The sequence below is a fragment of the Pantoea dispersa genome (assembly GCF_014155765.1).
GTDB lineage: Bacteria > Pseudomonadota > Gammaproteobacteria > Enterobacterales > Enterobacteriaceae > Pantoea > Pantoea dispersa.
The window spans coordinates 115343-173013 of record NZ_SCKT01000009.1 but is presented as its reverse complement, the minus strand read 5'-3'; the positions used below and the strand labels follow the sequence as shown (position 1 = coordinate 173013).

Sequence of the window (57671 nt, the reverse complement as noted above, 5' to 3'; positions counted from 1 at the left end):
TGTCATACAGGGAGGCGCGCACCGTTGGCGAACGGTCTACCACCACTTTGAGCTGGGTATCGGCAGGCAGATCTTTCTCCAGCTGTGGCAGCTGCGCTTTGATGGCATCAATGGTGTCGAGCATGTTAGCGCCGGCCTGACGCTTGATGGCGATCATCACCGACGGCTGTGAATTGAGAAAGCCGGCCTGATACTGATCCTCCACCGAGTCATACACCGTGGCGACGTCATGCAGTCGTACCGCCTTACCCGCCTGGTAGCTGACTATCAGGTCGCGGTACTGTGCTGCTTTGTCCAGCTGGCCGTTGCCGTCCACCATCCAGGACTGGCTGCTGCCCTGCAGCATGCCTTTCGGCAGATTGCTGGTGCTGCTGGCGACGGCGCTGCGCACCGTATCCAGCGCAATGCCATAGTGCGTCAGCTGTTGCGGCTGCAGATCGATGCGGACCGCCGGCAGCGCGCTGCCCATCAGCGACACCTCGCCCACGCCCCTGACCTGGCCCATCGCCTGTTCAATTTTGCTTTCGGCGAGGTCATACAGTTCACCCGGCGTGCGCGTGGCGGAGGTAAGCGCCAGCATCACAATCGGCGCGTCCGAGGGATTCGCTTTGCGATAGGTCGGCAGCGACTCCATAGCACTCGGTAACAGGCTGCGCGCCGCGTTTATCGCCGCCTGCACGTCGCGCGCCGCGCCATTGATATCGCGGTCTAATTCAAACTGCAGAATCACGCTGGTCGAGCCCTGCGAGCTGGTCGACGTCATCTCCGTCACACCGGCAATCTGGCCGAGCGAACGCTCCAGCGGTGTCGCCACCGTGGCCGCCATGGTTTCCGGGCTGGCGCCGGCCAGGCTGGCGCTGACCATAATGGTAGGAAAATCCACCTGCGGCAGCGGCGCGACGGGCAGCAGCCGGTAGCCCAGCGCCCCGAGCAGCAGGATCGCCAGCGTCAGCAGCAGCGTGGCAACCGGGCGAAAGATAAACAGCCGGGTGATGTTCATGGCTCGCCCCGCGCCTGCTGCTGCCGGCGCTGCACGTAGCGCTTACCGCGCTGCGCCAGCCCATCAAACCACAGATAGATCACCGGGGTGGAGAACAGCGTCAGCACCTGGCTCACCAGCAGGCCACCGACAATCACCAGCCCGAGCGGCTGACGCAGTTCGGCACCGGAGCCGGAGGCCAGCATCAGCGGCAGCGCCCCGAGCAGCGCCGCCATGGTGGTCATCAGAATCGGCCGGAAGCGCAGCAGGCAGGCCTGATGGATCGCTTCGCGCGGCGTCATATGCTGCTTATGCTGCGCCTCCAGCGCGAAGTCGATCATCATAATGGCGTTCTTTTTAACGATGCCAATCAGCAGAATGACACCAATTAGCGCGATCAGGCTGAATTCGCTGCCAGCCAGCATCAGCGTCAGCAGCGCCCCGACCGCCGCCGACGGCAGCGTGGAGAGAATGGTCACCGGATGAATAAAGCTTTCATACAGAATGCCCAGCACCACGTACATGGTGATCAGCGCCGCCAGAATCAGCCACAGCGTGTTTCCGGTGGCACTCTGAAACGCCGCGGTTTCACCCTGATAACGCAGCGTTATGCTGGCGGGCAGTTTAAGCTGCTGCGTGACCTGCGCAATCGCCCGCTGCCCCTCCTCCAGCGAATAACCGGGGTTAAGATTGAACGACACCATCACCGCCGGGAACTGATTCAGGCGCATGTGCATCAGCGCCCCGGTCCGCGCATGCACGGTGGCGATGGCGGTGAGTTTCACCATGCCAGTGGTGGTGGTCTCACTGTCGCTGTCGCTGCTGGTTGATGCACTGCTGCTCACCGGCAGATAAACGTCATCAAATGACGCCGGCGACTGCTGATACTGCGGCGCCACTTCCAGCACCACGCGATACTGGTTCGCCTGGGTAAAAATGGTGGAAACCAGCCGCTGACCAAAGCTGTTGTACAGCGCGGTATCGACGTCAGCTGCCGTGATGCCGTAGCGCGCCGCTTGATCGCGATTCAGCTCCACATAGGCCACGCGCCCCTGATCCTGCAGGTTGCTGACCACGCCATTAAACTCCGGGCGCTGCTGCAGCGCAGCTATCAGCTGCGGCGTCCAGCGCACCAGGTTTTCGCTGTCGGCATCATCAAGGGTGAACTGGTACTGGCTCGGCGTCACCTGATCGTTGACCGTCAGGTCCTGTGCTGGCTGCAGATAAAGCTGAATGCCGGCGACCTGGCGCGCCGCCTGCTGTAGCTGCGCAATCACCTCATCGGCTTTGACGTCGCGCTGGTCAAACGCTTTCAGGTTGATCTGCAGGCGCCCGCTATTGAGGCTGGTGTTATTGCCGTCGATACCAATGGTTGAGGACACACTCTCGACCGCCGGATTTTGCAGGATCACCGTTGCCAGCGCCTGCTGACGCTGCGCCATCGCCGTGAAGGAGACATCCTGCGACGCCACGGTCACCCCCTGAATCAGCCCGGTATCCTGCGTGGGAAAGAACCCTTTCGGGATGGCCAGATACAGCAGCGCGGTGAGTGCAAAGGTTGCCAGCGCCACCAGCAGCGTCAGCTTCTGATGGTTGAGCACCACGCTGAGCAGGCGGTCATAGCCGCGTACCAGTTTGTCAAACAGCTCGCCGCCTTTGCGCGCAAAGCGTGACTGTTGCGACTCCGGAATATGCCTTAACAGCCAGGCACACAGCATCGGCGTCAGCGTCAGCGACACCACCATCGACACCAGAATCGAGACGGCCAGGGTGATGGCGAATTCGCGGAACAGCCGTCCGACCACATCCCCCATAAACAGCAGCGGAATCAGGACCGCAATCAGGGAAAACGTGAGGGAAATGATGGTGAAGCCAATCTGCTGCGAGCCTTTCAGCGCCGCCTGCATCGGCGTTTCGCCCTGCTCCAGCCGGCGCGAAATGTTCTCCACCACCACAATCGCGTCATCAATGACAAATCCGGTAGCGATGGTCAGCGCCATCAGCGACAGGTTGTTGAGGCTGAAATCGGCGAGATACATCACGCCAAAGGTGCCAATCAGCGACAGCGGTACTGCCACGCTGGGAATCAGCGTCGCCGCCACGTTGCGCAGAAACAGGAAGGTCACCATCACCACCAGTGCGATCGACAGCATCAGTTCAAACTGTACGTCGCTGATCGAGGCGCGGATGGTCTGCGTGCGATCGGCAAGCACGCGCATTTTCACACCATCCGGCAGCGCCGCCTGCAGTACGGGCAGCTGCTTTTTAATGCTATCCACCACCTGAATGACGTTGGCGCCGGGCTGGCGCTGCACGCTGATGACAATCGCCGGACGGTTATTGGCCCATGCCGACTGAAAGCGATTCTCCGGCCCCTGTTCGATATGGGCGATATCTTTCAGCCGCAGCGCCGCACCGTTCTGCCAGGTGAGAATCAGATTGCCGTATTCGGCCGCGGTGCGCAGCTGGTCGTTGGCGTCGATGGTCACCGAGTGATATTTGCCGTCGAAGCCGCCTTTCGAACCGTTGACGTTGCTGTTGGCGATCAGCGTATTGACGTCTTCCAGCGACAGCTTGTGCGCCGCCAGCGCTTTTGGATCCATCTGCACGCGAATCGCCGGCTGATTGCCGCCCGCCAGGGTCACCATCCCCACACCGTTGATTTGCGACAGCTTCAGCGCCACGCGCGTGTTCACCAGATCCTGCACTTCAGTCAGCGGCAGCGTGTCGGAACTGGCGGCCAGCGTGATCACCGCACTGTCGGCCGGATTGACCTTTTTATACGTCGGCGGATTGGGCAGATCGTCCGGTAGCAGATTATTCGCCGCGTTGATTGCCGCCTGGACTTCCTGTTCGGCGACGTCGAGCGACAGATCGAGGCTGAACTTCAGGGTGATAATCGATGATCCGCCCGAGCTGGCAGACGTCATCTGGCTAAGACCGGCCATCTGACCGAGCTGACGCTCCAGCGGCGAGGTCACGGACGAGGCCATCACGTCCGGGCTGGCGCCAGGATAAAGGGTGGTAACCTGAATGGTCGGATAATCCACCTGCGGCAGCGCCGAGGTGGAGAGAAAGCGATAAGCGAACAGACCGGCGATCAGCACGCCGACCATCAGCAGAATCGTCGCCACCGGGCGCAGGATAAACAGACGAGACGGATTCATGGCTGGGTACTTTTGCTGTCGTCAGCCAGCTGGACTTTGCTGCCGTTAGTCAGACGATCGATCCCCTCGGTCACCAGACGATCGCCTGGCGCCACGCCCTGCAGGATCGCCTGACGATCTTCCCCCAGTGCCGGTCCGGCGGTGACCGCTTTGCGCGTCACGCTATTATCTTTGTTGATAATAAACACAAAGCTCCCGTCGCTGCTCAGCTGCAGCGCCTGCGCCGGAATCACCGTCGCGTTTTTCAGCGTGCCGGTTTGCAAACGCAGATTAACGAACTGGTTGGCAAACAGCGCTTCGTCCTGGTTAGGAAAGCTGGCTTTCAGTTCGATGGTGCCGGTGCTGGTATCGATCTGATTGCTGATGTACTTCACCTCACCCTGCGCCAGTATGGTGCTGTTGTCCTGATCGAAGGCCGTCGCGGGCAGGCTCTGGCCGTTGCGCAGTGCGCGCGTCAGCTGCGCGATGTAACTTTGCGGCACGCTGAACGTCACGGCGGCAGGCTGCATTTGCGTCACCACCACAATGCCGGTGGTGTCGCTGGTCTGCACCATATTGCCCGGATCGACCAGCCGCAGACCTACGCGGCCGCTGATCGGCGAGGTGATGCGGGCATACTCAATATCCAGTTTTGCGCTGGCGATTTGCGCCTGATCCGCCGCCACCGCGCCCTGATACTGGCCGACGGTAGCAATCTGGCTATCCAGATCCTGGCGCGACAGCGAGTCCTGCGCTGCCAGCTTTTTGTAGCGTGCCAGCGTCAGTTGCGCACTGTGCAGCAGCGCCTGGTTCTGGCTGAGATCGCCCTGATACTGCGCCAGCGTCGCCTGATAACTGCGCGGATCGATCTGCGCCAGCAGCTGACCGGCGCTGACTTTCTGCCCTTCAGTAAAGAACACCTGCTGCAGCTGCCCGGCCACGCGGCTGGTGACGGTGACGCTGGCGTTGGGGATCACCGTGCCGAGCGCATTCAGGTACACCGGCACGTCGGCCGTCGCGGCAACGCCGCTGTGCACCAGCGTTGCCGGGCCGCTCATCTGCGCCGCGCCGCGATGACCGCCTGGCGGCAGGTCGCCGGGTACTGCGCCCCGCTTGCCGCCTGCCACACGCCAGATCACGCCTGCCGCGATCAGCAGCACCAGCAACACAAGCAGCCATTTCAGCCAGCGGGAGAAACCAGAACGGGGAGCATGGATAGTCATCAGCGTCTTCAGATCAGCAAAAGTGTGGGTAAAACCCCCGGTAAGCAGGGGATTATTTCAGCGAAAATCATCACGACGCGCATTATCGGCGGATCGCCAGAACGTTTTCTATACGCAAACCGTAAGCGTTTCGTTAAGAGATGCAGGATTTAAACCGCGCCCGGCAGCGGCCGGTGATGGCGCGCGCAGGCGCTATAAACGGGAGAGGAGGACAACTTACAGGCAAAAAAAACCCACGCATCCGCGTGGGTCGGTGCAACCGAACAGGGTGAATACCACAAGGGTATCGCTGCCACAGCAGCCGATCTTCACACCAATCAATACCTCTGGGACCTTTATCGTCGCGCAATGGCGGCGCGGATAACAGCCGCAAATCGCAACGGAGTTCGGCGAAATGCAACGAGGTGTGAAAAGCTCGACTGCGCGTTTACATCCTGATTTCGTTAAGATTTATCTGATGCCGGTTTACTGTAAATCGCGTCGGGTGCCACGTTCATGTGTTTCAGCACCGGCCCCATGATGTTGCCAAATACCGGCGCAGCCACCGATCCGCCAAAGTGATCGCCGGCGGTAGGATGGTTAATCATCACCACCAGCGCCACTTCCGGATGGCTGGCCGGCGCGATGCCGGCGGTGTAGTTAACGTAGCCGCCGTCATATTTGCCGCTGCTGCCCATCTTCTCCGCGGTACCGGTTTTGGTCGCCAGCCGGTAGCCCGGAACCGCTGCTTTCACCCCGGTACCGCCCGGCAGCACGTCACTCTCCAGCATGTGCACCACGGTTTGCACGATCTGTGGATCCGCCACCTGCCTGCCCAGCACCGGTGGCGTCACTTTGGTGATCGACAGCGGGCGATAGACGCCATACGAACCGAGCGTGGCGTACTCACGCGCAATCTGCAGCGGCGTTACGCGCAGACCGTAGCCGAACGAAAAGGTGGCGCGCTCGATGTCCGCCCAGCGCTGGCGATGCAGCGGGAAGTAACCCACGCTCTCACCGGTCAGCCCCAGCCCGGTCGGCTTGCCGAGACCAAACGCCTGATAGGTGTTCACCAGCGCTTCCGCCGGCATTGCCAGCGCGATGTGCGACACGCCGATGTCGCTGGATTTCTGCAAAATGCCGGTCATGGTCAGGCGTGGCCAGTGGCCAACATCGCGAATCAGGTGGCCGTTGACGCTGTAGGGCGTGGTGTCGATCACCGAATCGGGGCGCACCAGATGACGCTGCAGCCCTTCCATCACCACCAGCGGTTTCACCGTCGAACCGGGCTCGTAGCTGTCGTTGATGGCGGTATTGCGCATTTGCGCCGGCGTGGCGTTGTCATAATTGTTGGGGTTGAACGAAGGATAAGACGCCATAGCGAGGATCTCGCCGGTGTCGATCTTCACCAGCACCGCCGCGCCCGAATCGGCCTTGTTGAGCAGCACGCCGTCGCGCAGCTTGCTGTACAGCGTAAACTGGTCAAACTTATCGATGCTGAGCTGCACCGTCGGCGGCTGCTTCGGCGGCTCGTAATCGATCATCGCAATAATGTTGCCGTCCCCGTCCTGGCGATACACCTCTTTACCCGGCTCGCCCTGCAGTACCCGGTCAAAGCCCTTCTCCAGCCCGTTAAGCCCGTTATTGTCCGCCCCGACGATGCCAATCAGCGGCGCCGCGGCTTCACTCATCGGATAAAAACGGCTGTCGTCATACACCGAACTGATGCCTTTCAGATGCAGCTCAGCAATATCTTTGGCAATGCCCAGCTCGATTTTGCGCCCGAGATAGAGGAAGCGCTTTTTCGGATTGGCGGTGATCTGCGCGCGCAACTCGTCCGGTCGCAAATTCAGCGCCGCCGCCAGATAGCTCCATTTGGCGCTGGTGAAATCGGGATTGGCCTCCAGCACGCGCAGCGGATCGGCGATGATATCGCGTGATGGCACGCTGAGCGCCAGCGCCTGGCCGTCGCGGTCGAGCAGCGTGCCACGGTTGGTCGGCAGCGTCACGGTCCGCAGCGAGCGCTGGTCGGCCTCGTGCTCCAGCATCGGATGATTGATCAGCTGCAGATCGCCGACGCGCGCCAGCAGCAGGCCCATGCAGCCTAATACGCCCAGACAAATCAGACGAAAACGAAACGGGTTAAACGGGGCTTTAATCTGGTCTTTTCCCAGAAATTTTTTAATCGGGGGCATGGCGATCCGCTGCGATAAAAGATGAATCCAAAGGGGTTAGCTGCAGTTATAAAGAAAGGTAAAGCGAGTTGACAGGAAAACAATGTATCAGTTCGTTTATGCCCGATTGAGGTCACCGCAACGGGACGCATCACACCGGCAGATCGCAGGCAAAAAAAACCTGCGCATCTGCGCAGGTCGGTGTAATCAAGAAAACTGTTGATGTTCACCCATCAATACCTCTGGGACCCTGACTGTAGCAAGTTGCTCAGCGCAGAAACTATCACTCAAACGCAACAGTTACCGGCAAAATGTAACCAGCGGTGAGATTGTTAGCCGATTGTGCAACTAGCGTGTTTTTTGATTTCCACCAGGCAGCTCATGGCGTTTGGTCCCTGAGTTAACGACGAGGTCCCGATGTCGAGCGTCAGCACGTTAGGGTTGCCGGCGCGGTCCCACGGCTGCCACGCTTTGCCAAAACCGGGATCGAACCAGGCACCGGTGGCGATGATCACCACGCCGGGCGTCAGGCCGTCCGTCAGGCGGACACCAGCCAGCATACGGCCACGCGCGTTGCTCACTTCAATCTCATCGCCGTCGCTGATACCGCGCGCGGCGGCGTCGTCAACGTGCATATACAGCGTTTCGTGACCGGCAGTTTTGCCGGCCTGCACCGTGGCGGTGGCATCCAGCTGGCTGTGCAGGCGATCCGCAGGCTGCACCGAAATCATGTGCAGCGGGAACTGCGCGCTGAGCGCTGCGCCAAGCCACTCCTGCGGCGCGCGCCACTCCGGATGCCCGGCGAAATCCGCCAGCTGGTAATCGGCGATGGTCTGGCAAAACAGCTCAATTTTGCCGCTGGCGGTGTGAATCGGATGCGCCTGCGGATCGGCGCGGAAATCATCCATAAACACGTACGGCTTGCCGCCCTGCGGAATCTCAACAAAACCGCGCTGCCAGAATGCCTCGAACTCCGGGAACGCGATGTCCAGCTGCGCATGCGCCTGCGCGCACTGCTGGTAAAGATGCTCAATCCACTGCATCTCGTTGCGTCCTTCGGTAAAGCGCTCGCGGTAGCCGAGGCGATCGGCCAGATCGGCAAAAATATCAAAGTCGTTACGCGCCTGATGCTGCGGTTTAATCGCCTGGTGCATCGCCAGCACGAAGCGGTCACGCGACGAGCCGCCAATGTCGTTGCGCTCCAGCGTGGTGGTGGCCGGCAGCACGATGTCCGCCATCTGCGCCGCGGGCGTCCAGACGATATCCTGCACGATGACCGTATCCGGGCGCTGCCAGCCCTCGACCAGCCGGTTGAGCTGCTGGTGATGGTGGAACGGATTGCCGCCTGCCCAGTGCACCAGGTGAATGTCGGGATAGTGCAGCGTCTCGCCCTGAAACGCATACGGCTGGCCGGGATTGAGCAGCATGTCGCTGATGCGCGCCACCGGGATCGACAGGTTCGCCGGATTCGGGCCGGTGCTCATCAGCGGCGCCGGGCCTTCCTGGCGCGGATTGCCGACGCTGTTCATCGAGCCATGACCAAAAGAGAAGCCGCCGCCCGGCAGTCCCGGCTGGCCCAGCATCGACGAGAGCGCAATCATCATCCAGTACGGCTGCTCGCCGCGATGGGCGCGCTGCACCGCATAAGCACAAGTGATAAAGCTGCGTTTGCCCGCCAGCTGCTGCGCCAGCAGTGCGATACGCGCCGCCGGGATGCCGGTTATCGCACTGGCCCACGCGGGCGTTTTTGCCACGCCGTCGCTTTCGCCCAGCAGATAGGCACGCAGTTGCGGCCAGCCGGTGCAGTGGCTGGCGAGGAAAGCCTCATCGATAGCGTTCCGGCGGGTAATTTCATAGCCGAGCGCCAGCATCAGCGCCACGTCAGTGTTCGGGCGAATCGGAATCCACTCGGCGTTAACGAATGCCGGGCAGTCATCGCGCATCGGGCTGATGTTAATGATCGGCGTGCCTTTGGCGCTCAGCTGCTGCAGCGCCGGTTTCAGGCTGTGCTCGCCGGCACCGCCGGAGGCCACCTGCGCATTTTTCAGCGCCAGGCCGCCAAAGGCGACGAAAATTTCTGCATGCTCCACCACCTGCGGCCAGTCGGTGACGCGGCCGGTGAGCGGCATATAAGTGCCAATCACGTACGGCAGAAAGAACTGTGCCGCGCCCCAGCTGTAGTTACCCTGCTGATCAACGCCACCGCCGCCCTGGAAATAGAAGCGACGAATCAGGGTGCGCGCGTGGTTAACGCGACCGGCTGATGACCAGCCGTACGAACCGTTGAAAATGCCGGAAGCACCGTAGCGGTCGCGCACCCGGCGGTTCTCTTCCGCCACCAGATCGAGCGCGGTGTCCCAGTCCACGGCGACAAAATCTTCCCGGCCGCGCAGCGTGCGATCGCTGTTTTCACGCGACTTCAGCCACGAACGGCGCACCATCGGCTGATGGATGCGTTTATCCGAGTACACCAGTTCAGGGAGAGTGTGGATCATCGCGGAAGGATCGGCATCGGCGAAGAAAGGTTCGCAGGCAATCAGGCGCTGATTTTCGGTGACGGCGGTAAACGCGCCCCAGTGCGCAAGGTGCGGCACACGAGTTTTCATGGTTATGGGTCCGGCAGGCAGGTGTGATTCAGGCTGGCAGCATAGCACGGTGCCGTTACCGGGCTAAAGCCTCACCGTGAGCGTCTGATTTTCCGCACTTTTGCGACAGCGCTGACATTCTGGCGGGTTGCGGCTGCCGGGCTTTTCCGTAACACTGAGAGCATGTGTAAACGTTTTCCCGGATGTCGACCATTGCATGGCTACTATTAAGGATGTTGCCCGCATGGCGGGGGTGTCGGTCGCGACCGTGTCCCGCGTCATCAATAATTCGCCCAAAGCCAGCGAGAGTTCGCGCCTCGCCGTTACCCAGGCCATGGAACAGCTGCAGTATCACCCGAACGCCAATGCCCGCGCGCTGGCGCAGCAATCCACCGAAACGCTCGGGCTGGTGGTAGGCGATGTGTCAGACCCGTTTTTTGGCGCGATGGTGAAAGCGGTCGATGAAGTCGCCGGGCAAACCGGCAACTTTCTGCTGATTGGTAACGGTTACCATAATGAGCAGAAAGAGCGTCAGGCGATTGAACAGCTGATGCGCCATCGCTGCGCCGCGCTGGTGGTGCACGCCAAGAAAATTCCCGATGACGATTTAGAGCTGCTGATGAAGCAGGTGCCGGGCATGGTGCTGCTGAACCGGCTGCTGCAGGGGTTTGAGTCGCGCTGCATTGCGCTGGATGACCGCTACGGCGCCTGGCTGGCCACGCGCCACCTGATTCAGCAGGGTCATACGCAGATCGCCTTTATCTGCTCGACGCACACCATTTCTGACGCCGAAGATCGGCTGCAGGGCTACTACGATGCGCTGAAGGAGCACGGTCTGCCGTGCAACGACCGGCTGGTGGCGTGGGGAGAACCGGATGAGGTCGGTGGCGAGCAGGCAATGACGGAACTGCTCGGACGCGGCAAGCAGGTGAGCGCGGTGGCGTGCTACAACGATTCGATGGCCGCCGGTGCGCTGGCGGTGCTGAGCGATAACGGCATTCGCGTGCCCGAAGAGATGTCGCTGATTGGCTTTGATGATGTGCTGGTGTCGCGCTACGTGCGTCCGCGCCTGACCACGGTGCGCTATCCGATTGTGACCATGGCGCAGCAGGCCGCGCAGCTGGCGCTGGCGCTGGCCAACGGCACCGCGCTGCCGGAGGTGACCAATATGTTTAGCCCGACGCTGGTCAGGCGGCATTCGGTGGGTGGACCAGGTTAAACGAGTGCGGGCTTTCCCTCACCCTAACCCTCTCCCTGAGGGAGAGGGAACGTTCCAGAGCGCGCGGCAAGGAGAGCGCGGTCAGCCCCCTCTCCCGCTTGCGGGAGAGGGTTGGGGTGAGGGCCAGCGCGCGCGGTCAGCCCTTGCGGAAAGGGGACGTTCCAGAGAGCGCGGTCAGCCCCCTCGCCCGCTTGCGGGAGGGGGTTGGGGTGAGGGCCAGCGCGCACCCAACCCACTATAAATCCTGCGAATACACCTTCACCTGGACCTCAGGAAACTCCAGCGCATCACACTGATACTTCCAGCCGAATCGCTCGTAGTAGCCACCAAACGTTGACCACAGCCACACCGTTGCATAGCCGCGCTGGCGGGCATAATCCAGCACGTGCTGCTGCAGGGCGGCGCTCAGCCCCTGCCCGCGCGCCGCTTCATCCACATACAGCGCGGCAACCCACGGATAGAGATCCTGACGGCTAATCAAATCACAGCGCCAGAACCCTACCGTGCCGTGCGGCACGTCATCGTCGTCCAGCGCGACAAAGGTCACCGGAAACGCGGCACCGTTCAGGCTACTGCGTACAATGCTGTCGTAAAACGCGCGCGAGGTGCCGTCACCAAACGCCTGCCATAGCCAGTCGGTGATCTGGCTGGCGTGATGCGGCACGCTGCTGAGCGGCACGATGCGCATCAGTTCAGCTCCAGCGCCAGCAGTTCCTGAATGGTCTGCGCACGGCGAATCTCACGCGGCACGCCCTGCTCAAACAGCACTTCCGGGATCAGCGGACGGCTGTTGTAGTTGGAGGACATTGATGCGCCGTAAGCGCCGGTATCATGGAACACCAGATAATCGCCGACCTGTGCCGCCGGCAGCGCGCGGGTTTCCACTTTGCCCCCTTCCAGCTGAGTAAACACATCTCCCGACTCACACAGCGGCCCGGCCACCACGCTCTCCACATTCGCCTCACCCGGCGCGCTGCCATCGGCAGGCAGCAGCGAAATATGGTGATAGCTGCCGTACATCGACGGACGCATCAGATCGCTGAAACCGGCATCCACCAGCACAAAGTGACGGCTGCCCATCTGCTTCACCGCCCGCACCTGCGACACCAGCACGCCCGACTCCGCCACCAGGAAACGGCCTGGCTCAATCTCCAGCTTCACCGCATGGCCGAGGTGCGCCGCGATACGCTCACGCGCGCCGTTCCACAGGCCGTAATAGTGCTGCGTATCAATCGCCTCCTCACCAAAGCGGTAAGGAATCGACAGCCCGCCGCCCGCCGAGATGGCCTGCAGGTCCTGACCAAAGGCCACTACCTGATCGACCATCGCGTCGCACACCTGCTGCAGATGGCCATAATCGACGCCGGAGCCAATGTGCATATGTAAACCTATCAGCTGCAGGCCATGTTGCTGAATCGCCGCCAGCGCCAGCGGCAGATCGCTGTGCCAGATGCCGTGCTTACTGTTTTCGCCGCCGGTATTGGTTTTCTGGCTGTGACCGTGGCCAAAGCCTGGATTAATACGCAGCCAGACGCTGTGACCCGGCGAAACCGCGCCGAGCTGATGCAGCATATCCACGGAGCCGGCATTCACCGGCACCTTCAGCTCGGCGATGCGCGCCAGCGTCGGTGAGTCCAGCACATCGGCGGTGAACACAATATCCTCGCCGCCCGGCTGAAAACCGGCGGCCAGCGCACGTTCGATCTCGCCGAGCGAGACCGAATCGACCTTGACGCCGGCAGCGCGCATCAGCCGCAGAATATGAATATTTGAGCAGGCCTTTTGCGCAAAGCGCACCACGTCAAACGCGCTGAGCTGCGCAATACGCTGCTGAATGATTTCGGCATCGTAAGCCCAGAACGGGCCGCTGTAGCGCTGCGCCAGCGGCAGCAGATTTGTGGCGTTAAGCGCCGTCTGGGAATCATTAAGTGGACGTGGCATGAGCATTCTCCTGAGTCGTTGCTGTCATTTAGCCACAGCACAGTGATGCAGAAAAATATCTGTTTAAGCATCAGCTATGCAAATATGATATGGATGACATGGAGGCGACGATGGCAAAAATTAACTGGCGGCATATCGAAATCTTTCACGCGGTGATGACCAGCGGCAATCTGACCCAGGCTGCCACGCTGCTGCACACCTCGCAGCCAACGGTGAGCCGCGAACTGGCGCGGCTGGAACAGCAGCTGGGCTTACAGCTGTTTGAGCGGGTGCGCGGCCGCCTGCAGCCCACCGTGCAGGGGCTGCGGCTGTACGAAGAGGTGCAGCGCTCGTGGTACGGTCTGGATCGCATCATGGATGCCGCCGAAGGGCTGCGCAATTTCCGCCAGGGCGAGCTGTCCATCGCCTGCCTGCCGGTGTTTTCCCAGTCGCTGTTGCCGCCATTGCTGCAGCCGTTTTTACAGCGCTATCCGCAGGTGAGCCTGAATATTATTCCGCAGGAGTCACCGCTGCTGGAGGAGTGGCTGTCGGCGCAGCGCTACGATCTCGGTCTGACCGAAACCCAGCATGCACCCGCCGGGACTGAACGCCTGGCACTGCTGACCTGTGATGAAGTGTGCGTGCTGCCGCCGCAGCATCCGCTGTGTCAGCGGGCGGTGCTGACGCCGCAGGATTTTCACGGTGAAAACTATGTCAGCCTGTCGCGCAGCGATAGCTATCGTCAGTTGCTGGATGCGCTGTTCCATGAGCAACAGGTGGAGCGGCGGCTGGTGCTGGAGACGCACAGCGCCGCATCGGTGTGTGCGATGGTGCGAGCCGGGGTGGGTATTTCGATTGTTAATCCGCTGACGGCGCTGGATTACGCCGACAGCGGTGTGGTGATGCGCCGCTTCAGTATTGCTGTGCCGTTCACGGTCAGCCTGGTGCGGCCACAGCATCGACCGGCATCGGCGCTGGTCGATCACTTTTGCGACCACCTGCAGCAGCAGGTGGCCACCTTTCCGCAGCGCATCGCCCAGCGGCTGGCTTAAGCGCGCACCGTCTCGCGCTGACCGCCCGATTTGCGGAAGGTCAGCAGACAAACCACTAATCCCGCTGCCGCCAGCGCTGCCGCCGCGACCGGCACCGCCGTCAGGCCATAGCCTTTGTCGATCACGGCGCCACCTACCCACGCACCGAGTGCGTTACCGACGTTAAAGGCCGAGATGTTGAGCGTCGACACCAGGTTCGGCGCGTCTTTGCCGTGGCGCACCACGTTGATTTGCAGACCCGGCACGGTGGCGAAGGTCGCCATCGCCCACAGGAACAGGGTAATTTCTGCCAGCCACAGCGCATGGCTGGTCCAGCTGAACAGCAGCGAGAACACGGCGATCAGCGAAAAGCTGAGGATCAGGCTGAACGACACTTTCCAGTCCGCCAGTTTGCCGCCAACAATGTTACCGACCGTCAGACCCGCGCCAATCAGGAACAGCGTCCAGCTGACGCCGCGATCGCTGATGCCGGTCACCTGCAGCAGCAGCGGCGCAATGTAGCTGAACAGCGCAAACATCGCGGCGGCAAAACACACCGTCATCAGCAGTGACAGCCACAGTTTGCCGTTGGCCAGCGCGCTGATTTCGCTCGCCAGGTGCACCGGTTTTTCATCTTTGTTGGTCGGCAGGCTGACGATCAGCGCGATGAACGCGAGGATGCCAATAATCGCCACGCCCCAGAAGGTGGCGCGCCAGCCAAACAGCTGACCAAACCAGGTGCCGAGCGGCACGCCCAGTACGTTGGCCAGCGTCAGACCGGTAAACATCAGCGCCACCGCCGACGCCTGACGGCTCGGTGCCACCAGGCTGGCCGCCACCACTGAACCGATGCCGAAGAACGCACCGTGACACAACGCGGTAATAACGCGCGCCAGCATCAACAGGTTATAGGTATAAGCCAGCGCACAGAGTACGTTGCCGATGATGAAGATGATCATCAGCAGAATCAGGGTACGTTTACGCGGCAGCTTCGCGGTCAGCAGCGCCATGATTGGCGCGCCGATGGCCACGCCCAGCGCATAGCCGCTGATCAGCCAGCCCGCAGAAGGAATCGACACCTGCAGGTCACCCGCCACTTCCGGCAGTAACCCCATGATGACGAACTCCGTGGTGCCGATGGCGAACGCACTCAGCGCCAGCGCCAGTAATGCAACAGGCATAACACACTCTCCCAAAATAATTTTGCAGGCGGGCCGCACGACGAACGCCGTACGGTTAAGACAGACGCGTATCCCTCCGACAGTGCGGGGATGTTTATTTTTGAACTGCGTCACAGTCTGCTATTAAAGCACAGCCTCTGACTCTCAACCACCCGGGCGGCAGCAAGGCTATTTTGCCTGCGCGGCAATAATCCCGGCGCTAAAAAGTGTCGCTTATGCATCACTGAGACAGGACGGCGATAACAGACTACGCTTGATAACAGGTTGTGATCGCTGTCACAGCGACGGCGCTTTCTGGCGTTAAATCAGGCAGTAAAGGATGGTCGCACATTGCCGATACCCCAATGGATTGCCCGGTAATGCGGCGTCAACACAACAGGGGGACAGAGTTATGCGATGGATCATCGCGCTGGCGATCGGCGGATTAAGCGGCTGCTCGGTCGGGCACTATGAATACAGCTCAGAAGCGGCCAGGCGCGTCGATATGACCGTCACCGGCATCCCCACCGTGCTCGGCATGGGTGCGCTGGGCACCACTATCCCCCTGACGCGCGAATACAGCCTGACGGCGGCGCACGTGGCCAAATATTCGCTGTATCGGGTGAAGGCGTGGCATCCGGAGTGCGATATCGCCGTGGTTTATCATGCGAATAAGGAAGCCAACCTGCCCCCGCAGTTCCGCAACAGCCATATCGGCGACAACGTAAATCTGTATGGGTATAGCTTTATCTCCGCGCTGCCGGTGGCATCAAGCGGCAAAAACCTGATCAATACGACGCTGAGCAATGACTGGAATAAGGCCAGCTGCGTAGTGGTGGCGGCCAATGCCGGCGTGGTGAAAGGCATGTCCGGCGGCGCGGTATATAACGCCAGCGACGACACGCTGGCCGGGGTGATTGTCGGCTATAGCAGTCGGATTGATGATAATAAGAGCGGCAAAACGTTGTTTAAAGATGTGGCGCTGTATGTGCCTTATGCGCGGTTCCAGGCGTGGCTGGATGGCGTGGTGAAGTCTTAGGTTGGGTGCGCGCTGATGCCCTCACCCCGGCCCTCTCCCACGGGGAGAGGGAGAAAACCAGAGCTGACCTCTGCCACAGGGAGAGGAAGAAAACCACAGCGGCCCTCTGCCACGGGGACAGGGAGAAAACCAGAGCTGACCTTTGCCACAGGGAGAGGGAGAAAACCACAGCGGCCCTCTGCCACGGGGAGAGGGAGAAAACCAGAGCTGACCTCTGCCACAGGGAGAGGGAGAAAACCAGAGCAGCCCTCTGCCACGGGGAGAGGGAGAAAACCACAGCGGTCCTCTGCCACAGCGAGAGGGAGAAAACCACAGCGGCTTTCTCCCACCGGGGTACCAGCAAGTCCCCTCTCCCCATGGGAGAGGGTTAGGGTGAGGGTGAAGGCAACCTGATTACTTACCGGTCGGGCGCAGAGCCGGGAACAGGATCACGTCACGAATGGTGTGGCTATTGGTGAACAGCATGACCAGACGGTCAATACCGATGCCCAGACCTGCAGTCGGTGGCAGACCGTGCTCCAGCGCGGTGACGTAGTCTTCGTCGTAGAACATCGCTTCGTCATCACCGGCGTCCTTCGCGTTAACCTGCTGCAGGAAACGCTCGGCCTGATCTTCCGCATCGTTCAGCTCGGAGAAGCCGTTACCGATTTCACGGCCGCCGATGAAGAACTCAAAGCGGTCGGTGATTTCCGGGTTCTCGTCATTACGACGCGCCAGCGGTGACACCTCTGCCGGATACTCGGTGATGAAGGTTGGCTGAATCAGGTGCGCTTCGGCCGTCTCTTCGAAGATCTCGGTCACCACGCGGCCCAGACCCCAGCTCTTCTCCACTTTGATGTGCAGCGCGTTGGCAATCGCCACGGCTTTGTCAAAGTCATCCAGATCGGCGAGGTCCGTTTCCGGACGGTATTTCTTGATCGCTTCACGCATGGTGAGCTTCTCAAACGGCTTGCCGAAATCGAAGGTGTGCTCACCGTAAGGCACTTCCGTCGTGCCCAGCACGTCCTGCGCCAGGGTACGGAACAGACTCTCGGTCAGTTCGATCAGATCTTTGTAATCCGCATACGCCATATAGAGTTCCATCATGGTGAACTCTGGATTGTGGCGCGGCGAAATCCCTTCATTACGGAAGTTACGGTTGATCTCAAACACGCGATCGAAACCGCCAACCACCAGACGCTTCAGATACAGCTCCGGCGCAATACGCAGGTACATGTCGATGTCGAGCGCGTTGTGATGAGTGATGAACGGACGCGCGGATGCGCCGCCAGGAATCACCTGCATCATCGGCGTTTCTACTTCCATAAAGTCGCGGTTAACCATGAACTGACGAATGCCGGCCATGATTTGTGAGCGAATTTTGAAGGTCTTACGCGAATCGTCGTTGGAGATCAGGTCAAGGTAACGCTGACGGTAACGGGTTTCCTGATCGGCGAGGCCGTGGAATTTGTCCGGCAGCGGACGCAGCGCTTTGGTCAGCAGGCGCAGCTCAGAGATGTGGATCGACAGCTCGCCGGTTTTGGTTTTGAACAGCTTACCGCGCGCGCCGAGGATATCGCCGAGATCCCATTTTTTGAACTGCTCGTTGTAGACGCCTTCCGGCAGATCGTCACGGGAAACGTAGATCTGGATCTGACCGCCTACATCCTGCAGGGTGGCGAACGACGCCTTACCCATGATGCGGCGGGTCATCATACGACCGGCTACGCTCACCTCAACGCCGAGCGCTTCCAGCTCGTCGTTCTCTTTGCTGTCATAGTCGGCATGCAGACGATCGGAGGTGGTGTCACGGCGGAAATCGTTAGGAAACGCCACGCCCTTTTCACGCAGCGCGCTGAGTTTTTCGCGACGCGCTTTCAGTTCGTTGTTTAACTCAAGGGCGGCATCAGCGCTCTGCGGTTGTTGTTCAGACATGTCGGTTCCTTATAGCCCTGCTTTTAAACTTGCTTCAATAAAACGGTCAAGATCGCCATCCAGTACGGCCTGGGTGTTACGCGTTTCTACGCTGGTACGCAGATCCTTGATGCGCGAATCGTCAAGAACGTATGAACGGATCTGGCTGCCCCAGCCGATGTCCGACTTGTTCTCTTCCGCCGCCTGCTTGTCGGCATTCTTCTTCTGCATTTCGTATTCATACAGCTTGGCACGCAGCTGTTTGAAGGCCTGATCTTTGTTCTTATGCTGCGAGCGGTCGTTCTGGCACTGCACCACAATGTTGGTCGGCAGGTGGGTAATACGCACCGCTGACTCGGTTTTGTTAACGTGCTGACCACCGGCACCCGAGGCGCGATAGACGTCGATACGCAGGTCGGCCGGGTTGATTTCGATGTCGATGTTGTCATCCACTTCCGGGTAAATAAATACCGAACTGAAGGAGGTGTGACGACGACCGCCGGAGTCGAACGGGCTCTTACGCACCAGACGATGAACGCCGGTTTCGGTACGCAGCCAGCCGTAAGCGTAATCACCGATGATTTTGATGGTGGCTGATTTGGTACCGGCCACTTCGCCTTCGGACTCTTCGATGATCTCGGTTTTGAAGCCTTTGGCTTCCGCCCAGCGCAGATACATGCGCAGCAGCATGCTGGCCCAGTCCTGCGCTTCGGTGCCGCCAGAGCCGGCCTGAATATCCATGTAGCAGTCGGCGCTGTCGTATTCGCCGGAGAACATACGGCGGAACTCCAGTTCACCCAGTTTCACGTCCAGCGCGTCCAGCTCGACTACGGCTTCGTTAAAAGTCTCTTCGTCGTCGGCTTCAACCGCCAGCTCCAGCAGACCCTGCACGTCTTCCAGCCCCTGCTGCATCTGGTCGAGCGTTTCAACTACCGCTTCCAGCGAGGCGCGCTCTTTGCCCAGCGCCTGCGCGCGTTCAGGTTCGTTCCAGACGTCCGGCTGTTCCAGCTCGGCGTTTACTTCTTCGAGGCGTTCTTTCTTGGCATCGTAGTCAAAGATACCCCCTAAGAACGCTGCTGCGCTCGCTGAGGTCCTGGATACGATTTTTGACCGGATTAATTTCAAACATGGCTTTTCAGTCTTTTTTGACGATTCGGTGAGAGGAGATAAAAGTAACGCGCTAGTTTACCCGAAAGCGCGCCTGGTTTGTAGCTTTGCACATCAATGGCTATACCGCGTATGAACCGGCAGAAAATAATTGCGTCAGTTCTGGAAACCGGCAGGTAGCGTGGTTGCCAGAAATCCCGCTGTCACTCGCCACCTACGCGGTGCGCCTTCAGAATTTTCCTACATAATCACGGCAATAAACGCCAGCTGGCGTCATTAAACACCATGATTTCTCAAACAAAATCGTTAAAACTCCACCATCAGAAATGTCTGGTTCGAAGCGTGATATAGCGCGATTAGCCTGCGCAATGCTGCGCTGTCCTGGCCATCAACCGGCCAGTGCGCACCTTATCCTTTCTGCACCCTGGCGGAATCCCAGGGGTTCGTGCTTCATCTATTGCGTTCTGTCTGTCAGCCACGTTGCTCAGGAGTATTCGTGACAGGGAAAGACTGCATTCAGGCCCGTTAACGTGAACGGGCGACAACATGCCCTGAGAGGCATGAGGAGTTGCCATGCATTATCCTGTTGTTACTTTTCGACCCTCACCGCGCCTGCTGGCGCTCCTCATCCCGTTTCTGCTCAGCGCCTGTGGTGGCGGTGGTGGCGGCGGCGGTAGTAGCGGCGGCGGCAGCACCCTGACCCCGGTCACGCCGGTCGTTGAACCTGCGGTGCCGGCCACGGCCGCCAGCAATAAAGTAGGCATCATTGACTCTGGTCTGGCCCCGGGCCGCAGCGAAATTAATTACGCCAACGTGAATTTCTCCAGTTATGTCGACAGCAACACCGCGCTGAATGACAACATGGGAATCAACGGCCACGGCACGCTGGTGGCGATGACGCTGCTGGGGCTGTCGCCTGACAGCGCGCTGTATGTGGCACAGGCATCACAAAATAACATTTTCAGCTACGACAATACTGCGCGCGCCGTGCAGGGATTAGTGGCACAGGGCGTACGCATCTTCAATATGTCCTACGGTTCGCAGGAGCGCCTCACCAGCCAGCAGGCGTTAACCGATGCGCGCCAGCGCTATCAGTCGCTGTATCAGGGGCTCAACGCGGTGGCTGCGGCAGATGGGCTGGCGGTGATGATCACCGGCAACAACAGCGGCGCCACGCCGGCACCGGACGTGCTGACACCGCTGATGTATAACGACCCGCAGCTGGCGCGTAATCTGCTGGCGGTGACCGGTATCCTGAGTCATACCGGTTATGACCTGCCAGGCCGCGCAGCCGGCACCGGACCGTTTGACGCCTGCGGCGCGGCCGCCGCGTGGTGCCTGACCGCACCGGGCTATACCGATTACCTGTATCAAAACTCCGACGGCAGCTGGGTGCAGGCGCGCAGCTACGGCACCTCATTTGCCGCACCGCGCGTGACGGCTGCGGCCTCGCAGCTGCTGCAGCGTTTCCCGTGGATGAGCGGCCATAATCTGCAGCAAACCCTGCTGACCACCGCCACTTACCGCAGTGATGCGCACGATAACGTCGCCGACAGCGCCAACGGGCGGCCATACAATGAGACGTTCGGCTGGGGCGATCTTAACGCCGCCAAAGCCTTAAACGGGCCGGGACAATTCTGGGCAGAGGACTTCAGTGCGCGCCTCGACGGCGGCCAGTATGTGTTCAGCAATGACATCAGCGGCGATCGCGGGCTGGTGCTGGACGGCAGCGAACGCGGCGGTACGCTGCAGCTGACCGGCAACAACAGCTATCAGGGCATGACGCAGGTCTCCGCCAATAGCCTGCTGATTGACGGTACGATTGCCGGCAATGCGCTGGTAAACGGCAGCGGCAAACTGGGTGGCAGCGGACGCATCGGCGGCAATCTGGTCAACCAGGGATCGGTTAACGGCGGCCTGCAGGTAGCGGGCAATTATCAGCAGAGCGCCGACGGTACGCTCAACGTCACGCTGAACAATCCGCTGCGCGTGACCGGCAACGCGGCGCTTGACGGCACGCTAAACCTGGCGCCGCCCTCCGCCAGCTACGTGGTGAAACAGCAGGAAACGCTGCTGACCAGCGGCGGCGGCGTGAGCGGTCAGTTTAGCCAGGTCAATACCGGCGTATTTCTCGACGGTTCCGTCAGCTATGACGCCCACAGCGTTACCGGCCAGCTCACGCGCAAGAACACCGCCGCAGCGGCACAGGCGATGGGAATGGACAGTGCCAGCGCGCAGCAAACCAGCCGCAACCTGGAGCAGGCGTTTGAGCTGGCGGACCGCTGGCAGGGTCAGGCGACGCTGAGCAGTGCGCAGCAGTCAGCGCTGGCGGCCGCAGGCGCCTTCCAGACGCTGGCGGACACCCGCAGCGCACAGGCGGCGATCAACTCCCTGTCCGGCCAGGCGCATGCCTCCGGCAATGCGGTGCTGTTTAACGCACTGGATTATCAGACGCGCCTGCTCAACAACCGCATTGATGATGCCAGCGAACAGGGGCGCTTTGGCTTCTGGCTGGAGAGCGGCCAGCTGCGCGGCTCGCTCGATCAGGACGGCTATCTCGGCAACCGCTATCGCAATACCCTGACCGCGCTGGGTGCCGACAGCGACTTTAGCCTGCCCGGCCTGCGCCTCGGCATCGCCTGGACGCACACTCAGCTTGATGCCACCTATGACGACACCGGCGGCAACAGCCAGAACAGCCTGCAGGGCGTAATGCTGTATGGGCGCTATGCGGTGACGCCAGCCTGGTACTGGCAGGGCAATCTCAGCTATCAGCATGGACGCGATAAGCTGCAGCGCCTGGTGCTGCTGGACGAGGCCGCGCCGGTCTCCTCTTCCGCCCGCACTGACAGCTGGCAGGCGGCGCTGCAGAGCGGCTATCGCTGGACGCTGCAGGAGGATTATCGCATTGAGCCCTACCTCGGCTGGCGTGAAACCGGCCTGCAAACCGGCAGCTTCAGCGACAGCGGCAGCGCGTTTGGTTTGCAGGGCGACGGCGACAGCTATCGCCGCAGCGTCGGTTACGGTGGTCTGAATCTCAGCGCGCGCCAGGACTGGTCGGCGGGCTGGTGGAGCATGCTGAGCCTGTACGGCGAATACCAGTACGCGTTCAGCAATCCGTCGATGGACGTCAGCGCGCGCTGGAGCGGCTTCGGCAGCGGTCAGCAGAGCTTTACCATTCCGGGTATGCAGCTCGATCGCCGCTCGCAGTGGTTTGGTGCGCGGGTTGATCTGGTGCAGTCGGCACGCGCGCGGCTGTTTCTGCGTGCCGACCGCCACGTGGCCGATCGCGGCGATGAGAAGGTGCTGCGCGGCGGTGTCGACGTCACGTTCTAAAGGTTACGACTGTGGCCAGATATGGTCGATGATCAGCTGTACCGAGCGATTGCCGCGGTATTCGTTGATATCCAGCTTGTAGGCCAGCTGCACCTGACGCACGCTGCTGTCTGGCCACAGGCTGGTGTCCACGTTAAAGGCGATACCATCCAGTAACGGGCCGCCGCCCAGCGGCTCGACCATCACTTTAAGGTGCCGCTCGCCGACCAGCCGCTGCTGCAACAGCTTAAACTGACCGTCGAACACCGGCTCCGGGAACGCCTGGCCCCAGGGGCCGGCTTCCCGCAGCATTTCCGCGGTGTGCAGGGTGAACTCCTGCGCATGCAGTTCGCCATCGGACCACATCACGCCCTGCAGCGCCTCGCCTTCCAGCCATTCGTCGATCAGCGCGGCAAAGCGCTGGCGGAACTCATCGTACTTCGCCTCTTCCAGCGACAGCCCCGCCGCCATGGCGTGTCCGCCAAATTTGATGATCAGGCCAGGATAGAGTGTGTCGATACGTTCCAGCGCGTCGCGCAGGTGCAGCCCGGCAATCGAACGGCCAGAGCCCTTCAGCGTGCCGTCACCGGCGGGTGCGAAGGCGATCACCGGGCGGTGGAAGCGCTCTTTCAGGCGTGACGCGAGGATGCCAACTACGCCCTGATGCCACTCCGGGTGATAAAACGCCAGCCCGAGCGGCAGATCGCGATGCTGGCGCTCCAGCTCATCGCACAGCGCCAGCGCCTCGCTCTTCATGCCCTGCTCAATCTCTTTGCGCGTCTGATTGAGCGCATCAAGTTCGCTGGCCAGCATGCGCGCCTGGGCAATATCTTCCGTCAGCAGCAGCGCAACGCCAACCGACATGTCGTCCAGCCGGCCGGCAGCATTGAGGCGTGGCCCGACGGCAAAACCGAGGTCGCTGGCCGCCAGCTGACGCGCATCGCGGTTAGCAATCTCCAGCAGCGCGCGGATGCCGGCACGGCATTTCCCGGCGCGGATGCGGCTCAGCCCCTGCCACACCAGAATGCGGTTGTTGGCATCCAGCGGCACCACGTCGGCTACTGTGCCGAGCGCCACCAGATCCAGCAGTTCGGCCAGATTGGGTTCACTGCGCCCGTCGCTGAACCAGCTCTGCTGACGCAGATGGGCACGCAGCGCCAGCATCAGATAAAACGCCACGCCCACGCCCGCCAGCGAACGCGACGGGAATGTGCTGTCGCTCAGGTTAGGGTTAACGATGGCCTCTGCCGCCGGCAGCGTTTCGCCCGGCAGGTGGTGATCGGTGATCAGCACCGGAATCCCGTGCTGGTGCGCGGTGTCGACGCCCGCGTGCGACGAAATGCCGTTATCCACGGTGAGGATCAGCTCGGCGCCACGCGCGCGCGCCTGCTCCACCACTTCCGGGCTCAGGCCATAGCCGTCCTCAAAGCGGTTCGGCACCAGATAATCAACGTTGCCGCCCATGCTGCGCAGCGCCAGTACGGTGAGCGCGGTGCTGGTGGCACCATCGGCATCGAAATCACCTACCACCACGATGCGGCGTTGCTGCTGCAGCATCTCATGCAGCAGCGTCACGGCGCGCTCAATGCCGCCAAGGCTTTGCCACGGCAGCAGGAATTTCGCGCCGCGTTCCAGTTCGGCGGCGTCTTTGACACCGCGCTGCAGGTAGAGACGACGCAGCAGCGGCGGTAAATCATCGGGTAACTGCGCGTCGGCCTGGGCTTCACGCCGACGTAATTCTACAGAGTGCATCACTGTGTCTTAACCACCACGCTTCTGGCCGTCCAGCACCTGCTTCAGCTCCTGCGGTCCCTGGTAGCCAGGAATCATCATGCCGCTGTCGGTGAGGATGGCGGGCGTGCCCTGAATACCAAACAGAATGCCCAGCTTGTAGTGCTGGTCGAGATTGATTTTGCAGCTCGCCGGCGCATCCATTTGCGGTGCGTCGCCTTTCATTGCGGCATCAAACGCTTTGTTGCGATCGGCACTGCACCAGATGGCGGTCATGGCTTTCTCCACCTGGCCGTGCAGGCCTTCACGCGGGAACGCCAGGTAGCGCACGGTGATGCCCAGCGCATTGTAGTCAGCCATCTGTTCGTGCAACTTGCGGCAGTAGCCGCAGGTGATGTCAGTGAACACGGTGATCACGTGCTGCTCTTTCGGCGCTTTGTAGACAATCATTTCCGGTGCCAGCGCGGCGACTTTTTTCTCCAGCAGCTGATTGGTGACATTCACCGGCTGCGCGCCGCTGACATCGTACAGCGGGCCCTGAATCATGTGCTTGCCGTCTTCGGTGACGTACAGCACACCGCTTTCGGTCATCACCGTTTTGATACCCGGCAGCGGCGACGGCTGGATTTCCGCCTGCTGCATACCCAGTTTTTTCAGTGATTGCTGAATCGCGCTGTCATCGGCATGGGCCAGCGCAGAAAAAGCGCTGACCAGCAGAGCCAGCGTCGTAACGGTTTTTTTCATCTCAAATCCTTGTTGCCGCTGCTCAGGCGCGCGGATGATGCTGTTGATGTAACTGACGCAGGCGCTCAGTCGCCACGTGCGTGTAAATCTGGGTGGTCGACAGGTCGCTGTGCCCCAGCAACATCTGTACGACGCGTAAATCGGCACCATGGTTCAGTAAATGTGTGGCAAATGCGTGGCGCAGCACGTGCGGTGACAGCTTTTCGCTGTCGATGCCGGCAAGGGTGGCATAGTGTTTGATGCGATGCCAGAAGGTCTGGCGTGTCATCTGCTGCGCGCGGTTGCTGGGGAACAGCACGTCAATGGTCTGTCCGTTCAGCAGCCAGGGCCGCCCGTGTTCCATATAGTGCTCCAGCCAGTAAATGGCTTCTTCACCTAATGGCACCAGCCGCTCTTTATTGCCTTTACCGATGACGCGCACCACGCCCTGACGCAGGCTGACATCACTCAACGTCAGACCGACCAGCTCAGAGACGCGCAGCCCGGTAGCGTACAGCAGCTCCAGCATCGCTTTGTCACGCAGTTCGAGCGGTATGTCCGTTGCCGGGGCCTGTAACAGGCGCTCGACCTGATTTTCTGACAGGTCTTTTGGCAGGCGCTGCGGCAATTTCGGCGCTGATAACAGCGCGCTGGGATCGTCACTGCGCAGCTTTTCGCGGTACAGATACTGAAACAGACGGCGCATTGCGCTCAGGGTACGCGCTGAGCTGGTGGCTTTGTAACCGCCCTCAATCCGCTCAGCCAGAAACTGCTGTAAATCAGCGGCTTCCAGCGTCAGCAGCGTGCGCTCATGGTGGTGCAGCCAGGCAGTGAGCGTCTGCAAATCCTGACGATAGGACGCCAGCGTGTTCTGCGCCAGATTGCGCTCAATCCAGAGCGCGTCGAGAAACTGTTCTATCAGATCGCTGTCCTGCACTGTTGCCCCTCGCCGTGTGAAATCGTGCTCATTATGCCTGAAACTGGCCTGCTTCTGGTACAATTGCGCCAGAGTGAGTTTCAGTCAGAGCATTAATTGCATGAATATCGGTCTGTTTTACGGTTCCAGTACCTGTTACACCGAGATGACGGCGGAGAAAATCCGCGACTTTATCGGTGAAGAATTAGTCACGCTGCATAACCTGAAAGATGACGATCCGTCGCTGATGGAGCAGTACGATTTACTGATTCTCGGTATTCCGACCTGGGATTTCGGCGAACTGCAGGAGGACTGGGAAGCGGTGTGGCAACAGCTGCCGGCGCTCAACCTGCAGGGCAAAATCGTGGCGCTGTACGGCATGGGTGACCAGGTCGAGTACAGCGAATGGTTCCTCGATGCGCTGGGTATGCTGCACGAACTGCTGCTGCCGATGGGCGTGCAGTTTGTCGGTTACTGGCCGCTCGACGGCTACCAGTTTACCAGCAAAAAACCGCTGACCGCCGATGGTCAGCAGTTTGTCGGTCTGGCGCTGGACGACGTTAATCAGTTTGAGCTGAGCGAAGCGCGCGTCGAGCAGTGGTGCGAACAGATTCTGACCGAAACCGCCGCGCTGCTTTAATGCGGCGTCGCGCCATCCAGCAAAAAACAGCGGGCGCGTAACGCGCGCCACGCGTCGGGCGGCATGCTGTCGTGCAGCAGCCACAGCCGCCAGCGCTGCCCGCGACGGTTACGCAGCACCAGCAACACGCCCCACGGTAGCCAGTCCAGCTGCCGTTGCGCCTGCCAGCGTTCACCGCGCCAGTACCAGTCCCCCTTGTCATCCAGCATGATCGCTCCGCAGCGCTGCTGCAGGCGACGCGCGTTACGCCAGCACTGCAGTGTCAGCAGGATCACTACCGCGATCTGAACCCAGGCCCAGCCCGCCGGCCAGCGACAGCTCAGCAACAGCGCGCCACCCAGCCCGAACAGCGTCACATTCAGCGCCCGCGCGCTGCGTGACGCGCGCAGATCACATTGCCACCGGCCCGCGTTCACGGTTGCGCTGCTGAATCAGTTTCACCATGCGTTTGAACTCGGGATCGGCCGGTTCGCCGTGGTTCATCATCCAGTTAAACAGGTCCGGATCGTCGCTCTTCAGCAGCGCGACAAACACCTGCTTGTCGCTGTCGCTCAGCGAATCATACTCATATTTAAAGAACGGCATGATCGAGACATCCAGCTCCAGCATGCCGCGACGGCATGCCCACTGGACGCGCGCTTTGTCATGAATATCCATGTGTCTTCTTCCACAGCTGATAACAGTGGTGCTCAGTGTACCTGCTTTTTCGCCGCGCTGCAGGCGTGCAACCCGACGCTGCGCGCGGTGACGCACAGCCATGCCACCGGTTACAGGGTTATCACGCGATTTGTGCGCCAGATTCCGCAAACAGGTTGCAATGGCGCACTGCTCTTTTAACATTGGTAAGCATATTACTGAATAAACCTTATTGATCAGGACGGACTCATGCCGATTTTCACCCTTCCGCCTCGCCAGCCCGCTGCGGCGTCGCGCCTGCCTTTAACGCTGATGTCGCTCGACGAGTGGGCGCTGGTATCGGTGCAGGGCAAAGACAGCACCTCTTATCTGCAGGGTCAGCTGACGCTGGACGTGGCGGCGCTGGACGCAGCGCAGCATCGCCCGGCGGCGCACTGCGATGCCAAAGGCAAAATGTGGAGCAATCTGCGTCTGTTCCATCGTGGAGAAGATTATGCCTATGTTGTGCGCCGCAATCTGCGCGAGCAGCAGGTGACCGAGCTGAAGAAGTATGCGGTGTTCGCCAAAGTGACCATTGCGGCCGATGATGACGCGGTCCTGCTCGGCGTTGCCGGTTTTCAGGCGCGCGCCGCGCTGGCTAACGTTTTCGCCACGCTGCCGGATGCCACAACCCCAGTGGTGCAGCAGGATGACACCACCCTGCTGTGGTTCGCCGAGCCAGCCGAGCGTTTTCTGCTGGTCACCACGCCGGCGCAGGCCGAAGCGCTGCAGCAGAAGCTGGCCGGGGAAGCGCAGCTGAATGACAGCACGCAGTGGCTGGCGCTGGATATTGCGGCGGGCGTGCCGGTGATTGACAGCGCCACCACGGCGCAGCTGATTCCGCAGGCCACTAACCTGCAGGCGCTGGATGCCATCAGCTTTAAAAAAGGCTGTTATACCGGCCAGGAGATGGTGGCGCGCGCCAAATTCCGCGGCGCCAATAAACGTGCGCTCTACTGGCTGGCGGGCAGCGCCAGCAAAGTACCGGACGCGGCCAGTTCGCTGGAGTTGCAGATGGGCGACAAATGGCGTCGCACCGGCACGGTGCTGAGCGGCGTACAGCTGGATGATGGCAGCGTGTGGGTGCAGGCGGTGCTAAACAACGATCTGGAGCCGGACAGCGTGCTGCGCGTTGAAGGCGATGAAAGCGGTAAGCTGACAATTCAGCCGCTGCCCTATTCGCTGGAGGAGTAACGGTTACGGCTGGTACGCCGCAGGGTCGCCATCAGTGGCGACCCTTGCCTTGTTACATTACGTAAAAATAGATGGCGCAAAAGTGCAGCACGCTGCCGCCCAGCACGAAACCGTGCCAGATGGCATGATTGTACGGGATGCGGCGCGACACATAGAAAATTACCCCGAGTGAATAGACAATCCCGCCCGCCGCCAGCAGCCAGACGCCGCCGGCCGACAGTTTGGTTGCCAGCTGATAAATCACCACCAGCGACAGCCAGCCCATACTGAGATAGGTCACCAGTGACAGCACTTTAAAGCGATGCGCAATGGTCAGCTTAAAGATGATGCCCGCCAGCGCCAGACTCCAGATCACCACCATCAATCCCTGCGCCAGCGGTGATTGCAGCCCGACCAGCAGAAACGGCGTGTAAGTCCCGGCGATCAGCAAATAGATGGCGCAGTGGTCAAATTTCTTCAGCCAGTATTTGGCGCGCTGATGCGGAATGGCGTGATACAGCGTCGAGGCGAGGAACAGCAAAATCATGCTGCCGCCGTACAGGCTATAGCTGGTAATGGCGGTGATATTCGCCTGCATTTCAACGGCCTGGGTCAACAGCAACACCAGCCCCACGATGCCAAACACGCAGCCCAGGCCGTGGCTGATGCTGTTGGCGATCTCTTCGGCCAGTGAATAGCCCTGGGCAATAAGTCGGTTCTGTACCATGGCGTCGGATTCCTGAACATCGTAACGAAAGTTGTGCTTTTTCTGTGCACCAGAGTAGCGAAGAACAATTTCAGAGTACACATGTACGCTAAAATTATTCTGTGAAGAGGTGTGACAACCCAGCGGCAAACCAATCTGTTACACTGAGGCTTCTTTTTGCCGTGAGCGCCGCCCGAATGTTTTCACACAGCGACCTGTCCCGTTTGAATGACCTTGAGATGCAGGTTTATCACTTCATCATCAAACACCGGGAAAGTGTCAGTTATATGACCATCCGCGAACTGGCGGCGCAGGCGGGCGTCTCGACCACCACGGTGCTGCGCTTCTGCCGCAAAATGCACTGTGACGGCTGGTCAGAATTCCGCATCCGTTTTCGCCTGGCGCAGGAGCAAAGCGCGCCGGTGCTGCTGCCCTCCGGCGTCGGAGAAATGCTGAGCTTTTTTAAAAGCATCAATAACGCAGAATTTGATCAGCAGATTGCCACCGCGGCGCAAATGATTATTGAGGCTGAGCACATTTTTTTTATTGGTGCCGGCACCTCAGGCAGCCTTGGCAAATATGGTGCGCGCTATTTTTCTAATATTGGTAAATTCAGCCATCACATCGATGATCCTTATTACCCGGTGAGTAAGAGCGCGTGGGAAAATGCGCTGGCGATTATTTTATCCGTCTCTGGCGAAACCGAAGAGATCCTGCGCTTTGCCAGCCAGTTCAGTCTGCATCACTGTAAAATCATCTCCATCACCAATCACGACAACTGCTCGCTGGCGAAAATGGCGGATTTCAATCTCTCCTATCATGTGCCGCAGGAGAAACTGCCTGACCGCTACGATATTACCACCCAGGTACCGGTGATTTATATTCTGGAGACGCTGGGCCGTTATATTGCCCGCCTCACGCAGGTATAAAACAGCCTGTTTTTCAGTGGTAACAAGTCACATTTCCGCGCCGGTGTTATAGCGTGACTTTGCTATTTCAGTTGTTACACTGCGGGCAGTATTATTTTCGCCAACAGCGTGACGAGGTATTGAAATGAGTGAAGGATTGCAGTTACCCAGCGGATTTCTCTGGGGCGGCGCGGTGGCAGCCCATCAGGTTGAGGGCGGCTGGGATCAGGGCGGCAAAGGCGTCAGTATCGCCGATGTTCTCACCGGCGGCGCACACGGCGTAGATCGCGTCATCACGCCCGGCGTTCAGCCCGGCCAGCACTATCCCAACCATCAGGCGGTGGAATTCTATTCGCACTACAAACAGGACGTGGCGCTGTTTGCCGAGATGGGTTTCAAATGCTTCCGCACCTCGATTGCCTGGACGCGCATTTTCCCCAACGGCGATGAACTGCAGCCCAATGAAGCCGGCCTGCAATTTTACGATGACCTGTTTGATGAACTGCTGAAATATGGCATCGAACCGGTGATTACCCTGTCGCACTTTGAGATGCCTTATCATCTGGTTAAAGAGTACGGCGGCTGGGCTAATCGCAAAGTGGTCGATTTCTTTGTGCGCTTCAGTGACGTGGTGATGACGCGCTATCGCCATAAGGTGAAGTACTGGATGACCTTCAATGAAATCAATAACCAGCGCAACTGGCAGTATCCGCTGTTCGGCTACTGCTGCTCCGGCGTCGTGTTCACAGAGCATGAAAAGCCGGAGCAGACGATGTATCAGGTGATGCATCACCAGTTCGTTGCCAGTGCCAAAGTGGTGAAGCGCGGCCACGAAATCAACCCGGATTTCCAGATTGGCTGCATGATCGCCATGGTACCGGTCTATCCGTTCTCCTGCCATCCGGACGATGTGATGCGCGCGCAGGAGTCGATGCGTCAGCGCTACGTGTTCAGCGACGTGCAGATGCGCGGTGCCTACCCGGCTTATACGCTGAAAGAGTGGGCGCGCAAAGGCTATCACATTGAGATGGAAGCCGGTGACGCCGAAACGCTGCGTCAGGGCTGCTGCGATTACATCGGTTTCAGCTACTACATGAGCAACGCGGTGGACACCAAAGCCAGCGGCGTCGACGACCCGATCACCGGCTTCGACGGCGTAGTGCCTAACCCGCATGTGAAAGCGTCCGACTGGGGCTGGCAGATTGATCCGGTCGGCCTGCGCTACGTGCTGAATGCGCTGTATGAGCGCTATCAGAAGCCGCTGTTTATCGTTGAGAACGGCTTTGGTGCCATTGATAAAGCCAATGCTGAGGGCGTAATCGAAGATGACTACCGCATTGATTATCTGCGCGCGCACATCGAAGAGATGAAAAAAGCGGTGGCGCTGGATGGTGTCGATCTGCTGGGCTATACGCCGTGGGGCTGCATCGACTGCGTCTCCTTTACCACCGGCCAGTACAGCAAGCGCTACGGCTTTATCCACGTTGATAAAAACGATGACGGCAGCGGCAGCTTTGCCCGTTCGAAGAAGAAGAGTTTCGCCTGGTATCAGCAGGTAATTGCCAGCAATGGTGAAGTGTTGTAACCGCTAATGGCGCGCGACGTATAAATGTGCGCCGCGCGCAGACAGGCTGTGAAGTGCGGCTCAACGGCCGCCTGATGCATCAATAAAGCTGCCGGTGACGTATGAAGCGGCGTCACTGGCCAGCCAGACGATGGCGGCAGCGATCTCCTCCGCCTGGCCGCCGCGCTGCATCGGCAGCGATGCCGCGAGACGATCAACGCGCCCCGGCTCGCCGCCGTCGGCATGCATATCGGTGTAGATCAGCCCTGGCCGCACGCTGTTGACGCGAATCCCCTGCGCCGCCACTTCCAGTGACAATCCTCTGGTCAGCGTATCCATCGCGCCTTTCGACGCCGCGTAATCGACATACTCATTGGGCGAGCCGGTACGCGCGGCCGCTGACGAGACGTTAACAATGGCGCCGCCCTGACCGCCGTGTGCGGTGCTCATGCGTTTTACCGCTTCGCGACAGCAGATAAACGTGCCGGTGACGTTGGTTGCCAGCACACGCTGAATGCGCGCAGCATCCAGATCCTCAACCCGGCACTGGGAGAAGAGAATACCGGCGTTATTCACCAGCACGCGCAGCGCGCCCGGCTGCTGATCCAGCTGGCGGAACATGCGCACCACCTGCGCTTCATCGGCAATATCCGCCTGTAAGGCAAACGCGCTGCCGCCCTGCGCTTCGATATCTGCCACCACCTGCAACGCTTCTGCTGCGCGCTGCCGAAAATTGATTGCCACGCGATAACCCGCCTGCGCCAGCAGCAGCGATGTTGCCCGTCCAATTCCGCGGCTACCGCCGGTGACCAGTGCCAGATCCATATGCTTCTCCCATAAAAAAAGGCCGACAAATCGGCCTTTAGTATTACTGAAGGGTTTGGATTACGCCTGCAAATTACTGGTATTCGCTCATCGGAACGCATGAACAGAACACATTGCGATCGCCAAACACATCGTCGAGACGCTTAACGGTCGGCCAGTATTTGTTGGCGCTGCCGGCCGGGAAGACCGCCAGCTCGCGGCTGTACGGATGAGTCCAGTCGCCGACGATTTCCATCTGGGTATGCGGTGCATTCACCAGCGGGTTGTCGTCAGCCGGCCATTCACCGTCGGCCACGCGATCGATTTCCATGCGGATCGCCAGCATCGCGTCAATAAAGCGGTCCAGCTCGATTTTGCTCTCGGATTCGGTCGGCTCGACCATCAGCGTGCCGGCGACCGGGAACGACATTGTCGGCGCATGGAAGCCGTAGTCGATCAGGCGTTTCGCGATATCCAGCTCGCTGATGCCGGTCTGCTCTTTCAGCGGACGAATGTCGAGAATGCACTCATGCGCCACGCGGCCGTCGCGGCCGGCGTACAGAATCGGGTACGCCGACTGCAGCCGGCTGGCGATGTAGTTGGCGTTGAGAATCGCCACCGAGCTGGCCTGCTTCAGCCCTTCGGCACCCATCATGCGAATGTACATCCAGCTAATGGGCAGAATAGATGCGCTGCCGAACGGCGCCGCAGAAACCGCGCCCTGCTGGGTCAGCACGCCGTCAATCTGCACCACGCTATGGCCCGGTACGAATGGCGCCAGATGCGCTTTTACCCCGATGGGCCCCATGCCCGGACCGCCACCGCCGTGCGGAATGCAGAAGGTTTTGTGCAGGTTGAGATGCGACACGTCAGCGCCAATGTAGCCAGGCGTGGTGATCCCGACCTGCGCGTTCATGTTTGCGCCGTCGAGGTACACCTGGCCGCCGTACTGATGCACGATCTGGCACACTTCGCGAATGGTCTCTTCGTAGACGCCGTGCGTCGACGGGTAGGTCACCATGATGCACGACAGCGCGTCACCGGCCTGCGCTGCTTTTTCACGCAGATCGCCGAGATCGATGTTGCCCTGCTTATCACAGGCCACCACCACCACCGCCATGCCCGCCATCTGCGCGGACGCCGGGTTGGTGCCATGCGCCGAGCTCGGGATCAGACAGATTGTGCGGCCCGCTTCATTACGGCTCTCATGATAGCGACGGATGGCCAGCAGACCGGCGTATTCGCCCTGCGCACCAGAGTTCGGCTGCATGCACAGCGCATCGTAACCGGTGAGCTGGACCAGCCACTGGGACAGCTGACCGATCATCTGCAGATAACCGCTCGCCTGCTCTGCCGGGCAGAACGGGTGCAGTTCAGCAAATTCCGGCCAGGTGATCGGAATCATTTCGGCGGCGGCATTCAGTTTCATGGTGCATGAGCCGAGCGGGATCATCGCCTGATTCAGCGCCAGATCCTTTTTCTCCAGGCTGTGCATGTAGCGCATCATCTCAGTTTCGCTGTGATGACGGTTGAACACCGGATGGGTAAGGAATTCGATGGTACGCTGCTGGCCTGCCGGAATAGCGCTGTTTTCCGCCGCCACCGCGGCGTCCAGCGCCTCGATATCCTGACCGTGCGCGTCACCCAGCAGAATGGCAAACAGCGCCAGCACGTCTTCACGCGTGGTGGTTTCATCCAGCGTGATACCAACCGCATTGAGGATATCGCTGCGCAGATTGACGCCGAAGCTCAGCGCACGGTTCAGCACCGCCGCTTTGTCCGCGACTTCAACGGTCAGCGTATCGAACCAGCTGTGATGGCGCAGCTTCAGGCCGCCGTTTTGCAGGCCTGCCGCCAGAATCGAGGTCAGACGGTGAATGCGCGAGGCAATGCGCTTCAGTCCGGCCGGGCCATGGTAAACCGCGTACAGGCCGGCGATATTCGCCAGCAGCACCTGTGAGGTACAGATGTTGGAGTTGGCTTTCTCACGGCGGATGTGTTGTTCGCGCGTCTGCATCGCCATGCGCAGCGCGGTGTTACCTGTGGCATCGCGTGACACACCGATGATACGGCCCGGCATGGAGCGCTTGTGCTCATCACGGCTGGCAAAGAAGGCCGCGTGCGGACCGCCGTAGCCCATCGGTACGCCAAAGCGCTGGGCGGAACCGAAGACGATATCAGCACCTTGTTTGCCCGGCGCTTCCAGCTGCACCAGCGCCATGAAATCCGCCGCCACGCTCACCACCACTTTGCGGCTTTTCAGCTCAGCAATCAGTTCACGGTAGTCGTGCACTTCTCCGCTGGTACCGACCTGCTGCAGCAGCACGCCAAACAGATCGTCGTGCTCGCGGGCTTTTTCGGCGCGATCGATAATCAGCTCAAAGCCAAATGTTTCGGCGCGGGTGCGCACCACATCCAGCGTTTGCGGATGGATGTCATCGGCGATAAAGAATTTGGTCGCGTTTTTCAGCTTGCTGACGCGTTTAGCCATTGCCATCGCTTCGGCGGCCGCGGTGGCTTCATCCAGCAGCGAAGCTGAAGCGATATCCAGCCCGGTGAGATCGAGCGTCAGGGTCTGGAAGTTGAGCAGCGCTTCCAGACGGCCCTGCGACACTTCCGGCTGATATGGCGTGTACGCCGTGTACCAGCCCGGGTTTTCCAGCATGTTGCGCAGAATCACCGGCGGGGTGATCACGGCGCTGTAACCCATTCCAATCCAGGATTTGTAACGCTGATTCTGGCTGGCAATGGCTTTCAGCTCTGCCAGCGCCTGCTGTTCAGTCGCGGTATCGCCTACCGCCGGCGGGCCTGGCAGCTGGATATCAGCAGGCACAATTGAAGCGATCAGCGAAGCCAGCGAGCTGGCACCAATCGCTTCCAGCATGGTGGCCTGCTGCGCGGCATCAGGACCGATATGGCGCTCAATAAAAGCACCGTTATGTTCGAGCTGGCTGAGAGTCTGGGTCATTTACAGTACATCCTGAATCGGGCTGGGTGACAAAATGGCATTAAATCAGGCAGATAAAAAAGAAGGCACCGCAGTGCGGCACCTTCAGAGACTACCGGTTACTCGTCGATGGACGCTTTGTAGGCGGCAGCATCAAGCATCGCGTCGAGCTCGGACTCGTCGCTGGCTTTGATGCGGAACAGCCAGCCGGCGGCGTACGGTTCGCTGTTAACCAGCTCCGGGGCATCGCCCAGCGCTTCGTTGACCGCCACGATTTCGCCGCTCAGCGGGGCATAGATATCCGATGCCGCTTTCACGGATTCGGCTACCGCACAGTCGTCACCGGCGGCAAAGCTGGTGCCCACGTCTGGCAGGTCGACAAATACCATGTCGCCCAGCAGTTCCTGCGCGTGTTCGGTGATGCCCACGGTAAACGTACCGTCAGCTTCTTTACGCACCCACTCGTGGCTATCACGGTACTTCAATTCATTTGGCACATTGCTCATCGCCATTTCTCCTGAAAAAAATTACTGAGCGACCGGCTTGCCGGCGCGAACAAAAATAGGTTTAGTCACTTTCACCGGCATTTCACGATTGCGGATTTCAACAATCGCCTGCTCACCGATACTGGCCGGCACGCGCGCCAGCGCAATGCTGTAGCCCAGCGTTGGCGAGAAGGAGCCGCTGGTAATGATGCCCTGCTGCGGCTGTCCCTGCGCATCGGTAAAGCGCACCGTCAGACCGTTACGCAGCACGCCTTTTTCGGTCATCACCAGCCCGACCAGCTTTTCCGTGCCGTTCTCGCGCTGTGCTTCCAGCGCCTCACGGCCAATGAAATCACGGTCGGCGGGCTCCCAGCTGATGGTCCAGCCCATGTTGGCGGCCAGCGGCGAAACGCCTTCATCCATCTCCTGACCATACAGATTCATGCCGGCTTCAAGACGCAGCGTATCGCGTGCGCCCAGTCCGGCTGGTTTCACGCCTGCGGCCAGCAGCTGTTGCCAGAAATCTGCGGCCTGAGCGGCAGGCAGGGCGATTTCATAACCGGCTTCACCGGTATAACCGGTCGTGGCGATAAACAGATCGCCGGCCTGTACGCCAAAGAACGGCTTCATGCCTGCCACCGCGTCACGCTGTGCCGCGCTTAACAGGCTCTGTGCTTTTTGCTGCGCGTTCGGCCCCTGTACGGCGATCAGCGCCAGATCGTCACGCTCGGTGAGCGCAACCCCAAACGGCTGCGCATGCTCAGCGAGCCACGCCAGATCCTTCTCGCGCGTAGCGGAGTTGACCACCAGGCGGAAGAAATCTTCGCTCATAAAGTAAACAATTAAATCATCAATGACGCCAGCTGAAGCATTCAGCATGCCGGTATAGAGGGCTTTGCCGGGCTGGGTCAGTTTGGCGACATCGTTGGCCAGCAGGTAACGCAGAAATTCACGGGTACGCGCGCCGTGCAGATCGACAATGGTCATGTGGGAAACGTCAAACATTCCGGCATCGTTGCGTACCGCATGGTGTTCATCCATTTGCGAGCCGTAGTGCAGCGGCATCATCCAGCCGTGGAAGTCCACCATGCGGGCACCGCAGGCCTGATGCTGTTCGAATAGAGGCGTTTGCTGAGTCATAACCATCCTGTGAAGACAAGTGAGTGTGACGCGCCTGCGCCGTCAGTTTTGAGCGACGCAAACGTTCTCTTTACGCTGAAGTTACCACCGAATCCGGCAATTAACCATAAGGAAAACGAGGGTGAAACCTTATCATCCTTTGTGCTGCCCCTGCAGCCACGCCAGCATATCTCACTGCATTTATGTGATTTACCGCGCATATAATTCACCTGTTGCGCAGTAATTCAGCCGAATAATGGAACCTGTGCCGCAGACAAGGGAAATGGTTCGGGAGCAAAAAGCATTTAGGATTAGTTAAATTAATGCGAATTGAGACCTGAAATTAGAATAAATCAAATGACGGGCAATTTGGGTGCAGCGATGCACAATAATGGTGCTGGGGCGGGTTTTGCAGTGGCGTTACCGGGTGCGCACAGGGTCGCGATGGATGGCGACAACGCTGTGCAGTTCGGTGATTCATGAGCGGCAGCCGACTGCCACGCCCACCCTTGAGGGCGATCGCGTAACGTCAGTGCAGGAAAAACGGCACCTGAAACGGTGCCGTAATAAGGAGGGTTAGCGGATCCAGCCGGGCAGGTCGTTGAGGCCCATGGCCTGCTTCAGCAGTAACGGCTTCACGCCGGGCAGCGTGTCGGCCAGCTTCAGCCCGACGTCGCGCAGCAGTTTTTTCGCCGGATGCTGCCCGGCAAACAGCTCACGGAAACCCTGCATGCCGGCCAGCATCAGCGCTGCGCTGTGCTTGCGGCTGCGTTCATAACGACGCAAATAGAGATGCTGGCCGATATCTTTGCCCTGCTGATGCAGACGGCGGATTTCGCCAATTAGCTCGGCGGCATCCATAAAGCCGAGGTTAACCCCCTGCCCGGCCAGCGGATGGATGGTATGCGCCGCATCGCCCACCAGCGCCAGCCGGTGCGCAGCAAAATTGCGGGCGTAACGCGCCGTCAGCGGGAAGGTTTTCCGTTCGCTTTCAACCTGGCACAGACCAAGGCGCATATCGAATGCCACCGAAAGCTGCTGGTTAAACAGCGCTTCCGGCATGGATTGCAGTCGCGCCGCTCCCTGCGGTGACAGCGACCAGACGATGGAGCTCAGGTGCGGATCCTGCATCGGCAGGAAGGCCAGAATGCCGTCGCCGTGGAACACCTGGCGCGCGATGGCATCGTGCGGCATATCGGTGCGTACGTTGGCCACCAGCGCGTGATGTTCGTAATCCCAGAAAGTAATCGGGATATCCGCTTTGTCACGCAGCCACGAGTTGGCCCCGTCCGCAGCAATCAGCAGGCGCGCGCTCATCATGCTGCCGTCCTGCAGGGTAATAAAGGCTTCGTTATCGCCAAACGCCACCTGCTGCAGCTGAGCCGGCGCAATCAGCGTCACGTCGCTACACTGGCTGGCGCGCTGCCACAGCGCACTGTGAATCACCTCGTTTTCAATGATATGTCCGAGGTGCGACAGCCCCTGCTGCTCGTCATCAAAGCTGATCGAGCCAAAGCTGTCCTGATCCCACACTTCCATGCCGTGATACGCGCTGGCGCGCAGCGCGAGAATGGTGGACCAGACATCGAGTTTTTGCAGCAGACGCTCGCTGGCGGCGTTGATGGCCGAGACGCGAACCGACGCTGGCGCCGCCGCATCAAATTGTGGCTCAGGCGCTTTTTCCAGCACCGCAACGCGCAGGCCGCTGCCCTGTAAGCCACAGGCCACCGCCAGACCGACCATGCCGCCACCGGCAATCGCCACATCAAATGTTTGCATTGCTGCCCCTTAATTCATGCTTAACGCTTAACCCAGCCGAGCGTGCGCACGGCAAGTGGGTTTCGCAGCCATGGCAGGTGGTCCATTGCCACCAGCCCAAGATTTCGTCCTGCCACCAGCGGGGCATAACGGTTGGCGAACAGCCGCACCAGACCGTCGGTGACGCCAATGGTCGCCGCGCGATCCGGCTGGCGGCGCGCAGCAAAATGGTGCAACACCGCGTGGCTGCCCGGATCCTGCTGGTGACGATGCGCCGCCGCAAGGGTTTCCGCCAGCGACATCACATCGCGCAAACCGAGGTTAAAGCCCTGCCCGGCGATCGGATGCAGCGTCTGCGCCGCATTGCCGACCAGTGCCAGCCGGTGCGTCACCTGACGCTCTGCGGTCTGCAGCGCCAGCGGATAGATTTCGCGCTGGCCGGCGTGAGTAAAGCGCCCCAGCCGCCAGCCAAAGGCGCGCTGTAATTCATGCAGGAAGGTGGCATCGTCCCACTGCTTAACCGTGGCTTCGGCAGCCGCCGGATGACACCACACCAGCGACAGACGGTTGCCGGACATCGGTAGCAGCGCCAGCGGGCCATGCCGGGTGAAGCGCTCAAACGCGCGACCCTGATGCGGCAACTGCGTCGCGACGTTGGCAATCACCGCCAGCTGCTGGTAGTCGTCGCGCTGCCAGCGAATGCCGCAGGATGCCGCCAGCGGCGAGCGTGCGCCGTCAGCGGCCACCAGCAGCGCGCCCTGTAACGTTGCGCCGCTGCTGAGCGTCGCCTGCACGCTATCAGCGCTGCGGGTTACTGAGGTCACGTGATCCGGACAGCACAGCGTCACGCCGGGTGCCTCACGCAGACGTTTAAACAGGCGCTGTCCCACGTCATACAGCTCGACCACGTTGCCCAACGCCGACAGCTGATAATCCTCAGCCTGCAGCTGAACAAACCCGCTGTGCCCGCGATCGGAAACGTGGATGTGGGTAATGGGCGTGGCGCAGTCCGCCAGCGAACGCCACAGGTCAATTTCCGCCAGCTGCTGACAGGTGCCCGCCGCCAGCGCGATGGCGCGCCCGTCAAAGCCCGGGTGCGCGCGGCTGTCCGGCTGATGACGTTCAATCAGCGTCACCGGCAACTGGCCCTGCGTCAGATGCGAAATCGCCAGTGCCAGCGTGGCGCCGGTCATGCCGCCGCCTGCAATCAGGATACTCATACGCCGCGCGCCGCCGCCATCAGTGCTTCGATCGCCTCAGCGTCTTTTACCACGCTGTCGGTCAGGTTTTCATTACCGTCGGCGGTGATGACGATGTCGTCTTCGATACGGATACCGATGCCGCGATACTGCGCCGGCACTTTGGCATCCGGCGCGATATACAGGCCCGGTTCAACGGTGAGCACCATGCCAGGCTCAAGCAGGCGGTCGCGGCTGGGCGTGCCGTAGTGGCCGACGTCATGCACGTCCAGCCCCAGCCAGTGACCAAGGCCGTGCATAAAGAACGGACGGTGCGCCTGCTCTTCAAACAGCGTATCGATATTGCCTTCCAGAATGCCCAGATCGACCAGACCGGTGATCATGATACGCACCACTTCGTCGTTGACTTCATGGATGCTGATGCCCGGGCGGAACATCGACAGCGCCTTATACAGCGAGGCGAGCACGATGTCGTAGATCTCGCGCTGCGGCTGGCTGAATTTACCGTTTACCGGGAAAGTGCGGGTGATATCGCCGGCGTAGCCATGGAATTCGCAACCGGCATCAATCAGCACCAGATCGCCGTCGCGCATTTCGCTTTCGTTTTCGGTGTAGTGCAAAATGCAGCCGTTCTCACCGGAGCCCACGATGGTGTTGTAAGACGGAAAGCGCGCGCCGTGGCGGGTGAATTCGTGATGGATTTCGCCTTCCAGTTGATATTCAAACATGCCGGGACGGCACGCCTGCATCGCACGGGTATGTGCCAGCGCGCTGATTTTTCCTGCGCGGCGCAGAATGGCGATCTCGTCTTCGCTTTTAAACAGGCGCATCTCATGCACCCAGGGACGCCAGTCGGTCAGCGTCGCCGGCGCGCTGAGGTTTTGCCGGAAACCGCGGCGCAGTTTCTCCAGCGCGCTGAACACCAGCGTATCCGCTTCCGCGTATTCACCCTGTGCGTGATAGACCACGTCGAGTCCGTTGAGCAGCTGGTGCAGCTGCTCGTCAATCGCATCCCACGGCAGCGCGCGGTCAACGCCCAGCTTCGCCGGTGCGGCTTCCTGACCAAGCCGACGCCCGAACCAGATCTCGGCCGTCAGGTCGCGTACGCGGTTAAACAGCACGCTGTGGTTATGATTGTCATCGCTCTTGATTAATACCAGCAGCGCCTGCGGCTCGTTGAACCCGGTGAAGTACCAGAAATCGCTGTTCTGGCGAAAGGGATATTCGGTGTCGTTGCTGCGCGTCACTTCAGGTGCAGCAAAAATCAAAGCCGCGCTGCCGGGCGCCATGCGGGCGATCAGCGCCTGACGACGTTGCCGGAAAGTTTCCAGTGTAATCATATTTGCACTCCCTGTAGAAAACGGGCAGCGACCTGCCCACGATGACGCGCTTAGTGTAGCGTAGGTTTTTGCACTTCCGGTGCGGTCGGCGTGCGTGGCCGGGTGAAGGTGTCATGGCACAGCAGCGCGGCAACGCGCACGTACTCAATCACCTCTTCCAGCGACTGTTCGAGCTCTTCCTGATCTTCATCTTCATCGTAGCCAAGTTGCGCAATGGTGCGCAGATCGTCAATCGCTTCGCCGGTCTCACCGGTCACTTTGTCCAGCTTCGGCTGCGTCACGCCCAGGCCCAGCAGGAAGTGATTGACCCAGCCGGCCAACGCGTCAGCACGATCGAACACCGTGATGTCCTCCTCATCCGGCAGCATCAGCTGGAACAGGAAACCCTCTTCATCCAGCGTGTTGGCCAGGTTTTCATGCAGCGCCTGCAGCGGCTGCGACAGGCTTTGCGAGAACGCCATGCCCTCGTTAGTCAGATCGTGCACCAGGGTTTTCCAGCTGCTGTCCTGATTGCCGCCGCACAGAATGCCACACAGCAGTCCGTGCATCTCGGCGGGCGTCATGCCTACGCCCTGCTGGGAAAGTGCCGCGGCCAGCGCGTTGTAAGTGGGTGTTGCGTTCTGTAAAGACATAAGCTTTGGTCGTCGTTGGCAGAATAAGTTCGTGTTATGCTACCACCAGGTGCCTCAGGGTTTCCAGAAAAGGGGTTGTAACTTATCACGCGGGTCTATATAGTTGCGCACCTCCCAACCCATTGACAGGTAAGGGAGATGCGAACGAAGTAATCAGTCAGGATGGTGGCATGTCTGCACAACCGGTAGATATTCAGATTTTTGGTCGTTCATTGAGAGTGAATTGTCCGCCTGAACAGCAAGATGCGCTGAATCTGGCCGCAGAGGATCTCAATCAACGGTTGCAAGATTTAAAAGTTCGCACTAGAGTCACAAATACAGAGCAGCTGGTGTTCATCGCCGCGTTAAACATTTGCCACGAGCTGGCACAAGAGAAAGGTAAAACGCGCGATTACGCAGCCAATATGGAACAACGCATCCGTATGCTGCAGCAGACCATTGAGCAGGCATTAGTTGAGCAAGGTCGCATAACTGAACGTCAGGGCCCTAAATTCGAATAACACTTCATGGTACTCGTGTTAGAGTAACGGTGAAGTCAATTTTCTCTGAGATGTTTGCAAGCGGGCCAGTCCCCTGAGCCGATATTTCATACCAACAGAGTGTGACGCTCTGTAACCTGTGAGCATGCTCGGTCCGTCCGAGAAGCCTGATGGTTACGACGGCATACTCACCTTGAACCAAGGGTTCAAGGGTTACAGCCTGCGGCGGCATCTCGGAGATCTCCTCTTAGTTCCACCCTGTTATTCCCGGTGTGATAATGTGGCTATCAACAGCCTTATCAGCCGGGGACATCATGCCAGCACCTTCTCTTCTCGACCGTCAGGATATTCGTCAGCATGTGCGCCATCTGCGCCGCAATCTTACGCCTGAGCAACAGGTTGAGGCCGCCGATCTGCTGGCTGAACATGCCATCAATTTTGCCCCGCTGGCCAGCGCACAACGCATCGCGCTGTTTCTCTCCGTCGATGGCGAAATCAATACCCGACCGCTGATTGCCAAACTGTGGCAGCAAAAGAAGCAGGTCTTTCTGCCGGTGCTGCATCCGTTTGCGCCCGGTCACCTGCTTTTTTTGCGCTACACGCCAGAAACCCCGCTGCGACCTAACAAGCTGCGCATCCCTGAGCCGCCGCTGGATATTACGCAGCTGGCCACACTCGATCAGCTGGATGTGATGCTGGTACCGCTGGTGGCGTTTGACGCGCAGGGACAACGCTTAGGCATGGGCGGGGGTTTTTACGATCGCACGCTACAGCACTGGCAGCAGCATGGCTTTTTACCGCTGGGTATTGCGCACGACTGCCAGCGCGTGGATGCGCTGCCGGTGGCGGCCTGGGATGTGCCATTGCCGGCGATTCTCACGCCGTCAAAGCTGTGGCAGTGGGAAACGCTGGCGGGATAAAGACAGGGCGCCCAGCGGCGCCCTGCACTGTCAGTACAGCAGACGGGCGCGCATGGTGCCCGGAATCGCCTTCATCAGCTGCAGCGCTTTCTCCGCCACATCCTCTTCGGCATCAATATCGATAACCACATAGCCCATCACTGGCGAGGTTTGCAGATACTGAGCGGCAATGTTGATGCCCTGCTCGGCAAAGATCTGGTTGATGGCGGTCAGCACGCCCGGGCGGTTTTCATGGATGTGCAGCAGGCGGCTGGCGCTGGCAGCGTGCATCGGCAGCGAAACTTCCGGGAAGTTTACTGCGGAGAGCGTCGAGCCGTTGTCAGAGTACTTGGCCAGCTTGCCAGACACTTCCAGACCGATGTTCTCCTGCGCTTCCTGCGTTGATCCGCCGATGTGCGGCGTCAGGATCACGTTGTCGAATTCGCACAGCGGCGAGTTAAACGGATCGCTATTGGTTGCAGGTTCAACCGGGAAGACGTCGATGGCGGCACCAGCCAGGTGCTTGCTGGCCAGCGCATTACACAGCGCCGGGATGTCGATCACGGTACCGCGCGCGGCGTTGATCAACAGCGCGCCGGGCTTCATCAGCGCCAGCTCTTCGCTGCCAATCATGTTCTGCGTGGACGGCGTTTCCGGCACGTGCAGGCTGACCACATCACTCATGTTCAGCAGGTCAGAGAGATGGCGCACCTGGGTGGCATTGCCCAGCGGCAGCTTGTTTTCGATATCGTAGAAAAATACGTGCATGCCGAGGCTTTCCGCCAGCACGCCGAGCTGCATCCCGATATGGCCGTAGCCAATGATACCCAGCTTCTTACCACGCGCTTCGTACGAACCGGTGGCGATTTTATTCCAGATGCCGCGGTGTGCTTTGGCGTTGGCTTCCGGAATGCCGCGCAGCATCAGCAGCATTTCGCCGATCACCAGTTCCGCGACCGAACGGGTATTGGAGAAAGGGGCGTTGAACACCGGCACGCCGCGTTTCGCTGCCGCGCTGAGATCAACCTGGTTAGTACCAATACAGAAGCAGCCCACCGCCACCAGCTTTTCAGCTGCCGCGAAGATCTCTTCAGTCAGTTGGGTACGGGAACGGATACCAATGAAGTGGGCATCGCGGATGGAGGACTTCAGCGTCTCAGCATCCAGTGCGCCTTTGTGGAACTCGATGTTGGTGTAACCTGCGGCGCGCAGATTATCCAGCGCACTCTGGTGAACGCCTTCCACCAGCAGGAACTTAATCTTGTCTTTTTCCAGTGATACCTTTGCCATTTCCCGACCCTATTCAGAATTCAACGAGGACTACCATAAGGTAGCCTTCTGTCAAAATATCAAAATTTTCCGGCGCGGCAATACAAACGATTGCCTGCACGCCAGCACGCGCCCACGTGCAGACAACACAAATCCACACAAAATCGTGAGATGACGAGAGCGCAAAGTACGAACCTGCTGTTGATGAATCATTTGTGACATAAGTCACCAAATTTCACTGCAGCAAGAAAAGATGTTTTGCGGATGGAAATAACCGGCGCTGGCGGCGCGCCGGTGAGATCAATTGGTGATGGTTTTCACGCCGTCCGGCGTACCAATCAGCGCGATATCCGCTCCGCGTGCGGCAAACAGCCCCACGGTGACGACGCCCGGCAGCGCATTGATGGTTTTTTCCAGCGCAATCGGGTCAAGGATGCGCAGATTATGTACGTCGATAATAATGTTGCCGTTATCCGTAACCACGTGCTGACGATACTCCGGCAGGCCGCCCAGCTTCACCAGCTCCCGCGCCACATAAGCGCGCGCCATCGGAATCACCTCCACCGGAAGCGGGAAGTTGCCCAGCACATCGACCTGTTTGGACGCATCCGCGATGCAGATAAATTTCTGCGCCACCGCCGCAACAATTTTCTCGCGCGTCAGCGCCGCGCCACCGCCCTTGATCATCTGCATCTGTGGATTGATCTCATCAGCCCCGTCGACATACACCGACAGCGCATCCACGTTGTTGAGATCGAACACCGGAATGCCCAGCGATTTGAGCTTTTCGGTTGAGGCTTCCGAACTGGAAACCGCGCCCTCGATCTGATCCCTGATGGTACCAAGCGCGTCAATAAAATGCGCCGCCGTTGAACCGGTGCCTACGCCAACAATGGTGCCTGGCTGCACGTACTGCAGCGCTGCCCAACCTACCGCTTTTTTCAGTTCATCCTGGGTCATGGTATGTTTAAAACCTGTGCGACATCGAAGTGCGCGTAGTATAAAACAAGGCGCTGTCAAAAAGCGCGGCTGACGGACGTTGGATGTAAGCCTTTAGAAGCCAGCCCGCAAAAACGCGTCGGCCGCACAGCTTCGCCGTTTTATGGCATAGTAGTTTCCACCCTGAACGAGAGAGAACAACAATGAAACGCCCGGATTATCGAACGCTTCAGGCGCTGGATGCTGTGATTCGCGAACGCGGCTTTGAGCGTGCGGCCCAGAAGCTGTGCATCACGCAGTCTGCGGTGTCGCAGCGCATTAAACAGCTGGAAAATTTATTTGGTCAGCCGCTGCTGGTGCGTACCGTGCCGCCGCGCCCGACCGAGCAGGGACAAAAATTGCTGGCGCTGCTGCATCAGGTGGAGCTGCTGGAAGAGGAGTGGCTGGGCGATGATAACGGTGGCACCACGCCGTTGCTGCTGTCGCTGGCGGTGAACGCCGACAGTCTTGCTACCTGGCTGCTGCCGGCGCTGAAAGATGTGCTGGCTGACTCGCCGGTGCGCCTGAATCTGCAGGTGGAAGATGAAACCCGCACGCAGGAGCGTTTACGGCGCGGTGAGGTGGTCGGGGCGGTGAGTATCCAGCCGCAGCCGTTGCCAAGCTGTCTGGTGGATCAGCTGGGTGCGCTGGACTATCTGTTCTGCGCCTCGCCGGAGTTTGCCGCGCGCTATTTCCCCAATGGCGTGACGCGCTCGGCGCTGCTGAAAGCCCCGGCGGTGGCGTTTGATCACCTTGACGATATGCATCAGGCGTTTTTGCAGCAGAACTTTGATTTATCGCCGGGCAGCGTGCCGTGCCACATCGTGAACTCGTCAGAGGCTTTTGTGCAACTGGCGCGTCAGGGATCGGTGTGCTGTATGATTCCGCACCTGCAGATTGAGCGCGAGCTGGCGCAGGGAGAGCTGGTCGATTTGACGCCGGGTCTGTATCAGCGCCGGATGCTGTACTGGCACCGTTTCGCGCCGGAAAGTCGCCTGATGCGCAGCGTGACCGATGCACTGATTGCCCACGGCCACCGCGTATTGCGCCAGGATGAAGTTGCGGCCTAGCGCCGTTCAGATTAGCGCACAACAGTCGTAGCGGCGCGATTCATCGCGCGTTTTAACAGCGGTTCTGCTGCTGGAAAGCGCGATGAATCGCGCCGCTACAATTTTACAGGCTAACTTACTGCGCCGTATTCGGTTTGATTTCGAATACCACATCCACCTGATCGTCAAAATGGATGCTCTGCTGCTCGTAGGTCTGCTGCGCGGTGGTGTCCGCTGCGGCACCGGCCGCTTTGTACATGCGCGCCATCGGCATCGGCTGGTAGTTAGCCACGTGATAGCGAATGCTGTACACCGAGCCCAGTTTGGCGTTGAAGCCTTCCGCCAGGGCACTCGCCTGCTGTGTGGCATTGGCAATCGCCGCTTTACGCGCCTGATCTTTGTAGCTGTCTGCGTTAGCCACGCCCAGCTCAACAGAACGAATCTCATTCAGGCCCGACTTCAGCGCGCCGTCCAGCAGCTCATTCAGCTTGTCCAGCTGGCGCAGCGTGACTTCCACCTGACGCACCGCACGGTAGCCTTTCAGCACCGATTTACCCTCTTTGGTGTAGTCATATTCCGGCTGGGTGCTGAGATTAGCCGCATCAATATCTTTCTTCTCGATGCCGTTCTTTTGCAGGAAATCAAAATATTGCGCCACGCGGTCGTCAGCCTGTTTTTTTGCATCCGCCGCGTCTTTCGACGAAACATTCACCACGATGGAGAGCGTAGCCATATCCGGACGGGCATCCACGCTGGCCTGTCCTGATGTCACCACGTGCGGTCCGTTCGGCACTTCTCCCGCCTGGACCAGACCGGACAGTGCGCCCGTGCTCATTACGGCGGCCAGCGCCAGTGCTTTCAGTTTCACGAAAGTCCTCCTTGAAGGGTTCAATTTGCAGGTCGCCACTATGGCGAAACCCAAAACACATTACTATGCGTGATGGTCTGAGTTTGAAATTAGCAAAAAGTTCGGCTTTGCTCAGGTTTAACGTATCCGCGATCGCAAATTTATCGCTACAGATTCGCTGAAAAGCGCCGCCTGCGTTTCTATTAAAGAAACACTTCTGCCCCTCGGGAGAGTTGTATTATGACAGAACAGCCACTTAGCCAAAGCGCGGTCAGCGTGCGAGCCGGACGCACACGCTTTATGATGCTGGCACTGGTGTTTATCAACATCATCATTAACTACATGGATCGCACCAACCTGTCGGTGGCCGCCACGCAGATGGCCGGTGAACTACGCTTCACGCCGCTGGAGATGGGGCTGATCTTCTCGGCGTTCGGCTGGATCTATGCGGCGCTGCAAATTCCCGGCGGATTCCTGATCGATCGTCTCGGCGCGCGGCTGGTATACGGCGCGGGGCTGTTTGCCTGGTCGCTGATCACCGCGCTGCACGCTTTTGCCAGCAGCTTCGGCGCGCTGTTCGGTCTGCGCCTCGGCGTCGGCGCCTTCGAGGCGCCGGTGATGCCGGCTAACAATCGGGTGATTTCCAGCTGGTTCCCCGAGCAGGAGCGTGCCAGTGCAATTGGCATCTACTCGTCCGCACAGTTTGTTGGCCTCGCCTGTATGACGCCGCTGCTGTTTCACGTGCAGGCTGCGTTTGGCTGGCGCGGGCTGTTTCTGATTACCGGCGTGGCGGGCATGATTTGGGCGCTGGTGTGGTATCTGCTGTATCGCGAGCCGAACCAGCACAAAGGCGTATCAGAGGCTGAACTTAACTATCTGCGTGACAACGGCGCACTGCTGGAAAATCGCCAGGGCAGCCAGCCGCCGCGTGCACGCTGGGCCGATCTGGCGCAGATGTTTCGCAGCCGCAAGCTGGTCGGCATCTATATTGGCCAGTTCACCATCTCCGCCACCTTCTGGTTTTTCCTCACCTGGTTTCCCACCTATCTGGTGGAGTATCGCCACATGGACTTTATCAAGAGCGGCTATGTGGCGTCGCTGCCCTACTTCGCGGCGTTTTGTGGCGTACTGCTGGCCGGCTTTGCCTCAGACCGCATGATCCGGCGCGGCATGTCAGCCAGCGTGGCGCGCAAGCTGCCGGTGATCCTCGGTCTGTTTCTCACGCTGTTCATCCTTGGTGCTAACTACACCGAAGATTCGCGGCTGATCATCCTGTTTATGTCGCTGGCGTTTTTTGGTAATGGCCTGGCGACCATCACCTGGGTGTTTGTTACCGCGCTGGCGCCGCGCCATCTGATCGGTCTGGCCGGCGGCGTATTTAACTTTACCGGCGCGCTGTCATCGATCGTAGTGCCCATCGCCATCGGCGCCCTGATTGACGGCAGCAACTTCGCGCCGGCGCTGGCCTTTATCGCCGTGCTGGCCGCTATTGGCATCTGCAGTTATCTGTTTGTGGTAGGAAAAATTGACCATGTCAGCGCGCGCTGATGAGCCGTTTCGCCAGCGCGTGCAGCTGTTGCAGACGCTGCGCCAGCTGGTCCTCATCGGCCTGCCAGATTTTGGCGAAGGCCAGCGCCGCACGATTGTTATTGATCGGCTGCGCCATACTGATTTCGCCGTCCTCGCGATGCCACACCAGATAATCCCCGGTGCGCTTGCGCGCCAGCAGTGGCGCAATCTGCGCCCACTGTTCGTCACTGAAGCGTGGCCGCAGCACCTCGTCACTCTCCGCCGCCAGCAGCGCGATGCCAATCACCGACTGCCACGCTGGCAGCATGCGGAATCCAGCCAGCGCCTGGCTGGTACTGGTGCGCTCGCCGGGCTCCGAGTGCCAGATGTAGATGACCTGGTCCTCCCACAGCACGCCAAGCGCCACCACGATATCGCGCGGCGCGTGCGCCTCCAGCTGCGGCAGTGCCGAAGCAAACAGCGACGATCCACGAATGGCCTGCGCCGCCAGCGCATGAATGCCCGGGCCCGGCAGATAGCGCCGGTGTTCATCCTGAATCGTCAGGCCGATGGACGCCATGGTCATCAGCAGACGGTTTACCCGCGTGCTGTTCATCCCCATCTGGCGCGCCAGTTCACGACCGCCGACCGCTTTGTCACTGGAGACCAGATATTGCAGGCAGCGAATTCCGTCAATCAGGCTCTGGTTGGGTTGCGAAGACATAAATCACCTTGTGACGGTAAAAATTCAATCTTAGCAGCCTTCAGGCGGGAGTAACCTCATGATGCAAACTTTCTCTTCTCAGGCCGCGCGTGCCTTTCCGCTGCAGTCGTTACACGCCGATGTGCTGGTCGCCGGTGGCGGTCTGGCGGGCGTGTGCGCCGCGCTGGCTGCGGCACGCGCGGGCCAGCAGGTGGTGCTGATTCAGGATCGCCCGGTGCTCGGCGGCAACGCTTCCAGCGAAGTGCGGCTGTGGGCCAACGGCGCGACGTCGCATATGGGTAATAACAACCGCTGGGCGCGTGAAGGCGGCATCATGGGCGAGATCATGGAGGAGAACCTCTGGCGCAACAAAGAGGGCAACCCGGTGCTGTTCGACATGGTGCTGCTGGACATCGTGCAGGCGCAGCCGCGTCTGACGCTGCTGCTCAATACCGTGGTCAGCGACATCGAAAAATCCGCGCAGCGCCTGCAGGCGGTTCAGGCTTTCAACGCCATCAATCAGACCCGCTATCGCGTGACGGCCGACCAGTTTATTGATGCCAGCGGCGACGGCGTGCTCGGCTATCCGGCCGGGGCCGCGCACCGTGTCGGCGCAGAATCACCGCAGGAGTTTGGCGAAAAAATGGCGCCGGGCGAGCAGTTTGGCCACAAGCTCGGCCACTCAATTTATTTTTATACCAAACGCAGCGCGCAGCCGGTGCGCTTTGTACCGCCCTCCTTCGCGCTGAAAGAGATCACCGCTATTCCGCGCTATAAACGTTTGAGCTCCGATCTCAACGGCTGCGATCTGTGGTGGCTTGAGTGGGGCGGCCGGCTGGATACCGTGCATGAAAGCGAAACCATCAAGTGGGAGCTGTGGAAGATTGTCTGGGGCGTGTGGGATTACATCAAAAACTCCGGCGAGTTTGCCGATGCCGACACGCTGACCATTGAATGGGTTGGGCTGATTCCCGGCAAGCGCGAGAGCCGACGCTTTCTCGGCGATACTCTGCTGTGTCAGCAGGATATCATCGCGCAGCGCGACCACTACGATGCGGTGGCCTACGGCGGCTGGTCGATTGACCTGCATCCGGCCGACGGCGTGTACAGCGCTCACGACGGCTGCCGCCAGTTCCACAGCAAAGGCACTTACACCATTCCGTTTCGGGCGCTGTACAGCCAGTCGCTGGATAATCTGCTGCTGACCGGCCGGCTTATCTCTGCCACGCACGTTGCCTTTGGCAGCGCGCGCGTGATGTGCACCTGTGGCGTGCTGGGCGAAGTGGTGGGCCGCGCGGCGGCGCTGTGTCAGCAGCATAACCAGACACCGCGTCAGCTGGCGCAGCCGGAGCATATTGGTCAGCTGCAGCAACAGCTGCTGCGCCACGGTGCGTTCATTCCGCGTCAGCAGCTGGCGCATCCGGCCGGTGCCGCTCAGGTCAGCGCCAGCAGCACCTTCGCCCTGCACGCCCTGCCGGCGGATGGCGGCTGGCACGCCCTCACCTCACGCTGCGCCCTGCTGCTGCCGCTTAAAGCCGGAGAACGCCTGCCCGCGCTGACGGTGCGGCTGCGGGCGTCATCCGCGCAGACGCTGCAGGTTTCACTGCTGACCAGCGACAATCCGGCCAACACCTGCGGCGATCGGCTGCTGGCCACACACAGCCTGCAGATTAGCGGTGAAGAGGCGTATTCGCTGCCGTTTGACTACCGTGCGGAGTGCGATCGCTACCTGTTTATCGCCTTTGAAGAAAATCCGGCGGTTGAAGTGGCGCTCACCCGCCAGCGCCTGCCGGGCATTATGATGGTATTTAACAGTCTCAATCCGCGCGTCGCGAAACGCACCCGGCAGATAAACGACGGCGATTACGGCGTGGATGAGTTTGATTTCTGGCTACCGCGCCGCGCGCCCAATCAGATCCTGATCGCGTTTAGTCTGACAACACCGCTGCGGCTGTGGCACTGCGACTATTTGCTCAACGGTAAACTGCGGCCGGAAAGCCACACCAACGGCTGGCTGCCGGCGGCGGACGATCGCCAGCCGTGGGTGTGCTGGCAGTGGCCGGACGCGCAGCGCGCCAGCCAGATTACGTTGCTGTTCGATAACGATTTCGATCATGCGATGGAAACGGTGCAGATGGGCCATGCGCAGGCGGTGACGCCGCACTGCACTACCCATTATCGCCTGTGGCTGGATGACACGCTGCTGGCGGAGGTCAGCGATAATCATCACTCGCTGTGCCATCATGCGCTGCCCCCGGATACCACGTTTCACCAGATTCGGCTGGAGCTGCTGGCCAGCGCAGGCGCCCTGCCCGCGCTTTACGGCCTGCATGTGCATCACCAGCCGGCGATGCCCTGACGCGCCAGCTGCAGGGCGATAAACCACATCACGCCGCCCACCAGCAGATTAATGATGCGCTGCGCGCGCACGGTGCGCAGGCGCGGCGACAGCCAGGCGGCCAGCAGCGCCAGACCGAAAAACCACAGCAGCGAGGCGCTGGCGGTGCCGAAAGCAAACCAGCGGCGCGCCTCCGCCGACGGCAGCTGACTGCCGAGGCTGCCGAGCACCACGAGGGTGTCGAGATAGACATGCGGATTGAGCCAGGTCACCGCCAGCATAGTAGCGACAATGCGCCAGCGCCCCTGCTTCAGCGCCGCCTCTGACGCCAGCGTGACATCGCCCTGCCAGGCACTGCGCAGCGCGCCCCAGCCATACCACAGCAGAAACGCCACGCCAGCCCAGGTGATCAGCATCAGCAGAACCGGCGACTGCTGCAACAGCGCGCTGCCGCCAAATATTCCGCCACAGATCAGCACAATATCGCTCAGTGTGCACAACGACGCGGTCATCAAATGGTAATGGCGCTTAATGCCCTGGTTCAGGACGAAGGCATTTTGCGGGCCCAACGGCAGGATAAGCGCAGCACCAAGGGCAAGCCCTTGTAAGTAAACAGATAACACGGAAGATTTCCTGAAAAAGGGGTGTTGCTGTGCAGTATAGTGAGGCGAGGATATTAGCGGAAATGGAAAGAATTAATCGGTCATTAGCGGAACTGATAAAACAAGGGCACCCGCCGGTGCCCTGATAACTTACTCGCTGCGCGCAGGCTGCTGCGCCTCGCTCTGCACCTGATGCAGGTGCACGTCCATCTGCGGATAAGGAATACCGATACCGTGCGCATCCAGGGTGCGCTTGAAGTTCTTCATCAGATCCCAGTAGACGTTTTGCAGATCACCGCTTTTGCTCCAGCAGCGCACCACAAAGTTCAGCGACGATGCCGCCAGTTCGTTCAGGCCAATCTGGATACCCAGATCTTTCAGCACGCGCTCGTCCGCTTCCACCACTTCACGCAGCAGATCGATCACCTGGTCGACATCCGCATCGTAGGCGACGCCAATAATGAACTCGTTGCGGCGGATAGGTTCGCGCGAAAAGTTAACGATGTTGCCGGCAATGATTTTGCCGTTTGGCACCACCACGATTTTGCCGTCAGCGGTTTTCAGCGTGGTCGAGAAGATCTGTACATTCTGTACGGTCCCCATCACGCCACCGAGATCGACGAACTCACCGGTGCGGAATGGACGGAAGGTCACCAGCAGTACGCCTGCCGCCAGGTTGGAGAGCGACCCCTGCAGTGCCAGACCGACGGCCAGACCGGCAGCACCGAGCACGGCGATCACCGAGGCAGTCTGCACGCCGACGCGGCCCAGCGCGGCAATAATCGTGAAGGCAATGATACCGTAGCGCACCAGCGCTGAGAGGAAATCAGCCACGGTGGCATCAATATGACGCGCGACCAGCAGGCGATTGACGCCGTTCGATACCACGCGCGCAATAATCATCCCGACAATAATGATGGCGATAGCCGCCACGATGTTCACCGCATAGCTGAGGATCAGCGCCTGGTTGCGCACCAGCCAGCCACCTGCATTGTTAATGCCGTCAACGACGTTAAGATCTTCCATTTGTTAGCCCTGTTGTTGAGTTTCCCGCAGGAAAGTACAAAAACTGCCAGATTCAATCCGACACTCCCGAGTACAAGGGTAAACAATAATGGGGCGAAGCGCCAAAAATGTGCTGTATAAACCGGGATTTCCAGACGGGACGCATAAAAAAAGGCCCTTTCGGGCCTTTTTTGTACGGTAAGCAAAAATTACAGTACGTCGACAGCGTTCAGTTCTTTGAAAGCCTGCTCTAAGCGCACAACCATGGAAGATTGTGCCGCACGCAGCCAGACGCGTGGGTCGTAGTATTTTTTGTTCGGGCTGTCAGCGCCGTTCGGGTTGCCAAGCTGTCCCTGCAGGTACGCTTCGTTGGTTTTGTAGTACTGCAGGATGCCGTCCCAGGTTGCCCACTGGGTATCAGTATCGATGTTCATCTTGATCACGCCGTAGCTGATAGACTCTTCGATTTCTGCAGCAGAAGAACCGGAACCGCCGTGGAATACGAAGTCCAGCGCGTTGTGCGGCAGGCCGTGTTTCTCTGAAACGTATTTCTGCGAATCACGCAGAATGGTTGGGGTCAGTTTCACGTTGCCTGGCTTGTACACGCCGTGTACGTTACCGAAGGACGCAGCGATGGTGAAACGCGGGCTGATTTTGCTCAGCTCGGTGTAAGCGTAATCTACGTCTTCTGGCTGAGTGTACAGTGCAGAAGCGTCCATGTGGCTGTTGTCCACGCCATCTTCTTCACCACCGGTGCAGCCCAGTTCGATTTCCAGCGTCATATCCAGTTTCGCCATGCGCGCCAGATACTTAGAAGAAATCTCGATGTTCTCTTCCAGTGACTCTTCAGACAGGTCGATCATGTGTGAGGAGAACAGTGGCTTACCGGTTTTTTTGAAGTGCTCTTCACCAGCGTCCAGCAGACCGTCGATCCACGGCAGCAGTTTCTTCGCACAGTGGTCGGTGTGCAGGATTACTGGCACGCCGTACTGTTCAGCCATCAGATGCACATGGTGTGCACCAGCGATTGCGCCGAAAATCGCAGCGCCCTGTGGTTTGTCGGTTTTGAAACCTTTACCGGCGATGAAGGCAGCACCACCGTTGGAGAACTGAACGATGACCGGCGCTTTAACTTTAGCCGCAGCTTCCAGTACCGCGTTGATGGAATCCGTGCCGACGCAGTTAACGGCTGGCAGAGCGAATTTGTTTTCTTTCGCTACTTTGAAGATTTTCTGAACGTCATCACCAGTGACAACGCCGGGTTTTACGAAATCAAAAATTTTAGACATGGTTGTGTCCTGTTTCGTTTATCGTCCACTCCCCAATGGGAATGCGATCTGTTCGCCCACAGCGGGCAAGCCTTCAGACAGCGCCGAAGCGCTGCCCCCAAAAATTACTGCTTCGCGCGTTCTTCCAGCATGGCAACTGCCGGCAGTTTTTTGCCTTCCACGAACTCGAGGAACGCACCGCCACCGGTAGAGATGTAGGAGATTTTGTCCTCGATACCGAACAGGTCGATAGCCGCCAGGGTATCACCGCCGCCGGCAACAGAGAACGCGTCGCTGTCTGCGATAGCGTTGGCAACGATTTCGGTGCCCTTACGGAAGTTCGGGAACTCAAACACGCCAACCGGACCGTTCCACAGAATGGTTTTTGCGTCTTTCAGCAGTTTCGCCATGTTCTGAGCGGTTTCGTCACCGAAGTCCATAATTTCTTCGTTATCTGCTACTTCGGAAACCTTTTTCACGGTTGCCGGGGCAGTTTCGGAGAATTCCGTGCCGACGCGTGAATCGGTCGGTACCGGAATGCCGTACTGGTCGCGCAGGCCTTTAGCGGCCTCAACGAAGTCTGGCTCGTACAGCGATTTGCCGACGTTGTTGTCGATCGCCACGAAGGTGTTAGCGATACCGCCACCGACAATCACGGTGTCAGCGATTTTCACCAGCGACTGCAGCACGTCGAATTTGGTCGACACTTTAGAACCACCCACCACGGCGACCAGCGGACGCTGTGGATTGCTCATCACTTTGCCCAGCGCTTCCAGTTCGGCAGACAGCAGCGGACCGGCACAGGCGATAGGGGCGAATTTGCCCACGCCGTGAGTAGACGCCTGCGCGCGGTGCGCGGTGCCGAATGCATCCATGACGAACACGTCACACAGCGCGGCATATTTCTTCGACAGGGTTTCGTCGTCTTTTTTCTCGCCTTTGTTGAAGCGAACGTTTTCCAGCACCACCAGTTCACCCGCGCCCACTTCAACGCCGTCGAGGTAGTCTTTCGCCAGGGTCACGTTAGTGCCGTTCAGTTTTTCTTTCAGGTAGTTAACAACCGGCAGGAGGGAGAACTCTTCGTTGTATTCACCTTCGGTCGGGCGACCCAGGTGAGAGGTAACCATCACTTTCGCGCCCTGTTTCAACGCCGCTTCGATGGTAGGCAGAGAAGCACGAATACGTGCATCTGACGTCACTTTCCCTTCTTTCACTGGTACGTTGAGATCGGCACGGATCAGAACGCGTTTACCAGCAAGATCCAGATCGGTCATCTTAATTACAGACATGGTGAACCCTCTCGTTGATTCTCATAAGTTTTGCCAGACGCAGTCCGCGTCTTACCTGAAACCGCTTGCGGCCATTGCTAACGTGGTGTCGATCATGCGGTTAGCAAAGCCCCATTCGTTGTCACACCAGACCAGGGTTTTGATCAGGTGGTGACCGCTGACCCGCGTTTGCGTGCCGTCCACTATGGCACTGTGCGGATCGTGGTTAAAATCTACTGAGACTAACGGTAATTCCGTATAGTCAACTATACCACGAAATGCCCCCTCTGACGCGTTTTGCAGCAACGCGTTGACCTCACACGCCTTCACCGCCTGGCGCACCGAAACGCTCAGATCAATGGCGGTCACGTTGATCGTCGGCACGCGCACCGCGATAGCCTCGAAGCGATCGTTAAATTTCGGAAAAATACGGGTAATGCCAGCGGCAAGACGCGTATCGACCGGAATGATCGACTGACTGGCGGCACGGGTACGGCGCAGGTCGCTGTGATACGCGTCAATCACCTGCTGATCGTGCATCGCCGAGTGAATGGTGGTCACGGTGCCCGACTCAATGCCAAAGGCGTCATCCAGCAGCTTGATCACCGGAATAATGCAGTTGGTGGTGCAGGATGCGTTGGAGACAATGCGGTCAGTTTGTTTAAGAGCCTGTTCGTTAACGCCGAACACTACGGTGGCATCCAAATCGTTGCCGCCGGGATGCGAGAACAACACTTTCTTCGCGCCAGCCTGCAGATGCGCTTCGCCATCGTCGCGGCTGCCGTACACGCCGGTGCAGTCCAGCACGATATCGACATTCAGCTCGCGCCACGGCAGCGCGGCAATCTCAGCCTGATGCAGGATACGGATGGTATCTTCGCCAACCCACAGCTGATCGCGCTCCTGGCGTACGTCAAAGGCAAAGCGGCCGTGGCTGGTGTCGTACTTCAGCAGATGCGCCATGCCAGCCGCTTCCGCCAGTTCGTTAATCGCCACTACGGTGATTTCCGCCCGGCGACCGGTTTCATACAGCGCACGCAACACGTTGCGCCCGATACGACCAAAACCATTTATTGCGATACGAATGGTCATCTCACTTCCTGCAGCCACACCTGAAAAAACGTGCCAAATACCTTGAGCGTTTCGCTGCGTTTTGTACAGGGAATTCTTGCCCGGTTACGGTTGCTGACGGAGAGCACACGGCTGCAACTGAAACGGTTCAGCGAGAATAAAGCATGGAAGGAATAACAGGAATGATTGCGATCAACTGTGCTGCTGATTATTGGATCTGCGTCACAAATTCAGGCAATGACAATTATTACTGCAGGAATAATTGAACCGTTTCAGGTTCAGGCGATAACAGGACC

General features: G+C 59.4%; 47 protein-coding genes and 1 other RNA gene (1 of these 48 cut by a window edge). 15 read left to right on the top strand and 33 right to left on the bottom strand.

Annotated features, from left to right (window positions below; genetic code table 11):
* The 5 genes from H7K56_RS20405 to H7K56_RS20385 all read right to left on the bottom strand — a co-directional run.
* A protein-coding gene (locus tag H7K56_RS20405; protein WP_150361101.1) for an efflux RND transporter permease subunit crosses the window boundary here: on the bottom strand, positions 1-1000 show its 5' end (the start). The gene continues 2102 nt to the left of window position 1, outside the view; only the first 1000 of its 3102 coding nucleotides appear in the window; its start codon is at positions 998-1000; its stop codon lies off the left edge, out of view.
* Positions 997-4146 carry a multidrug efflux RND transporter permease subunit gene (locus H7K56_RS20400; protein ID WP_150361100.1) on the bottom strand — a complete coding sequence of 1050 codons (3150 nt, stop codon included), beginning with the start codon at positions 4144-4146 and terminating at the stop codon, positions 997-999. Before H7K56_RS20400 ends, H7K56_RS20405 begins: the two co-directional genes overlap by 4 nt.
* Entirely contained in the window at positions 4143-5348 is a 1206-nt protein-coding gene (locus H7K56_RS20395) for an MdtA/MuxA family multidrug efflux RND transporter periplasmic adaptor subunit (protein ID WP_182689048.1), read from the bottom strand. The genes H7K56_RS20400 and H7K56_RS20395 overlap by 4 nt, the downstream gene beginning before the upstream one ends.
* A 443-nt stretch (positions 5349-5791) precedes the next feature.
* Positions 5792-7522, bottom strand: coding sequence for a penicillin-binding transpeptidase domain-containing protein (locus H7K56_RS20390; RefSeq protein ID WP_021506690.1), 1731 nt, complete (start codon positions 7520-7522; stop codon positions 5792-5794).
* A 311-nt stretch (positions 7523-7833) separates the two neighbouring features.
* Positions 7834-10107 (bottom strand): molybdopterin-dependent oxidoreductase, encoded by a 2274-nt coding sequence (locus H7K56_RS20385; protein ID WP_150361132.1) that lies wholly within the window; start codon positions 10105-10107, stop codon positions 7834-7836.
* Positions 10108-10303: 196 nt separating this feature from the next.
* On the opposite strand from H7K56_RS20385, the gene galR reads away from it, so the two are divergent.
* The gene (galR, locus tag H7K56_RS20380) at positions 10304-11305 is read left to right on the top strand and encodes an HTH-type transcriptional regulator GalR (protein WP_031279486.1); all 1002 of its coding nucleotides are present in this window, start codon (positions 10304-10306) and stop codon (positions 11303-11305) included.
* A 235-nt stretch (positions 11306-11540) separates the two neighbouring features.
* Here the strand turns inward: galR and H7K56_RS20375 are convergent, their stop codons facing one another.
* Both H7K56_RS20375 and lysA read right to left on the bottom strand, forming a co-directional pair.
* On the bottom strand, positions 11541-11993 hold the full coding sequence (locus H7K56_RS20375; protein ID WP_150361133.1) for a GNAT family N-acetyltransferase: 453 nt from the start codon (positions 11991-11993) through the stop codon (positions 11541-11543).
* On the bottom strand, positions 11993-13246 hold the full coding sequence (lysA, locus tag H7K56_RS20370) for a diaminopimelate decarboxylase (RefSeq protein WP_150361134.1): 1254 nt from the start codon (positions 13244-13246) through the stop codon (positions 11993-11995). The genes H7K56_RS20375 and lysA overlap by 1 nt, the downstream gene beginning before the upstream one ends.
* A 110-nt stretch (positions 13247-13356) precedes the next feature.
* On the opposite strand from lysA, the gene H7K56_RS20365 reads away from it, so the two are divergent.
* A complete protein-coding gene (locus H7K56_RS20365; RefSeq protein ID WP_021506685.1) occupies positions 13357-14277 on the top strand; it encodes a LysR family transcriptional regulator in 921 nt (306 codons plus the stop codon).
* On the opposite strand, the gene H7K56_RS20360 is transcribed toward H7K56_RS20365, so the two are convergent.
* Positions 14274-15437 carry an MFS transporter gene (locus H7K56_RS20360; protein WP_021506684.1) on the bottom strand — a complete coding sequence of 388 codons (1164 nt, stop codon included), beginning with the start codon at positions 15435-15437 and terminating at the stop codon, positions 14274-14276. The two genes, H7K56_RS20365 and H7K56_RS20360, sit on opposite strands and share 4 nt — an antisense overlap.
* Positions 15438-15828: 391 nt before the next feature.
* Between H7K56_RS20360 and H7K56_RS20355 the strand changes: the two genes are divergently transcribed.
* Together H7K56_RS20355 and H7K56_RS20350 are read left to right on the top strand one after the other, a co-directional pair.
* Entirely contained in the window at positions 15829-16455 is a 627-nt protein-coding gene (locus H7K56_RS20355; RefSeq protein ID WP_021506683.1) for a hypothetical protein, read from the top strand.
* Complete coding sequence (locus tag H7K56_RS20350) at positions 16428-16826, top strand: hypothetical protein (RefSeq protein WP_150361135.1); 399 nt, start codon at positions 16428-16430, stop codon at positions 16824-16826. Before H7K56_RS20355 ends, H7K56_RS20350 begins: the two co-directional genes overlap by 28 nt.
* A gap of 22 nt (positions 16827-16848) precedes the next feature.
* Here the strand turns inward: H7K56_RS20350 and lysS are convergent, their stop codons facing one another.
* Both lysS and prfB read right to left on the bottom strand, forming a co-directional pair.
* Positions 16849-18369 (bottom strand): lysine--tRNA ligase, encoded by a 1521-nt coding sequence (lysS, locus tag H7K56_RS20345; protein WP_021506681.1) that lies wholly within the window; start codon positions 18367-18369, stop codon positions 16849-16851.
* Positions 18370-18378: 9 nt separating this feature from the next.
* Positions 18379-19477 (bottom strand): peptide chain release factor 2 gene (prfB, locus tag H7K56_RS20340; protein WP_104093670.1). Its coding sequence is split into 2 segments (ribosomal slippage): positions 18379-19401 and positions 19403-19477, totalling 1098 coding nucleotides; the frame shifts between segments, so codons are not numbered across the junction.
* 551 nt (positions 19478-20028) lie between these two features.
* On the opposite strand from prfB, the gene H7K56_RS20335 reads away from it, so the two are divergent.
* Positions 20029-22791, top strand: coding sequence for an autotransporter domain-containing protein (locus tag H7K56_RS20335; protein ID WP_150361136.1), 2763 nt, complete (start codon positions 20029-20031; stop codon positions 22789-22791).
* A gap of 3 nt (positions 22792-22794) precedes the next feature.
* Here the strand turns inward: H7K56_RS20335 and recJ are convergent, their stop codons facing one another.
* Genes recJ through xerD form a run of 3 tightly spaced genes read right to left on the bottom strand, consistent with a single transcriptional unit; the run spans position 22795 to position 26161 of the window.
* A complete protein-coding gene (gene recJ, locus H7K56_RS20330; protein ID WP_150361137.1) occupies positions 22795-24522 on the bottom strand; it encodes a single-stranded-DNA-specific exonuclease RecJ in 1728 nt (575 codons plus the stop codon).
* Between the two features lie 9 nt (positions 24523-24531).
* Positions 24532-25245 carry a bifunctional protein-disulfide isomerase/oxidoreductase DsbC gene (gene dsbC, locus H7K56_RS20325; protein WP_021506677.1) on the bottom strand — a complete coding sequence of 238 codons (714 nt, stop codon included), beginning with the start codon at positions 25243-25245 and terminating at the stop codon, positions 24532-24534.
* A 22-nt stretch (positions 25246-25267) separates the two neighbouring features.
* Positions 25268-26161, bottom strand: coding sequence for a site-specific tyrosine recombinase XerD (xerD, locus tag H7K56_RS20320; RefSeq protein ID WP_058757089.1), 894 nt, complete (start codon positions 26159-26161; stop codon positions 25268-25270).
* Between the two features lie 100 nt (positions 26162-26261).
* Here xerD and fldB point away from each other — a divergent pair, with 100 nt between their 5' ends.
* Positions 26262-26780 (top strand): flavodoxin FldB, encoded by a 519-nt coding sequence (gene fldB / locus H7K56_RS20315; RefSeq protein ID WP_021506675.1) that lies wholly within the window; start codon positions 26262-26264, stop codon positions 26778-26780.
* Here fldB and H7K56_RS20310 read toward each other — a convergent pair.
* Positions 26777-27196 carry a protein YgfX gene (locus H7K56_RS20310; protein WP_150361138.1) on the bottom strand — a complete coding sequence of 140 codons (420 nt, stop codon included), beginning with the start codon at positions 27194-27196 and terminating at the stop codon, positions 26777-26779. The genes fldB and H7K56_RS20310 overlap by 4 nt on opposite strands.
* Positions 27171-27437, bottom strand: a complete 267-nt coding sequence (gene sdhE / locus H7K56_RS20305; RefSeq protein WP_010616925.1) for an FAD assembly factor SdhE — start codon at positions 27435-27437, stop codon at positions 27171-27173. Before sdhE ends, H7K56_RS20310 begins: the two co-directional genes overlap by 26 nt.
* Before the next feature lie 228 nt (positions 27438-27665).
* Here sdhE and ygfZ point away from each other — a divergent pair, with 228 nt between their 5' ends.
* A complete protein-coding gene (gene ygfZ, locus H7K56_RS20300; protein WP_150361139.1) occupies positions 27666-28649 on the top strand; it encodes a tRNA-modifying protein YgfZ in 984 nt (327 codons plus the stop codon).
* 52 nt (positions 28650-28701) lie between these two features.
* Here the strand turns inward: ygfZ and trhA are convergent, their stop codons facing one another.
* A complete protein-coding gene (gene trhA / locus H7K56_RS20295) occupies positions 28702-29355 on the bottom strand; it encodes a PAQR family membrane homeostasis protein TrhA (protein ID WP_021506671.1) in 654 nt (217 codons plus the stop codon).
* Between the two features lie 176 nt (positions 29356-29531).
* Here trhA and H7K56_RS20290 point away from each other — a divergent pair, with 176 nt between their 5' ends.
* Entirely contained in the window at positions 29532-30263 is a 732-nt protein-coding gene (locus H7K56_RS20290) for a MurR/RpiR family transcriptional regulator (protein WP_058757092.1), read from the top strand.
* Positions 30264-30387: 124 nt separating this feature from the next.
* Positions 30388-31827, top strand: a complete 1440-nt coding sequence (locus tag H7K56_RS20285; protein ID WP_150361140.1) for a 6-phospho-beta-glucosidase — start codon at positions 30388-30390, stop codon at positions 31825-31827.
* Between the two features lie 60 nt (positions 31828-31887).
* On the opposite strand, the gene H7K56_RS20280 is transcribed toward H7K56_RS20285, so the two are convergent.
* The 8 genes from H7K56_RS20280 to H7K56_RS20245 form a co-directional block, all read right to left on the bottom strand.
* Entirely contained in the window at positions 31888-32631 is a 744-nt protein-coding gene (locus H7K56_RS20280; RefSeq protein ID WP_150361141.1) for an SDR family oxidoreductase, read from the bottom strand.
* A 73-nt stretch (positions 32632-32704) separates the two neighbouring features.
* Positions 32705-35578 (bottom strand): aminomethyl-transferring glycine dehydrogenase, encoded by a 2874-nt coding sequence (gene gcvP, locus H7K56_RS20275; RefSeq protein ID WP_150361142.1) that lies wholly within the window; start codon positions 35576-35578, stop codon positions 32705-32707.
* 98 nt (positions 35579-35676) lie between these two features.
* On the bottom strand, positions 35677-36063 hold the full coding sequence (gene gcvH / locus H7K56_RS20270; RefSeq protein WP_125309822.1) for a glycine cleavage system protein GcvH: 387 nt from the start codon (positions 36061-36063) through the stop codon (positions 35677-35679).
* Positions 36064-36084: 21 nt separating this feature from the next.
* Complete coding sequence (gene gcvT / locus H7K56_RS20265; RefSeq protein ID WP_150361143.1) at positions 36085-37182, bottom strand: glycine cleavage system aminomethyltransferase GcvT; 1098 nt, start codon at positions 37180-37182, stop codon at positions 36085-36087.
* A 555-nt stretch (positions 37183-37737) separates the two neighbouring features.
* Complete coding sequence (ubiI, locus tag H7K56_RS20260) at positions 37738-38940, bottom strand: FAD-dependent 2-octaprenylphenol hydroxylase (RefSeq protein ID WP_150361144.1); 1203 nt, start codon at positions 38938-38940, stop codon at positions 37738-37740.
* Between the two features lie 20 nt (positions 38941-38960).
* Positions 38961-40139 (bottom strand): 2-octaprenyl-6-methoxyphenyl hydroxylase, encoded by a 1179-nt coding sequence (gene ubiH / locus H7K56_RS20255; RefSeq protein ID WP_136546687.1) that lies wholly within the window; start codon positions 40137-40139, stop codon positions 38961-38963.
* On the bottom strand, positions 40136-41458 hold the full coding sequence (gene pepP, locus H7K56_RS20250) for a Xaa-Pro aminopeptidase (protein WP_104188393.1): 1323 nt from the start codon (positions 41456-41458) through the stop codon (positions 40136-40138). Before pepP ends, ubiH begins: the two co-directional genes overlap by 4 nt.
* A 50-nt stretch (positions 41459-41508) precedes the next feature.
* On the bottom strand, positions 41509-42090 hold the full coding sequence (locus tag H7K56_RS20245; RefSeq protein WP_058757098.1) for a YecA/YgfB family protein: 582 nt from the start codon (positions 42088-42090) through the stop codon (positions 41509-41511).
* Between the two features lie 170 nt (positions 42091-42260).
* Here H7K56_RS20245 and zapA point away from each other — a divergent pair, with 170 nt between their 5' ends.
* The 3 genes from zapA (at position 42261) to H7K56_RS20230 (ending at position 43489) form a co-directional block, all read left to right on the top strand.
* A complete protein-coding gene (zapA, locus tag H7K56_RS20240; protein ID WP_021506660.1) occupies positions 42261-42590 on the top strand; it encodes a cell division protein ZapA in 330 nt (109 codons plus the stop codon).
* A 39-nt stretch (positions 42591-42629) separates the two neighbouring features.
* A non-coding RNA gene (ssrS, locus tag H7K56_RS20235) (6S RNA) lies at positions 42630-42813 on the top strand.
* 70 nt (positions 42814-42883) lie between these two features.
* A complete protein-coding gene (locus H7K56_RS20230; protein WP_058771549.1) occupies positions 42884-43489 on the top strand; it encodes a 5-formyltetrahydrofolate cyclo-ligase in 606 nt (201 codons plus the stop codon).
* A 30-nt stretch (positions 43490-43519) separates the two neighbouring features.
* Here H7K56_RS20230 and serA read toward each other — a convergent pair whose 3' ends face one another.
* Both serA and rpiA read right to left on the bottom strand, forming a co-directional pair.
* The gene (gene serA / locus H7K56_RS20225; RefSeq protein WP_021506658.1) at positions 43520-44758 is read right to left on the bottom strand and encodes a phosphoglycerate dehydrogenase; all 1239 of its coding nucleotides are present in this window, start codon (positions 44756-44758) and stop codon (positions 43520-43522) included.
* Between the two features lie 279 nt (positions 44759-45037).
* Positions 45038-45697 (bottom strand): ribose-5-phosphate isomerase RpiA, encoded by a 660-nt coding sequence (gene rpiA / locus H7K56_RS20220; RefSeq protein WP_127834524.1) that lies wholly within the window; start codon positions 45695-45697, stop codon positions 45038-45040.
* A gap of 182 nt (positions 45698-45879) precedes the next feature.
* On the opposite strand from rpiA, the gene H7K56_RS20215 reads away from it, so the two are divergent.
* Positions 45880-46785: a LysR family transcriptional regulator ArgP gene (locus tag H7K56_RS20215; protein ID WP_021506656.1), complete on the top strand. Its 906-nt coding sequence runs from the start codon at positions 45880-45882 to the stop codon at positions 46783-46785.
* 115 nt (positions 46786-46900) lie between these two features.
* Here H7K56_RS20215 and H7K56_RS20210 read toward each other — a convergent pair whose 3' ends face one another.
* The gene (locus H7K56_RS20210; RefSeq protein WP_021506655.1) at positions 46901-47632 is read right to left on the bottom strand and encodes an oxidative stress defense protein; all 732 of its coding nucleotides are present in this window, start codon (positions 47630-47632) and stop codon (positions 46901-46903) included.
* 219 nt (positions 47633-47851) lie between these two features.
* Here H7K56_RS20210 and H7K56_RS20205 point away from each other — a divergent pair, with 219 nt between their 5' ends.
* Positions 47852-49159 (top strand): MFS transporter, encoded by a 1308-nt coding sequence (locus H7K56_RS20205; protein ID WP_150361146.1) that lies wholly within the window; start codon positions 47852-47854, stop codon positions 49157-49159.
* Here the strand turns inward: H7K56_RS20205 and H7K56_RS20200 are convergent.
* Complete coding sequence (locus H7K56_RS20200; RefSeq protein ID WP_150361148.1) at positions 49146-49844, bottom strand: IclR family transcriptional regulator; 699 nt, start codon at positions 49842-49844, stop codon at positions 49146-49148. The genes H7K56_RS20205 and H7K56_RS20200 overlap by 14 nt on opposite strands.
* Before the next feature lie 61 nt (positions 49845-49905).
* On the opposite strand from H7K56_RS20200, the gene H7K56_RS20195 reads away from it, so the two are divergent.
* Positions 49906-52182: an FAD-dependent oxidoreductase gene (locus tag H7K56_RS20195; protein WP_375140420.1), complete on the top strand. Its 2277-nt coding sequence runs from the start codon at positions 49906-49908 to the stop codon at positions 52180-52182.
* Here H7K56_RS20195 and argO read toward each other — a convergent pair.
* The 5 genes from argO to epd form a co-directional block, all read right to left on the bottom strand.
* Positions 52161-52784 carry an arginine exporter ArgO gene (gene argO, locus H7K56_RS20190; protein ID WP_150361152.1) on the bottom strand — a complete coding sequence of 208 codons (624 nt, stop codon included), beginning with the start codon at positions 52782-52784 and terminating at the stop codon, positions 52161-52163. The genes H7K56_RS20195 and argO overlap by 22 nt on opposite strands.
* Positions 52785-52913: 129 nt before the next feature.
* Positions 52914-53789, bottom strand: a complete 876-nt coding sequence (gene mscS / locus H7K56_RS20185; protein ID WP_021506650.1) for a small-conductance mechanosensitive channel MscS — start codon at positions 53787-53789, stop codon at positions 52914-52916.
* 188 nt (positions 53790-53977) lie between these two features.
* A complete protein-coding gene (gene fbaA / locus H7K56_RS20180; protein ID WP_058757103.1) occupies positions 53978-55057 on the bottom strand; it encodes a class II fructose-bisphosphate aldolase in 1080 nt (359 codons plus the stop codon).
* A gap of 104 nt (positions 55058-55161) precedes the next feature.
* The gene (pgk, locus tag H7K56_RS20175; protein WP_021506648.1) at positions 55162-56325 is read right to left on the bottom strand and encodes a phosphoglycerate kinase; all 1164 of its coding nucleotides are present in this window, start codon (positions 56323-56325) and stop codon (positions 55162-55164) included.
* 51 nt (positions 56326-56376) lie between these two features.
* Positions 56377-57396, bottom strand: coding sequence for an erythrose-4-phosphate dehydrogenase (epd, locus tag H7K56_RS20170; protein WP_021506647.1), 1020 nt, complete (start codon positions 57394-57396; stop codon positions 56377-56379).
* Positions 57397-57671 lie beyond the last annotated feature (275 nt).

Bases quoted from the DNA above. Each gene is read 5' to 3' on its own strand.
- H7K56_RS20400 (WP_150361100.1), bottom strand. From the start codon at position 4,146: ATGAATCCGTCTCGTCTGTTTATCCTGCGCCCGGTGGCGACGATTCTG.
- H7K56_RS20395 (WP_182689048.1), bottom strand. From the start codon at position 5,348: ATGACTATCCATGCTCCCCGTTCTGGTTTCTCCCGCTGGCTGAAATGG.
- H7K56_RS20390 (WP_021506690.1), bottom strand. From the start codon at position 7,522: ATGCCCCCGATTAAAAAATTTCTGGGAAAAGACCAGATTAAAGCCCCG.
- H7K56_RS20385 (WP_150361132.1), bottom strand. From the start codon at position 10,107: ATGAAAACTCGTGTGCCGCACCTTGCGCACTGGGGCGCGTTTACCGCC.
- galR (WP_031279486.1), top strand. From the start codon at position 10,304: ATGGCTACTATTAAGGATGTTGCCCGCATGGCGGGGGTGTCGGTCGCG.
- H7K56_RS20375 (WP_150361133.1), bottom strand. From the start codon at position 11,993: ATGCGCATCGTGCCGCTCAGCAGCGTGCCGCATCACGCCAGCCAGATC.
- lysA (WP_150361134.1), bottom strand. From the start codon at position 13,246: ATGCCACGTCCACTTAATGATTCCCAGACGGCGCTTAACGCCACAAAT.
- H7K56_RS20365 (WP_021506685.1), top strand. From the start codon at position 13,357: ATGGCAAAAATTAACTGGCGGCATATCGAAATCTTTCACGCGGTGATG.
- H7K56_RS20360 (WP_021506684.1), bottom strand. From the start codon at position 15,437: ATGCCTGTTGCATTACTGGCGCTGGCGCTGAGTGCGTTCGCCATCGGC.
- H7K56_RS20355 (WP_021506683.1), top strand. From the start codon at position 15,829: ATGCGATGGATCATCGCGCTGGCGATCGGCGGATTAAGCGGCTGCTCG.
- lysS (WP_021506681.1), bottom strand. From the start codon at position 18,369: ATGTCTGAACAACAACCGCAGAGCGCTGATGCCGCCCTTGAGTTAAAC.
- H7K56_RS20335 (WP_150361136.1), top strand. From the start codon at position 20,029: ATGCATTATCCTGTTGTTACTTTTCGACCCTCACCGCGCCTGCTGGCG.
- recJ (WP_150361137.1), bottom strand. From the start codon at position 24,522: ATGCACTCTGTAGAATTACGTCGGCGTGAAGCCCAGGCCGACGCGCAG.
- dsbC (WP_021506677.1), bottom strand. From the start codon at position 25,245: ATGAAAAAAACCGTTACGACGCTGGCTCTGCTGGTCAGCGCTTTTTCT.
- fldB (WP_021506675.1), top strand. From the start codon at position 26,262: ATGAATATCGGTCTGTTTTACGGTTCCAGTACCTGTTACACCGAGATG.
- sdhE (WP_010616925.1), bottom strand. From the start codon at position 27,437: ATGGATATTCATGACAAAGCGCGCGTCCAGTGGGCATGCCGTCGCGGC.
- ygfZ (WP_150361139.1), top strand. From the start codon at position 27,666: ATGCCGATTTTCACCCTTCCGCCTCGCCAGCCCGCTGCGGCGTCGCGC.
- trhA (WP_021506671.1), bottom strand. From the start codon at position 29,355: ATGGTACAGAACCGACTTATTGCCCAGGGCTATTCACTGGCCGAAGAG.
- H7K56_RS20290 (WP_058757092.1), top strand. From the start codon at position 29,532: ATGTTTTCACACAGCGACCTGTCCCGTTTGAATGACCTTGAGATGCAG.
- H7K56_RS20285 (WP_150361140.1), top strand. From the start codon at position 30,388: ATGAGTGAAGGATTGCAGTTACCCAGCGGATTTCTCTGGGGCGGCGCG.
- H7K56_RS20280 (WP_150361141.1), bottom strand. From the start codon at position 32,631: ATGGATCTGGCACTGGTCACCGGCGGTAGCCGCGGAATTGGACGGGCA.
- gcvP (WP_150361142.1), bottom strand. From the start codon at position 35,578: ATGACCCAGACTCTCAGCCAGCTCGAACATAACGGTGCTTTTATTGAG.
- gcvH (WP_125309822.1), bottom strand. From the start codon at position 36,063: ATGAGCAATGTGCCAAATGAATTGAAGTACCGTGATAGCCACGAGTGG.
- gcvT (WP_150361143.1), bottom strand. From the start codon at position 37,182: ATGACTCAGCAAACGCCTCTATTCGAACAGCATCAGGCCTGCGGTGCC.
- ubiI (WP_150361144.1), bottom strand. From the start codon at position 38,940: ATGCAAACATTTGATGTGGCGATTGCCGGTGGCGGCATGGTCGGTCTG.
- ubiH (WP_136546687.1), bottom strand. From the start codon at position 40,139: ATGAGTATCCTGATTGCAGGCGGCGGCATGACCGGCGCCACGCTGGCA.
- pepP (WP_104188393.1), bottom strand. From the start codon at position 41,458: ATGATTACACTGGAAACTTTCCGGCAACGTCGTCAGGCGCTGATCGCC.
- H7K56_RS20245 (WP_058757098.1), bottom strand. From the start codon at position 42,090: ATGTCTTTACAGAACGCAACACCCACTTACAACGCGCTGGCCGCGGCA.
- zapA (WP_021506660.1), top strand. From the start codon at position 42,261: ATGTCTGCACAACCGGTAGATATTCAGATTTTTGGTCGTTCATTGAGA.
- H7K56_RS20230 (WP_058771549.1), top strand. From the start codon at position 42,884: ATGCCAGCACCTTCTCTTCTCGACCGTCAGGATATTCGTCAGCATGTG.
- serA (WP_021506658.1), bottom strand. From the start codon at position 44,758: ATGGCAAAGGTATCACTGGAAAAAGACAAGATTAAGTTCCTGCTGGTG.
- rpiA (WP_127834524.1), bottom strand. From the start codon at position 45,697: ATGACCCAGGATGAACTGAAAAAAGCGGTAGGTTGGGCAGCGCTGCAG.
- H7K56_RS20215 (WP_021506656.1), top strand. From the start codon at position 45,880: ATGAAACGCCCGGATTATCGAACGCTTCAGGCGCTGGATGCTGTGATT.
- H7K56_RS20205 (WP_150361146.1), top strand. From the start codon at position 47,852: ATGACAGAACAGCCACTTAGCCAAAGCGCGGTCAGCGTGCGAGCCGGA.
- H7K56_RS20200 (WP_150361148.1), bottom strand. From the start codon at position 49,844: ATGTCTTCGCAACCCAACCAGAGCCTGATTGACGGAATTCGCTGCCTG.
- H7K56_RS20195 (WP_375140420.1), top strand. From the start codon at position 49,906: ATGCAAACTTTCTCTTCTCAGGCCGCGCGTGCCTTTCCGCTGCAGTCG.
- mscS (WP_021506650.1), bottom strand. From the start codon at position 53,789: ATGGAAGATCTTAACGTCGTTGACGGCATTAACAATGCAGGTGGCTGG.
- fbaA (WP_058757103.1), bottom strand. From the start codon at position 55,057: ATGTCTAAAATTTTTGATTTCGTAAAACCCGGCGTTGTCACTGGTGAT.
- pgk (WP_021506648.1), bottom strand. From the start codon at position 56,325: ATGTCTGTAATTAAGATGACCGATCTGGATCTTGCTGGTAAACGCGTT.
- epd (WP_021506647.1), bottom strand. From the start codon at position 57,396: ATGACCATTCGTATCGCAATAAATGGTTTTGGTCGTATCGGGCGCAAC.